This window comes from Halomonas heilongjiangensis (assembly GCF_002879645.1).
Lineage (GTDB): Bacteria > Pseudomonadota > Gammaproteobacteria > Pseudomonadales > Halomonadaceae > Halomonas > Halomonas heilongjiangensis.
On sequence record NZ_PNRE01000104.1, the window covers coordinates 1 to 57,671 of the forward strand.

At 63.9% G+C, this 57,671-nt stretch carries 46 protein-coding genes and 2 tRNA genes (1 of these 48 running past the window's edge); 26 read left to right on the forward strand and 22 right to left on the reverse strand.

The window, feature by feature from the left end; genetic code table 11:
• Positions 1-83: 83 nt before the first annotated feature.
• Both C1H66_RS21730 and C1H66_RS21735 read left to right on the forward strand, forming a co-directional pair.
• Positions 84-159: transfer RNA gene (locus tag C1H66_RS21730), tRNA-Asn, on the forward strand.
• 33 nt (positions 160-192) lie between these two features.
• A tRNA-Asn gene (locus tag C1H66_RS21735) sits at positions 193-268 on the forward strand.
• 116 nt (positions 269-384) lie between these two features.
• On the opposite strand, the gene C1H66_RS21740 is transcribed toward C1H66_RS21735, so the two are convergent.
• Positions 385-1,242, reverse strand: a complete 858-nt coding sequence (locus C1H66_RS21740; protein WP_102629957.1) for a dienelactone hydrolase family protein — start codon at positions 1,240-1,242, stop codon at positions 385-387.
• 295 nt (positions 1,243-1,537) lie between these two features.
• Between C1H66_RS21740 and glpX the strand changes: the two genes are divergently transcribed.
• From glpX to C1H66_RS21755, 3 genes are all read left to right on the forward strand, one after another.
• Positions 1,538-2,548 carry a class II fructose-bisphosphatase gene (glpX, locus tag C1H66_RS21745; protein WP_102629958.1) on the forward strand — a complete coding sequence of 337 codons (1,011 nt, stop codon included), beginning with the start codon at positions 1,538-1,540 and terminating at the stop codon, positions 2,546-2,548.
• A 77-nt stretch (positions 2,549-2,625) separates the two neighbouring features.
• Complete coding sequence (locus C1H66_RS21750) at positions 2,626-3,663, forward strand: class I fructose-bisphosphate aldolase (protein WP_102629959.1); 1,038 nt, start codon at positions 2,626-2,628, stop codon at positions 3,661-3,663.
• 71 nt (positions 3,664-3,734) lie between these two features.
• Positions 3,735-4,646: a phosphoribulokinase gene (locus C1H66_RS21755; RefSeq protein ID WP_102629960.1), complete on the forward strand. Its 912-nt coding sequence runs from the start codon at positions 3,735-3,737 to the stop codon at positions 4,644-4,646.
• Positions 4,647-4,743: 97 nt separating this feature from the next.
• On the opposite strand, the gene C1H66_RS21760 is transcribed toward C1H66_RS21755, so the two are convergent.
• Positions 4,744-5,655, reverse strand: coding sequence for a LysR family transcriptional regulator (locus tag C1H66_RS21760; protein WP_102629961.1), 912 nt, complete (start codon positions 5,653-5,655; stop codon positions 4,744-4,746).
• 200 nt (positions 5,656-5,855) lie between these two features.
• Between C1H66_RS21760 and C1H66_RS21765 the strand changes: the two genes are divergently transcribed.
• The 3 genes from C1H66_RS21765 (at position 5,856) to cbbX (ending at position 8,737) form a co-directional block, all read left to right on the forward strand.
• Positions 5,856-7,307: a form I ribulose bisphosphate carboxylase large subunit gene (locus C1H66_RS21765; protein ID WP_102629962.1), complete on the forward strand. Its 1,452-nt coding sequence runs from the start codon at positions 5,856-5,858 to the stop codon at positions 7,305-7,307.
• A 65-nt stretch (positions 7,308-7,372) separates the two neighbouring features.
• Positions 7,373-7,789, forward strand: a complete 417-nt coding sequence (locus C1H66_RS21770; protein ID WP_102629963.1) for a ribulose bisphosphate carboxylase small subunit — start codon at positions 7,373-7,375, stop codon at positions 7,787-7,789.
• A 60-nt stretch (positions 7,790-7,849) separates the two neighbouring features.
• Complete coding sequence (gene cbbX, locus C1H66_RS21775; protein ID WP_102629964.1) at positions 7,850-8,737, forward strand: CbbX protein; 888 nt, start codon at positions 7,850-7,852, stop codon at positions 8,735-8,737.
• 191 nt (positions 8,738-8,928) lie between these two features.
• Here the strand turns inward: cbbX and C1H66_RS21780 are convergent, their stop codons facing one another.
• The 16 genes from C1H66_RS21780 to C1H66_RS21855 form a co-directional block, all read right to left on the reverse strand.
• Positions 8,929-10,254, reverse strand: coding sequence for an NAD(P)/FAD-dependent oxidoreductase (locus tag C1H66_RS21780; RefSeq protein ID WP_102629965.1), 1,326 nt, complete (start codon positions 10,252-10,254; stop codon positions 8,929-8,931).
• A 52-nt stretch (positions 10,255-10,306) separates the two neighbouring features.
• Entirely contained in the window at positions 10,307-11,788 is a 1,482-nt protein-coding gene (locus tag C1H66_RS21785) for an NAD-dependent succinate-semialdehyde dehydrogenase (protein WP_102629966.1), read from the reverse strand.
• A gap of 230 nt (positions 11,789-12,018) precedes the next feature.
• On the reverse strand, positions 12,019-12,513 hold the full coding sequence (locus C1H66_RS21790) for an Lrp/AsnC family transcriptional regulator (protein WP_102629967.1): 495 nt from the start codon (positions 12,511-12,513) through the stop codon (positions 12,019-12,021).
• A gap of 88 nt (positions 12,514-12,601) precedes the next feature.
• On the reverse strand, positions 12,602-13,981 hold the full coding sequence (locus C1H66_RS21795) for an aspartate aminotransferase family protein (protein WP_102630013.1): 1,380 nt from the start codon (positions 13,979-13,981) through the stop codon (positions 12,602-12,604).
• A gap of 340 nt (positions 13,982-14,321) precedes the next feature.
• Complete coding sequence (locus C1H66_RS21800; protein WP_102629968.1) at positions 14,322-14,825, reverse strand: Lrp/AsnC family transcriptional regulator; 504 nt, start codon at positions 14,823-14,825, stop codon at positions 14,322-14,324.
• A 73-nt stretch (positions 14,826-14,898) separates the two neighbouring features.
• Positions 14,899-16,233, reverse strand: a complete 1,335-nt coding sequence (locus tag C1H66_RS21805) for an aspartate aminotransferase family protein (protein ID WP_102629969.1) — start codon at positions 16,231-16,233, stop codon at positions 14,899-14,901.
• Positions 16,217-17,293, reverse strand: a complete 1,077-nt coding sequence (locus C1H66_RS21810) for a phosphotransferase (protein WP_102629970.1) — start codon at positions 17,291-17,293, stop codon at positions 16,217-16,219. Before C1H66_RS21810 ends, C1H66_RS21805 begins: the two co-directional genes overlap by 17 nt.
• Positions 17,293-17,997 (reverse strand): haloacid dehalogenase type II, encoded by a 705-nt coding sequence (locus tag C1H66_RS21815; RefSeq protein WP_102630014.1) that lies wholly within the window; start codon positions 17,995-17,997, stop codon positions 17,293-17,295. Before C1H66_RS21815 ends, C1H66_RS21810 begins: the two co-directional genes overlap by 1 nt.
• A gap of 337 nt (positions 17,998-18,334) precedes the next feature.
• Positions 18,335-19,261, reverse strand: coding sequence for a 2-hydroxyacid dehydrogenase (locus tag C1H66_RS21820; RefSeq protein WP_102629971.1), 927 nt, complete (start codon positions 19,259-19,261; stop codon positions 18,335-18,337).
• Positions 19,262-19,335: 74 nt separating this feature from the next.
• A complete protein-coding gene (locus tag C1H66_RS21825) occupies positions 19,336-20,391 on the reverse strand; it encodes a tartrate dehydrogenase (RefSeq protein ID WP_102630015.1) in 1,056 nt (351 codons plus the stop codon).
• Between the two features lie 50 nt (positions 20,392-20,441).
• Entirely contained in the window at positions 20,442-21,200 is a 759-nt protein-coding gene (locus C1H66_RS21830; protein ID WP_102629972.1) for a cupin domain-containing protein, read from the reverse strand.
• A gap of 88 nt (positions 21,201-21,288) precedes the next feature.
• The gene (locus tag C1H66_RS21835) at positions 21,289-22,566 is read right to left on the reverse strand and encodes an NAD(P)/FAD-dependent oxidoreductase (RefSeq protein WP_102629973.1); all 1,278 of its coding nucleotides are present in this window, start codon (positions 22,564-22,566) and stop codon (positions 21,289-21,291) included.
• The gene (locus C1H66_RS21840) at positions 22,563-24,053 is read right to left on the reverse strand and encodes an aldehyde dehydrogenase family protein (RefSeq protein ID WP_102629974.1); all 1,491 of its coding nucleotides are present in this window, start codon (positions 24,051-24,053) and stop codon (positions 22,563-22,565) included. Before C1H66_RS21840 ends, C1H66_RS21835 begins: the two co-directional genes overlap by 4 nt.
• A gap of 80 nt (positions 24,054-24,133) precedes the next feature.
• Positions 24,134-25,444, reverse strand: coding sequence for an NAD(P)/FAD-dependent oxidoreductase (locus C1H66_RS21845; protein ID WP_102629975.1), 1,311 nt, complete (start codon positions 25,442-25,444; stop codon positions 24,134-24,136).
• A 286-nt stretch (positions 25,445-25,730) separates the two neighbouring features.
• Positions 25,731-26,591: a GNAT family N-acetyltransferase gene (locus tag C1H66_RS21850; RefSeq protein WP_102629976.1), complete on the reverse strand. Its 861-nt coding sequence runs from the start codon at positions 26,589-26,591 to the stop codon at positions 25,731-25,733.
• A gap of 284 nt (positions 26,592-26,875) precedes the next feature.
• The gene (locus C1H66_RS21855) at positions 26,876-27,754 is read right to left on the reverse strand and encodes a GNAT family N-acetyltransferase (protein WP_110286138.1); all 879 of its coding nucleotides are present in this window, start codon (positions 27,752-27,754) and stop codon (positions 26,876-26,878) included.
• Between the two features lie 632 nt (positions 27,755-28,386).
• Here C1H66_RS21855 and C1H66_RS21860 point away from each other — a divergent pair.
• The 10 genes from C1H66_RS21860 (at position 28,387) to C1H66_RS21905 (ending at position 41,293) form a co-directional block, all read left to right on the forward strand.
• Positions 28,387-30,000: an ABC transporter substrate-binding protein gene (locus tag C1H66_RS21860; protein WP_102629978.1), complete on the forward strand. Its 1,614-nt coding sequence runs from the start codon at positions 28,387-28,389 to the stop codon at positions 29,998-30,000.
• Between the two features lie 81 nt (positions 30,001-30,081).
• The gene (locus C1H66_RS21865; protein WP_102629979.1) at positions 30,082-31,035 is read left to right on the forward strand and encodes an ABC transporter permease; all 954 of its coding nucleotides are present in this window, start codon (positions 30,082-30,084) and stop codon (positions 31,033-31,035) included.
• A complete protein-coding gene (locus tag C1H66_RS21870; RefSeq protein ID WP_240618429.1) occupies positions 31,032-31,958 on the forward strand; it encodes an ABC transporter permease in 927 nt (308 codons plus the stop codon). Before C1H66_RS21865 ends, C1H66_RS21870 begins: the two co-directional genes overlap by 4 nt.
• A 1-nt stretch (position 31,959) precedes the next feature.
• Positions 31,960-33,783 (forward strand): ABC transporter ATP-binding protein, encoded by a 1,824-nt coding sequence (locus tag C1H66_RS21875; protein WP_102629980.1) that lies wholly within the window; start codon positions 31,960-31,962, stop codon positions 33,781-33,783.
• Positions 33,784-33,845: 62 nt separating this feature from the next.
• A complete protein-coding gene (locus C1H66_RS21880; RefSeq protein ID WP_102629981.1) occupies positions 33,846-34,256 on the forward strand; it encodes a helix-turn-helix domain-containing protein in 411 nt (136 codons plus the stop codon).
• A 27-nt stretch (positions 34,257-34,283) separates the two neighbouring features.
• A complete protein-coding gene (locus C1H66_RS21885) occupies positions 34,284-35,273 on the forward strand; it encodes a threonine/serine dehydratase family protein (protein WP_102630017.1) in 990 nt (329 codons plus the stop codon).
• Positions 35,274-35,292: 19 nt separating this feature from the next.
• On the forward strand, positions 35,293-36,285 hold the full coding sequence (locus tag C1H66_RS21890; RefSeq protein ID WP_102629982.1) for an ornithine cyclodeaminase family protein: 993 nt from the start codon (positions 35,293-35,295) through the stop codon (positions 36,283-36,285).
• 103 nt (positions 36,286-36,388) lie between these two features.
• Entirely contained in the window at positions 36,389-38,341 is a 1,953-nt protein-coding gene (gene acs, locus C1H66_RS21895; protein ID WP_102629983.1) for an acetate--CoA ligase, read from the forward strand.
• A 258-nt stretch (positions 38,342-38,599) separates the two neighbouring features.
• On the forward strand, positions 38,600-40,357 hold the full coding sequence (locus tag C1H66_RS21900) for a dihydroxy-acid dehydratase (RefSeq protein ID WP_102629984.1): 1,758 nt from the start codon (positions 38,600-38,602) through the stop codon (positions 40,355-40,357).
• A 9-nt stretch (positions 40,358-40,366) separates the two neighbouring features.
• On the forward strand, positions 40,367-41,293 hold the full coding sequence (locus C1H66_RS21905; RefSeq protein WP_102629985.1) for a 2-hydroxyacid dehydrogenase: 927 nt from the start codon (positions 40,367-40,369) through the stop codon (positions 41,291-41,293).
• A gap of 353 nt (positions 41,294-41,646) precedes the next feature.
• Here the strand turns inward: C1H66_RS21905 and C1H66_RS21910 are convergent, their stop codons facing one another.
• The 3 genes from C1H66_RS21910 to C1H66_RS21920 all read right to left on the reverse strand — a co-directional run bounded on the left by C1H66_RS21910 (position 41,647) and on the right by C1H66_RS21920 (position 46,422).
• Complete coding sequence (locus tag C1H66_RS21910; protein ID WP_102629986.1) at positions 41,647-42,318, reverse strand: haloacid dehalogenase type II; 672 nt, start codon at positions 42,316-42,318, stop codon at positions 41,647-41,649.
• A gap of 387 nt (positions 42,319-42,705) precedes the next feature.
• Positions 42,706-43,800 carry an NADH:ubiquinone reductase (Na(+)-transporting) subunit F gene (locus C1H66_RS21915; protein ID WP_102629987.1) on the reverse strand — a complete coding sequence of 365 codons (1,095 nt, stop codon included), beginning with the start codon at positions 43,798-43,800 and terminating at the stop codon, positions 42,706-42,708.
• Between the two features lie 66 nt (positions 43,801-43,866).
• Entirely contained in the window at positions 43,867-46,422 is a 2,556-nt protein-coding gene (locus C1H66_RS21920; protein ID WP_170064221.1) for a heavy metal translocating P-type ATPase, read from the reverse strand.
• A 539-nt stretch (positions 46,423-46,961) separates the two neighbouring features.
• Between C1H66_RS21920 and C1H66_RS21925 the strand changes: the two genes are divergently transcribed.
• The 8 genes from C1H66_RS21925 to C1H66_RS21960 all read left to right on the forward strand — a co-directional run bounded on the left by C1H66_RS21925 (position 46,962) and on the right by C1H66_RS21960 (position 56,305).
• Positions 46,962-48,500, forward strand: a complete 1,539-nt coding sequence (locus C1H66_RS21925) for an ABC transporter substrate-binding protein (RefSeq protein ID WP_170064222.1) — start codon at positions 46,962-46,964, stop codon at positions 48,498-48,500.
• A 282-nt stretch (positions 48,501-48,782) separates the two neighbouring features.
• A complete protein-coding gene (locus C1H66_RS21930) occupies positions 48,783-49,730 on the forward strand; it encodes an ABC transporter permease (protein WP_102629989.1) in 948 nt (315 codons plus the stop codon).
• Positions 49,731-49,773: 43 nt separating this feature from the next.
• On the forward strand, positions 49,774-50,640 hold the full coding sequence (locus tag C1H66_RS21935) for an ABC transporter permease (protein WP_102629990.1): 867 nt from the start codon (positions 49,774-49,776) through the stop codon (positions 50,638-50,640).
• 31 nt (positions 50,641-50,671) lie between these two features.
• Positions 50,672-51,394, forward strand: a complete 723-nt coding sequence (locus C1H66_RS21940; protein ID WP_102629991.1) for a GntR family transcriptional regulator — start codon at positions 50,672-50,674, stop codon at positions 51,392-51,394.
• Between the two features lie 73 nt (positions 51,395-51,467).
• Positions 51,468-52,556 carry an ABC transporter ATP-binding protein gene (locus tag C1H66_RS21945; protein ID WP_102629992.1) on the forward strand — a complete coding sequence of 363 codons (1,089 nt, stop codon included), beginning with the start codon at positions 51,468-51,470 and terminating at the stop codon, positions 52,554-52,556.
• Positions 52,557-52,665: 109 nt separating this feature from the next.
• Positions 52,666-53,598, forward strand: a complete 933-nt coding sequence (locus tag C1H66_RS21950) for an oligopeptide/dipeptide ABC transporter ATP-binding protein (protein WP_205738729.1) — start codon at positions 52,666-52,668, stop codon at positions 53,596-53,598.
• An 11-nt stretch (positions 53,599-53,609) separates the two neighbouring features.
• Positions 53,610-54,941 (forward strand): MFS transporter, encoded by a 1,332-nt coding sequence (locus C1H66_RS21955; RefSeq protein ID WP_102629994.1) that lies wholly within the window; start codon positions 53,610-53,612, stop codon positions 54,939-54,941.
• A 47-nt stretch (positions 54,942-54,988) separates the two neighbouring features.
• The gene (locus tag C1H66_RS21960; RefSeq protein WP_102629995.1) at positions 54,989-56,305 is read left to right on the forward strand and encodes an NAD(P)/FAD-dependent oxidoreductase; all 1,317 of its coding nucleotides are present in this window, start codon (positions 54,989-54,991) and stop codon (positions 56,303-56,305) included.
• Positions 56,306-56,620: 315 nt separating this feature from the next.
• Here C1H66_RS21960 and C1H66_RS21970 read toward each other — a convergent pair whose 3' ends face one another.
• Positions 56,621-57,671, reverse strand: the 3' portion of a protein-coding gene (locus C1H66_RS21970; protein ID WP_102629996.1) for a M20 aminoacylase family protein. It continues 110 nt past the right edge of the window; 1,051 of the gene's 1,161 nt are visible here — the last part of the coding sequence; the start codon falls outside the window, past its right edge; it ends in the stop codon at positions 56,621-56,623.

Genomic DNA, 57,671 nt, shown 5'->3' on the forward strand with positions numbered 1-57,671 from the left:
AATCATTGGGTCGCAGGTTCGAGTCCTGCTCGGGGAGCCAGTTTCGCCTCCACGGCAGCGAGCACAGCGCGGTAATCGGTCATTCCTCGATAGCTCAGTTGGTAGAGCAAGTGACTGTTAATCACTGGGTCGCAGGTTCGAGTCCTGCTCGAGGAGCCAACCGCCGCATCCCTTCCGCCGTATCCCGGCCATTCCCCGATAGCTCAGTTGGTAGAGCAAATGACTGTTAATCATTGGGTCGCAGGTTCGAGTCCTGCTCGGGGAGCCATATCCATTCTCTGCCGTCCTTGTCCATCAGGCGCCGAGGGGTAGCGACGCGGCGAAGCCGGATTATCCCTACCCCTCAAGCGTTGGTTGCCTTCGCCGGTCATCCCGTCAATCGGATCAATCGCCGTTGAGGGATCGGTCCAGCGCCAGCAGTGCAGCTTGCCAGGAAGCCGCATCGGCGGCGGCGTCATAACCCAGTGGCAGACCGTACTCTTCGGCTACCGCATCGGCATGCGGATTGGTAAAGCCGTGCAGTGCGTTGGGGTAATTCACCACTTCGACGCTGGCCCCCTGGGCCTCGAGGGCTGTCGCCATCGCGTCCAGATCGGCGCGTTCGACCAACGGGTCCTCGGCGCCATTGTGGATCTGCACCAGGCCAGCGAAGGCCTGCGGTGTGCTGACCATCGCGGACGGATCGCCATGGAAGCTGATCGCGGCCTCGATCGGCATGCCGGATAGCGCCATGTTCATCACCACGCTGCCACCGAAGCAATAACCGATCGCCGCCATGCCGGAGTCCGCCACCGCCGGGTGCTCGCGAAGCCGTGTCATTGCCGCTTCGAGCCTGGCGCGTGTGGCCGGCCAGTCCTGCATCACGTCCCCGGCGAAGGCGCCGGCCTGGTCGGGATGTGTCGTTACCTGGCCGTCGCCGTACATGTCCACCGCCAGTGCCACGAAGCCGAGTGCCGCCAGCTGATCGGCACGTGCCCGGGCATAGTCGTTGAGCCCCCACCACTCGTGCACCACCAATACCGCCGGGCGTGCGGTGCCATCATTGACATTATGCGCCAGGTAGCCCTGGTAGGTTTTTCCACCGGTCGAATACTCGAAGAGCTCGCCTTCGACGCGTGGCCCCTGGGCGATAGCGATCGGAGTCGCGGATTCGGCCTGTGACGGCTGCGTCTGCGCCAGGGCGGTTACCGAGCCGGCCATCAACCCCGGTACCAGCAACAACAGCGTGAGTCGAGTACGCATGTCGGGTTCTCCTTGTTGATTTTCCTTATCAGGCCCTAGGCCAAAACCGTTTCGCTCCCCAGCCTTGCTCAGGGTAACTGCCGTCCCGGATGGAGGGAACCTTCCCGGTAGGAACAAGCCGGCCGGGGAGGGGCGCGTCCCACCACACTGCGGTCTGCTCATTCCTGCCGACCTCCGTCGAGTCGGGCTTCGGCATAACTGAAAGTTAATGATGATAAGAAACATAATTTATTTTACGAAATGGACGATGTGCAACCACCCTTACCCAACGTGCAATCAATGGGGGAATGGTGACATGCCATCGGCCAAGACGAGTATTGCCGCGATACCGAGCGAGGGTTCACTGGCCCGGCTGGGCCAGGGGTTCGCCGAGGTCACCGAGGCGGCGGCCGTGGCGGCCTACGCATGGATTGGCCGGGGGGAGAAGGAGCGGGGCGACGGTGCCGCCGTCGCGGCCATGCGCCACGCCTTCGCCTCCCTGCCGTGCAGCGCCACCGTGGTGATCGGCGAGGGGGAGAAGGACGATGCCCCCATGCTCTACAACGGCGAGGCGTTGGGCCGGGGCGGGGTGGTGGTGGATATCGCCGTCGATCCCGTGGACGGCACCAACTACCTGGCCAAGGGCATGGCGGGTGCGGTGGCCGTGCTGGCGGCGGCGCCCGCCGGGACCCTGTTCTGCCCGGGCCCGGCCTTCTACATGGACAAGTTCATCGTCCCTCCCGCGGCCCGCGATGCGGTGGACCCGGCCGCGCCCGTCGCCGTGCGACTCCGGGAGCTGGCCCATGCCCTGGGCAAACCCCTTTCCGAATTGCGCATCTTCGTGCTGGAGCGCCCGCGTCACGAGCGACTGGTGCACGAGATCAAGGCCACCGGCGCCAGCGTGCGCATGGCACGGGACGGTGACGTGCTCGGTGGGCTGAGGGCGATGATCGGCGAAGGGGTCGACGCCCTGATGGGGGTCGGCGGCACGCCGGAAGGGGTGATTTCCGCCTGCGCCGCACGCGCCCTAGGCGCCGGCATGTGGGGCGCGCTCGCCCCCCAGAGCGAGACGGAAGCCGCCCGGCTCAGAGCTGACGGGATGCAGGCGGGGCAGATCCTGAGCGTCAACGACCTAGTGTCGAGCGACGACCTGGTCTTCGCCTGTACCGGCATCACCGGCGACGAGATGCTGGCCGGTGTGCGGTGCATGGATGGACGGGCCTGGACCGAGACCCTGGTCATCCAGGGCCGAGGCCGGCTCAGCAGGATCCACAATCACGGCTTTACCGTCGATCACGTCGTCGACGTCTACCAAAGCCTGGCCTGAGCTGGAGCGGTCCGTGGCGACCCCGCGGGTCGTTCCGGCAACGGATCTCTGAGCGACAGCCGAGGAGGAAGACGGCCATGACACACCAGCACGCCAAGGCACTCACGGAAACGGTCCAGGCCCTGATGGCGCCCGGGAAAGGCATCCTGGCACTGGACGAGAGCAACGCGACCTGTGCCGCCCGCTTCGCGGCGGTGGGGGTGCCATCCACCCCGGAGACGCGGCGGCAGTACCGGGAACTGCTGATGACGGCGCCGGGCGCCGAGCACCATATCAGTGGCGCCATCCTCTATGACGAGACGCTCCGCCAGGCCACCGCTGACAGGATTCCCTTCCCGACCCTGCTGCAGGCCCGTGGCCAGGTGCCCGGCATCAAGGTCGATACCGGGGCGAAGGAGCTCGCCAATGCGCCCGGCGAGAAGGTCACCGAAGGGCTCGACGGCCTGCGCGAACGGCTCGCCGAGTACCACGCCCTGGGCGCCCGTTTCGCCAAGTGGCGGGCGGTGATCCGTATCGGCGCCGGGCTGCCGAGCCAGCTCTGCTGTGAAGCGAACGCCCATGCCATGGCGCGTTATGCGGCGCTCTGCCAGGAAGCCGGCATCGTGCCGATCTTCGAGCCGGAGGTGCTGATCGATGGGGATCACGACATCGACCGCTGCGAGACGGTGACCGAGCACAATCTGCGCATCGTGTTCCGGGAGTTGCAGGTCCATCGGGTGTTGCCGGAGGGCGCCATCCTCAAGACCTCCATGGTCATCTCCGGGTCAGGGGCGACGCGGCGGGCCGGCGTGCAGGAGGTCGCCGAACGCACCGTGGCGACCCTGCTGCGCTGCGTGCCCGCCGACCTGGGGGGCGTGGTGTTCCTCTCCGGCGGCCAGGGCAACGTGGAATCCACGCGGCACCTCGATGCGATGCAGCGGCTGGCCGTCGGCCGTACCCCCTGGCCGATGACCTTCTCCTTTGCGCGTGCCCTGCAACAGCCGGCGCTGGCGATCTGGGGCGCCGACCGGCGGTGCGTCGCCGAGGCGCAGCAGGCGTTCGCGTTTCGGGCGCGCATGAATGCCCTGGCCGCCAGCGGCGAGTACCGCGAAGCCCTGGAAACCGAGGCGGCATAACGCGGCCATTTGACACCAGCTCGCTTGGCCATGCGTGTTGGCAGGCCAAGCTTTGGAAGGGAGGTCGGACTATGTCTGCCATGTATCCCATCGTGGCCGTCACCGGGTCGTCCGGGGCGGGTACGACGACGGTGAAGTCGATACTCCAGCGTATCCTGCGGCGCGACCAGTTCAGGGCGGCGTTCGTCGAGGGCGACAGCTTTCATCGCTACAACCGTGCCGAGATGAAGCAACTGGTGGCCGAGAGTCAGGCCCAGGGCAGGAACCTGAGTCACTTCGGTACCGAGGCCAACCTCTTCGAGGAGCTGGAGCACCTGTTTCGCGAATACGGAGAGCGGGGCACCGGGCGCTACCGCCATTACATCCATAACCAGGAAGAGTCGCTGCTCTATGGCAGCCCGCCGGGCACCTTCACCGAGTGGGAGGCCTTCGAGCCGGGCACGGACCTGCTCTTCTACGAGGGGCTGCACGGTGCCGTGAAGACCGATACCGTGAACGTGGGCCAGCACGTCGACCTGCTGGTGGGGGTGACACCGATCATCAACCTCGAGTGGATCCAGAAGATCCACCGCGATACCTCGGAGCGGGGCCAGGAGCGGGAGAACGTGACGGAAACGATCCTGCGTCGCTTGCCGGACTACATCAATTACATCGCCCCCCAGTTCACCTACACGGATATCAACTTCCAGCGGGTGCCGACCGTGGACACGTCCAATCCGTTCATCGCCCGGGAGATTCCGACCCTGGACGAGAGTCTCGTGGTCGTGCGCTTCCGCAACCCGAAGAAGTTCCATGTGGATTTCCCGTATCTGCTGGCGATGATCCCGGGCTCCTTCATGTCGCGCCGCAACAGCATCGTGATACCCGGCAGCAAGATGGGGCTGGCCCTGGAGATCATCCTGCAGCCGCTGATCGAGAAGCTGGTGCTGCGGGCGCGGGAATTCCGTCGCGTCGAGCTGCAGGAGGAGGTGTTGAGCGATTGATGCCCCTGCCGTGATCTCCCGTCCAGTGTTGCGGTCTGGCCCGGCGCCGGGTGGGATGCCTGCCCGCCACGGCCCCCGGTGGCGTTCGCTCGTCCGGTCAGGGTGACAGGGCCTCGGCCATCTTCGGGGCCTGCTCGAACACCAGCGCCTTGAACGCCAGGGCGATGGGGGAGAGTCGCTTGCCGCGCCGGTACGCCAGGTACCAGTGCCGGGCGATGGGGAAATGCTCCACGTCCAGGATCACCAGGCGCCCGGCCTGCAGGTCCAGCTCCAGCGTATGGCGGGAGACCACGCTCAGGCCGAGTCCGGCCGCCACGGCCTCCTTGATCGCCTCGTTGTCGGCGATCTCCACCTGGATGGCCGGCGAGATCTGACACCGCGAGAACAGCTTTTCCAGGGCGGCCCGGGTGCCGGACGCCGGTTCCCTGACCACGAAGGGCTCGCGCTGCAGGGTCTGGATGCCGATGTCCGCCTGTCCGGCCAGGGGATGGTCCGGTGGGGCGATGACCACCAGCGGGTTGTCCATGAATGCCTCCCCGACCAGGTCCATGGCTTCGGGGGGCTTGCCCATGATGACGATATCCTTCTCGTTGTTTTCCAGCTGCCGGATCAGCGTGCCGCGATTGGTGACGTCCAGCCTGACGGTGGTCGCCGGGTACTGCTTCAGGAACGCCGAGATCATGCGGGTGGCGAAGCTGCTGGCGGTGGTGGCCACCGACACATTGAGGGTGCCCCGGGAGATATCCTGCATCTGGGCGAACATCTCCCCGGCCTCGTCCAGCTCGTGGAAGATATTGCGGCTGTAGTGCAGCAGTTCCTTGCCGGCACCGGTGAGAAAGATTTTCTTGCCCAGCTGTTCGAACAGCGGCAGACCCACCGAATCCTCCAGGCGCTTGATCTGCACCGAGACGGCCGGCTGGGTCAGGTGCAGGGCATTGGCGGCCTCGGTGAAGCTGAGCTTTTCCGCCACGGCGTTGAAGATGGCGAGTTGTCGGAACGTGACGTGCATGATGCGGCTCCGTGGTGGCCCAGGGACGTCATCGTGGCGGGTGGTCGGCACGATGCTGAAAGTATAATCATAAATATATGGACATTATAAATATCATTTAATTTTCATTATTCATGACCCTTCTTACACTGATCTGCAGGGGGCCGACAGCGGCCTTGCACGGCGCCGACAGGCGCGACGGAGATGAGGGGGGAAAGCACATGGCACGGCAACTGAACCCGAAAGCGAGATATACGCCCGGCGTCATTCCCTACAAGCAGATGGGGTACTGGGAGCCCGACTACGACGTCAAGGACACCGATGTGGTGGCCGTCTTCCGGATCACGCCCCAGGCGGGAGTCGACCCGGAGGAGGCCGCCGCCGCCGTGGCCGGCGAGTCGTCCACCGCCACCTGGACGGTGGTGTGGACGGACCGCCTGACCAACTGCGAGCTCTATCGCGCCAAGGCCTTCCAGGTCGATCCGGTGCCCGGCAACCCGGAGCAGTTCTTCGCCTTCATCGCCTATGATCTGGAGCTGTTCGAGCCGGGTTCCATCGCCAATCTCACGGCCTCGATCATCGGCAATGTCTTCGGCTTCAAGGCGGTCAAGGCGCTGCGTCTCGAGGACATGCGCTTTCCCGTCGCCTATCTGAAGACCTTCTCCGGCCCGCCCACCGGCATCGTGGTGGAGCGGGAGCGGCTGGACAAGTTCGGCCGCCCGCTGCTCGGCGCCACCACCAAGCCCAAGCTCGGCCTGTCCGGCCGCAACTACGGCCGCGTGGTCTACGAGGCGCTGCGCGGCGGCCTGGACTTCGTCAAGGACGACGAGAACATCAACTCCCAGAGCTTCATGCACTGGCGCGACCGCTTCCTCTACTGCATGGAGGCGGTGAACCGTGCCTCGGCGGCCACCGGCGAGGTGAAGGGGCACTACCTGAACGTCACCGCCGGCACCATGGAGCAGATGTACGAGCGCGCCGAATTCGCCAAGGAACTGGGGTCGGTGATCGTCATGATCGACCTGGTCGTCGGCTACACGGCCATCCAGTCCATGGCCAACTGGTGCCGCCGCAACGACATGATCCTGCACCTGCACCGGGCGGGCCACGGCACCTATACCCGGCAGAAGAGCCATGGCGTGGCCTTCCGCGTGATCGCCAAGTGGATGCGCATGGCGGGGGTCGACCATATCCATGCCGGCACCGTGGTGGGCAAGCTCGAAGGCGACCCCCACATGATCAAGGGCATCTACGACACCTGCCGGGAGATCCGGACGCCGAGGAACCTGGAGACCGGCCTGTTCTTCGATCAGGACTGGGCCTCCCTGAACAAGGTCATGCCGGTGGCCTCCGGCGGCATCCACGCCGGCCAGATGCACCAGCTGCTGACCTACCTGGGCGACGACACCGTGCTGCAGTTCGGCGGCGGCACCATCGGCCACCCCCGGGGCATCGCCGCCGGCGCCCAGGCCAACCGCGTCGCCCTGGAGGCCATGGTGCTGGCGCGCAACGAGGGACGCGACATCTGGCACGAAGGCCCGGCGATCCTCGACCAGGCCGCCCGGTGGTGCACGCCGTTGCGCCAGGCCCTGGAGGTCTGGAAGGACATCACCTTCGACTACGCGTCCACGGACACCCCGGACTTCGTCGTGCAGGAGACGGTCTCGGCCTGAGGAAAGGCTACGGCCCGGACCCGACGATGCGATGTCCCGTTACTGAAAACGGTGGAGGATCGATCATGCACATTACCCAAGGCCAGTTTTCCTTCCTGCCCGCCTTGACCGACGAGCAGATCAAGCGCCAGGTCAAGTGGGCCCTGGACCACGAGTGGGCGGTCAGCGTGGAGTACACGGACGACCCCCATCCCCGCAACACCTACTGGGAGATGCATGGGCATCCCATGTTCGACCTGCGCGACCCGGCCGGCGTGATGGAGGAGATCACGGCGTGTCGCCTTGCCTTCCCCAGCCACTACATCCGGGTGATGGCGTTCGATTCCAGCGAGGGCTGGGAGACGCCGCGGATGTCCTTCATCGTCAATCGGCCCGACCACGAGCCGGGCTTCCGGGTCGAGCGCCAGGAGGGGCCGGGCCGGTCGCTGCGCTACACCGTCAGGTCCTACGCCGTCGAGCGGCCCGAGGGCCAGCGCTATTGATCGAACAGGCCCCGCCAGGGACGACGCCTGCCCGGGGCCGCCGAACGTCGGGGGAAGCCCATGAACACGGCACAGTCCCATGTCGAACGTCGCATCACGCTCGAGGGCGAGGGTGTGCAGCGGGTCCTTGAGCGGGTGAACCGGGAGCTGGTCGGGCTCGCCCCGGTCAAGGCCCGGATCGGCCAGATCGCCGCCCTGCTGATGGTGGATCGGGCCCGTCGCGAGCTCGGCCTGACCACCGAACCGCCGACCCTGCACATGTCCTTCACCGGCAATCCGGGCACGGGCAAGACCACCATGGCGCTGCGCCTGGCGGAGATCCTGCACGAACTGGGTTACGTGCGCTCGAGCCACGTGATCGCGGTGACCCGCGACGACCTGGTCGGCCAATACATCGGCCATACCGCGCCCAAGACCAAGGAGGTGATCAAGCGCGCCATGGGCGGCGTGCTGTTCATCGACGAGGCCTATTACCTGTATCGCCCGGAGAACGAGCGCGACTATGGCCAGGAGTCCATCGAGATCCTGCTCCAGGCCATGGAGAACGATCGCGACGACTTGGTGGTCATCGTCGCCGGCTACCAGGACCGCATGGACCGCTTCTTCCAGTCCAACCCCGGGCTGCATTCCCGCATCGCCCATCACATCGAGTTTCCGGACTACAGCGCGGAGGAGCTGTTGACGGTCGGCGACCTGCTGCTGGAGGAGCAGGGCTACCACTTTACCGAGGCCGGCCGGCAGGCGTTCGCGGACTATCTCGAGCGGCGGATGCAGCAGCCGCACTTCTCCAACGCCCGCTCGGTGCGCAACGCCCTGGATCGCTTTCGGCTGCGCCAGGCGATGCGACTGGTGGAGCAGGGCGGGTCACTGGGTGCCGAGGAGCTGGCCGCCATCGATGCCCGGGAGGTGCTGGCGAGCAGCGTCTTCGGCAAGGCATCGGGCAGATAGTCCTCGATGCCGCTCCAGGTGCGGATGATGTGCAGCCGGGCCCACAGCGCCCGGTAGCGATTGGCCAGTTCCAACTGCTTGAGGCTACGCCCCTGGCTAGGTGTGACGACCCGTTCTGGATTGCCTGGGGCCTGCAACGCCCATGACGAAATGTATCACGCCGACCGCCTCCCTTTAGCGAGGGCAGGGTGTCAGAACTCGGATACCTTGCCCCAGGCGCCCTTGTTCAAGCGTGACAGCTTGTACTGTGCGTGCTCGACGAACGGCGTCTTGCCTGTGACCATTTCCGCGATCAGACGCCCGGCGCCCGGGCCGATACCGAATCCGTGACCGGAAAAGCCGGCTGCCAGTACGAAACCGGGCAGGTTTGCCGCCTCGTCAATGACCGGGACGCCGTCGGGCGTGCTGTCGATGTAGCCTGCCCAGCCCGCCTGAACGGGCACGCTGCCCAGGGCGGGCAACAGGCGGCGCGCACGGGCCAGGGTATCCCTCAGGATCCGTTCCGATGGGCGCGGATCGAGAATACGGATACGCTCCATCGGGGTGGGCCGATCGAGCGCCCATTTCCTGCGCGTCTCGTGTCCGGACAGCCAGCCCTGCAGGTCGCCGAGGGAGAGCAGCTGCCAGCGCTTGGCGAACATCGGCAGGAAATGCGATGAAAAACGAAGCTGCTGCGGGGTCGGGTCCAGGCAGGCGCGCCCCGAGGTGGCAAGCGTATAGCCGCCATCTCCCCGCCGGGTGACGGTTACCTCTGCCGTGTGCAGCGCATCGGGCAGGCCCTTGGCGCCTGGCATGACCGAGAGAATCGAGGAGCGCACCGAGGCCTGCGGAAAGCGGATGCCGAGCTGGCGGCAGAAGGAGGATGCCCAGGCGCCACCGGCCATCACGACCTGCGTGGTCTTGATCACGCCCTTCTCGGTGATCACCCCCGACACCCGCCCGGCCTCGGTTTCGATGCCGCGTGCCGCGCAGTACTGATGAATCGTTCCGCCATGCTTGATGACGCCCTTGGCAATCAGCGGCGCCGCCCGCGATGGATCGGCGATGCCGTCCGTGGGCGAAAACACACCCCCCAGCCAAGGCTTGCCGGTCATCGCGCCGCGCTCGGTGGCTTCGGCGGCACTCAGCATGTGGGTCGTGACCCCCTGGGTAATCGCGAAGTCGCGCCATCTGGCCCAGCCATCCAACTCGGCCTGGTCATCAGACAGGTAGAACAGCCCGCAGCGGCGAAAACCGAGGTCCTCACCGAGCTCGGCGGTGATCTCTTCCCATAGCTCGAGGCTCTTGGTCGACAATGGCAGCTCGCGCGCGTCACGGTTCTGCTGTCGGCACCAGCCCCAGTTGCGGCTGGACTGCTCGGCGCCGATGCGGCCCTTTTCGATCAGCGCCACGCTCAGGCCCTGGCGAGCCAGGTAATAGGCGGCACACGCGCCGATGATGCCGCCGCCGATGATGACGGCATCGGCGCGTTGCGGCAGGTCCGGCGTGGATGGAATCGTTAGCAATGGAGCCGGCATGGGCTTCTCCTGGCCTGACTACGAGTTTTTATACCGCTTCGGCCTGCGCATTTCAGGCGAGGTTGCCCTGGCACAGATATTTGGTCGCCATGTAATCGTCGAGGCCGTAGCGTGAGCCTTCGCGACCGTAGCCCGACTCCTTGATGCCGCCAAAGGGAGCCGATTCGGCGGCGAGCGCACCTTCGTTGATACCGACGAGACCGGTTTGCAGACGCTCGGCGAGGCGCCAGATGCGTGCCACATCGCGGGAGAAGAAATAGGCGGCCAGACCGTAGGGCGTATCGTTGGCCGCGTCCACGACTTCCTCCTCATCCCGGAAGCGGAACAGGGGCACCACCGGGCCGAAGGTCTCGTCCTGGGCCAGCGCCATGTCGTGGCTGGCATCGCCGAGCACGGTGGGAGCGTAGTAGTTGGGTCCCGTAGTGACGCCGCCGTTCAGGCGCTGGCCACCGGTGAGCAGCATGGCGCCACGGGCCAGGGCGTCCTGCACGTGACGTTCGATCTTGTCGACGGCACGGGCGTTGATCATCGGGCCGATCTGGCTGTCATCGCGGTCGCCGGGGCCGACGCGAAGCGACTGGACGCGGGCCACCAGCTTGTCGGCGAAGGCCTCATAGACCGACTCCTGGACATAGACACGGTTCGGGCTGACGCAGGTCTGGCCGCCATTGCGGAACTTGGCGGCCATCAGGCCCTCGACCGCCGCATCGAGATCGGCATCCTCGAACACGATGAAGGGGGCGTTGCCACCGAGTTCGAGCGACAGGCGCTTGAGCGTGGGCGCCGAATCCCGGGCAAGCAGTTTGCCGACCGCCGTCGAGCCGGTGAAGGTGATCTTGCGCACCCGGGCATCTTCCAGCCAGGCGCCCACGACATCGGCTACCTTCTCGCGCGAGGAGGTGACGATATTCAGCACGCCGGCGGGCAGCCCGGCTTCCTCAGCCAGCGCGACCAGCGCAAGCGCGGTCAGGGGCGTATCCTCGGCCGGCTTGGCGACCACGGTGCAGCCAGCGGCAAGGGCCGGCGCGATCTTGCGGGCAATCATCGCCAGCGGGAAGTTCCAGGGCGTGATCGCCGCCACCACGCCGACCGGCTCCTTGGTCACCAGCATTCTCTTGCTGCCCACCGGCGCGGGGATGATGTCACCGTAGCTGCGCACCGCTTCCGCGGCGAACCAGTCCACGTAGGAGGCGCCGTACGCCACTTCGCCCCGCGCCTCCGCCAGGGGCTTGCCCTGCTCGCGGGAGATCAGGCGTGCGAGATCCTCGGTATGTTCCAGGATCAGGGCATGCCAGCGTTTGAGGAGCTTTGCGCGCGCTGCGGCCGGCTGCTGGCGCCAGCTGTCGAAGGCACGGTGCGCCGCAACGGTGGCGGCCTGCGCATCGGCGGCGGTGCTGTCGGCAACGGTAGCGATGGCTTCGCCGGTTGCCGGATCGCAGACGTCGTAGTGTGCGCCTGCGCCACTAGGCTGCCAGATTCCGTCGATGAAATTATCGGAGCGCGCCAGGTCGGGACGATCGAGTTCAAGGGCCATGTCTGCTGCCTCGTTGATTTGTTGGATGTCAAAGCCGGGGTGGCCAAAAGGCACTGCCCCGGGAAGGGGGCCGGGTCATGCAGGCTGTCGCATTGAGACTATATTAGGCACCCCGGCCCGGCCGAGGCGTTCGTAATGGGGGGGCGTAATCGCAGAATCGGGTGTTTTCTAGGGAGTGTTCGGAAGCTTATGCTGTGGCAGGGCGTGAGGCTGCCTGACGTACCAATGGGTCAATCCTGATCGCTGATCAGTTTTTCGATCGGGTAGTAATGTTTCACGACGGGTGACTTGATCACGATATAGCTGAAATACTTGTCGATGCCGATGTCCTGCTCGAGCAGGTCCTCCATGACACTTTGGTAATGGACGACGCTGCGCGTGAGGAAGGTCAACTGATAATCGAAGCCGCCACTTACCAGATGACACTCGAGGACCTCATCCACCTTGCGAATGTGGGACTCGAATCGGGAGAAGTCTTCGAGCCTGTGGTCGGACAGGGTGATCTGGGTGAAGACCCGCTGGATGCTGCCAAGCTTCTCGAGCTGTACGTGGGCACCATAGTCGGTGATGAATCCGGCCTTTTCCAGGCGCTTGACACGGGTCAGACAGGGGCTGGGGGAGAGACCGACGGCGTCTGCTAAAGCCACATTCGATATCCGGCCGTTGCGTTGCAGATGACTCAGAATGCGTATATCGAGGCGGTCCAGCTTGGGTGCGCCATTCATCCAAGACTCCGGTGGGTTCGGTCGATAAATCCGGTCGTAACATGCAAAAGCGCGACGCACCATTATCCCGGTGCGTCGCAGGCGGCCATCAACGCAGGGCCTGGCGCACTTCGGGCTGATCGAGCACCGCATTGAGCGTACGTTCGAGGCGCTCGAACAACAGGGCGAAGTCTGTACCTGTATAGCAGAGTGCCGGGGCAAAGCCAAGAACGTTGTCGGCGAAGGCGCGCAGGATGATGCCGTTGTGGTAGGCGGCTTCGAAGATGCGGTCGGCCAACTTCAGGGCGGGATCGAAACGGGTCTTGCCCTCCTTGTCGGCAACCAGTTCGAGCGCGCCCAGAAGGCCGCGACTGCGGGCGTCGCCGACCAGCGGGTGGTCCAGCAGCGAGCGCAACCCCTCCTCGAATCGCGGCGCCTGCTCGATGCCATTATTCAGCAGGCCGCCTTCCCCATACAGGCGCAACACCTCCAATGCGACGGCGGCGCTGACAGGATGAGCGGAATAGGTGTGGCCGTGGCCGACCGGAACATCGGCGCCACTGCCTTCGGCGATGCCCTGGTAGACGGCATCGCTCATCATGACGGCCCCCATGGGGGCATAGCCGGCGGTCAATCCCTTGGCCAGGGTCATCAGGTCCGGGGTGACACCTTCGGCTTCGCAGGCGAACATCGGCCCCGTGCGACCGAAGCCGGTGATCACCTCGTCGACCACGAACAGAATGCCAAGCTCCTGGCAGCACTCCTGCATGGCCTTCAACCAGCCCTTGGGCGGCACGATCACACCGCCGGAGCCCTGCACGGGTTCGCAGAAGAAGGCCGCGACCCGGTCGGCGCCGAGTTCCTGCACCTTGTCCCGGAGTGCCGAAACGGAGGCGTCAATGATGGCAGCGGGATCCGATCCAACCGGGTTGCGGTAAGGGTAGGGCGAAGGGATACGATGCTGATTGGGCAGCGGCAGATCGAAGTTGCGGTGGAACACCGGCAGGGCGGTCAGCCCCGCTCCCTGGGATGAGGACCCATGGTAGCCCCGCTCGAGGGTAATGAAATGCTTCTTCTCGCTTTTGCCCAGGGCGTTCCAATAGTTGACGATGAAGCGGATCGCCGAATCCACCGCATCGGAGCCACCCATGGTGAAATAGACGCGCTGCAGCGATGCTGGCGACAATTCTACCAACTTGGCGGCCAGCTTGATCGCCGGTTCGGAGCCGAAATGGAAATAACCGGTAGCGTAGGGCAGCCGGCGCATCTGTTCCTCGGCCGCGCGCACGATGCTCTCATGGCCATAGCCGGTGTTGACGCACCAGAGGCCGGAAAAGGCATCGAGGAGCTCGTGGCCGTTGCTGTCGCGTAGGTAGGCGCCGCTGCCTGTTTCGAGTACCGTGACGCCGCGTTGCTCATGGGAGCGGTAGTTGACGACCGGATGGACGAGGTGATTGCGGTCCAGTGTGACGAGGGAATCTGTTTGCATGGTCATGTCGCCGAATGTGGAGTGAGCGTTAGGCCTGGTTCGAGCCGGGGCGGTTTAGCGCGAGTGTCGGCCTGCCTGTTTCCGAGAGGCGTGCGGCACGATGCACCATGACTCATGATAGCCAGCCGGCTGCGACGTTTTGTTGCGACTATTCGGTCCGCAAGAACCAAAAGTTTCGTAATCGGCACGTTTTCGGAAGATGCTGTCGACCCCCGTTCTGTCGCAACAGTTGAGCCGCCAGCGCCCGTTGCTTACGCCTTTTCTTGCGCGCTTTGCGCAACGGCGCTCACGCCGAACCGGCGAGTGCCTCGCAGAACGGTGTCTGGTTGCCGCAGCAATGTCATTCCCAGCTTGGCTTTCCGGTTGCGATAATAGTCAGCGGATATCCACGTCGTTCAAGCGGCCGGCGCAAGACGATCCGGCTGGAGAATTTTTCGATTCCGATATCGTCTTCCAACAGCCGCTCCATGAGCGCCTGAAAATGGGCGATATCGGGTGCCACGATTTTCAGAAGATAATCGTAACCGCCGCTGACGTTATAGCATTCGACGATCTCGTCGTACTTGCCGGCCCCTGTTTCGAACTTGCGGAAGTCGTGCGGCCGATGGTTGCCGATGGTCACCTCGGAAAACACGATGACGTGGCTGCCCAGCTTCTCCAGCGCGACGTCCGCGCCGTAGCCCCGGATGACGCCGATCTCCTGAAGCCGTTTCGTACGGGCGAGGCACGGGCTCTCACTGAGGCCAACGGCCGCGGACAGATCGACGTTCGAGCAGCGTCCCTCGCGCTGAAGATGCACGAGAATCTTCATGTCGAACCGGTCGAGGGAGGCTGCGGATCGCATGGGTCGATTACCTTCGAGGCCGGCGCCGGTTACCGTGCTTTTGCCGATTGCGCTGCAGTCAGCAGGCCGTTTATCAACGGCCTGTCAGCGCTTCGTCGAGCACTTCGATCACCATGCCGGCTTGTTCCGCTGACAGCACCAGCGGCGGTCGAATCTTGAGCACATTGTGCCCCATCGCGCAGGCGCTCAACAACACGCCCTTGTCGCGCATGCGATTGACGACCCGGGTGGTGAGCTCGCGGTCGGGTGCGCGCGTGGCGCGGTCCGAGACGAGTTCCACACCGACGAACATGCCCACGCCGCGCACGTCACCAATGGCTTCGTGGCGGCTGGCAAGTTCGCTGATGCCGTCGCGAAGGAGCTTCCCGACCCGGGCGGCATGCTGCACCAGGCCTTCCTTTTCGATCGTATCCAGCACTGCCAGCGCCGCCGCGCAGGATACGGTGTTGCCGGCGAAGGTGTTGAAGTACCTGGAGTTCTTGCCGAATTCCGCCAGCGCGTCCGCGGTGGCCAGCAATCCCGCGATCGGCTGCCCATTACCCATCGGCTTGCCCAGGGTGACGATGTCGGGGATGACGCCGTGACGCTGGAAGCCCCACATATGCTCGCCGGTGCGGCCGAAGCCGGGCTGGACCTCGTCGGCGATGAACAGGCCGCCGGCCCGCTTGATCGCCTCGGCCGCGCCCTTCAGGAAGCCCGCAGGCTCAGGGAGGATACCGTCGCTGGTGAACAGGGAATCGACGATCAGTGCCGCCGGCTTGATGCCGTGACGCCGCAGATCGGCGATCGCCGCCTCGACGTCGCGGGTGAAGCGTTCGGACAGATCGGCACCCTCGGCATGATAGAGACGCGGTGCCGGGACCAGGCGAACGTGGGCGCCGAGATCGACTGTCACGCCGAGCGACGGCGAGAATTTCGATACGGCGTCGGTGAAGCCGTGATAGGCGGTGTCGGTCACGATCACGCCGGTGCCGCCGGTGCGGACCTGAGCGATGCGATAGGCGAGGTCGTTCGCCTCGCTGCCCGTGCAGGTCAGCATGAGATGGGCAAGGTCGGTCTCGGGCACGGTGGCGAGCAGGCGCTCGGCCAGTTCGAGAATCGTGTCGTGCAGGTAGCGGGTGTTGGTCGCGAGAACCTTCACCTGATTGCAGATCGCCTCGGTCACCGCCGGGTGGCAGTGCCCGAGCGAGGCGACGTTGTTGTAGATGTCGAGGTAGCGGCGACCTTCCGGATCGATCAGCCACACCCCTTCGCCGCGCACGATGTGCAGCGGATGTTCGTACATCAGCCGATAGGCCGGGCCGAGCAGGGCATCGCGTCGCTCGATCATCGCCGCGGTGACGGGCCCCACCTCGGCACGCCCGGGGATATAGGCGTTGACCATGTTGAGGTCAGTGGTGCTTTTCATCGGTTTCTCCTTTTCGTACTTCGGCCAGCAGGCGGTCGCGCGCCTCATCGCGGGAAAGGGCGGCCATCTGGGACAGTGCCTCCCAGGCGGCGGGATTGTGGCGCATGATGTAGTCGCGGTTCTCGGGGTAGCGCTTGGCGCGCCATTCCGAAATCAATACGGTGATGAGGTGGCGTGTCGCCATGAGATCGGCAACGATCTCCTGCTCGATTTCGGTAAGCGGCAACGTCGCGTGATAGGCCCCGACGAACTGCGCCGGCCCCTCGAACGGATCGGCGTTGCCAGTCATGTGAAAGGCCGCCGCCGTAGCGACCTCGCCGACCAGCGGCGCATGCAGCATGTCGCCGAAGTCGATGATCCCCACGATGCGTTCATGATCGTCGGGGGCGACCAGCACGTTGTAGAGATGGTAATCGTTGTGGATGACCTGCGCCCTCACCGAGGCCAGACGCGGCAGGACATGATCGGTGAAGCGCGTCATGAACGACTCGGCGAGCGCACGACGTGGAGCGTCCACGATGGCCTCGAGCTTGGCGGTCAGCCGGTGCGCTGCCGAGACGTTCCAGAGCAGATCGTGCGTCGCCGAAGGGTGCGAGAAGTCGCGCAGCGCGAGGTTCAATTCGGCGAGCACCGTGCCCATGGCCCGACGCTGCGCGGCGGTCCGGGAAGTCTCGCGGATCTGAACGCCGTCGAGATAGGTCAGCATCCGCACGGTGGTTTGGACCCCGTCGGCTAATGTCACCGTGTCTCGCAACCGTCCGTCAAGCGTCCGCACGACGCGTGGCACCGGCTGGTCGGGCGATACGCGGGCGATGTGCTCGAGTGCTGCGATCTGGAAATCGACGACCGACACCGGCTCGGATGGATTGCTGATCTTGAACACGTAACGCCTGCCGTCCGCGGTCTCTATGCAGCAATTCTGGTCGCGCTCGCCCGCCAGGGATGTGACGCTGCCATTGATACCGTAGAGACGACTGACCAAGGCCCCCACCTCGTCCGGGGCAAGGTTGGGTACCGCCGTGCTCAACGCCGCTGCCGCAATCGGAAGATTCTCCGCCATCACGCGCCCCGTTTCATCGTGGCGGTCTGGGGCAGACATTCGAGCCCAAGCAAACCGGGAAGTTGGCGAACATCGGTCAATCGATTGACACCATAGCCGTCGAACGTGGGCTCGTGACCGCGATCGATGAACGCTTTGGCCATGAATCCCAGATCGGACGCCGTCATGAGGTCGTAACGGAAGCTCGACGAGACGTGCATCATCTGGTCCGGTCCGCAGCCGAGTTGATCGAACATGTATTCGAACATCTGGGCCCGTGGTTTGTAGGCGCGCGCTTCCTCGGCAGTGTACACGGCGTGAAAGGGTGCCTTGAGGTGGGTGACGCTATGCGGAATCAGATCGACCATCGAGTTCGATAGGATCACCAGCGGCACATGCGGAGCGATGGCCTCCAGCGTCTCGACGACGTTCGGATGGGGCTGCCAGGTCGGGACGGCGTCGTACAAGGCGACCGCATCGGATGGACGATATTCAATGCCGTGCGTCTGGCACGCCCGCTGAATGGAATTTTCCACGACATCAAAGAACGGCTTCCAGTCACCCAATACTTCATCGAGGCGGTAGAAGCGAAAGCTCTCCAGAAAAGCCGACATCCGATCAGCCGGAACACGATCTTCGAAAAGCTTTTTAGCCGTCGGCCCCATTTCGAAGTTAATGAGCGTCCCGTAGCAATCGAAGCTGATGAATTTCGGTTTGTATGTCATTTGATTGATCTCCGACAGGTTGACACATACCAGTTTATGGATGTCCGTGCTGAGGAGATGCTTTATTACCGCAAGACTCAAGCAGTTTCCTTTTCGATCTGCAGCAGGCATGACATTTTCTGTGGCGTTCGTTGTGGTCGAACTGTGTCGGGGCCCCCAGTGTCAGGATGAGTGTCCGACTTCCTGAGGTGCCGCGAACACGGCGTGTATCGGCAGATACTGGGGCGCTGGCGGCAGGGGCGGGGACGCAGGGGCTGGCGGCCCCTGAAAAGCCGTAGGGTGGGAAAACCCACCCTACCATTCGTTCTCCATCACATCCCTCTGGATGGACGACTAACTAGTAGCCTCGCGCCCTATCAACCAACCCGACCAGCGGCAACCCTTCCCGGTGCCGTCGCAGGTTGTCGAGCACGGCCTCGGCGGATGTGTCCGGCTGCGTCATGCTGGCGATATGGGGCGTCAGCATGATACGTGGGTGATGCCAGAAAGGGTGGCCCTGCGGCAGCGGCTCGACACTGCATACGTCGAGAATTGCCGCCGAGAGATGGTGGCGGTCCAGGGCATCCAGCAGATCGACTTCGACCAGGTGGTCGCCGCGTCCCAGGTTGATCAACACGGCCCCTTGCGGCAGCTGCCGGAACAGCTGTTGCGACAGGATGCCACGTGTCGCGTCGGTCAACGGCAGCAGGCAGATCAGGATATCGGTGCGCGCCAGGAAATCCGCCAGGCCCTGCTCGCCGGCGAAGCATTCGACGCCTGGCAGGCTTCGTTCCGAGCGGCTCCAGCCGGCACACTGGAAACCGAAGTCGCGCAGTTTCACGAGCACCGCGTTACCCATGACGCCCATGCCGAGCACCCCGACGCGGCGCGTGCCCGCCGTGCGTACCGGTAGCGGCTTCCACTGTCCCTCGCGTTGCTGGGTCGCATAGGTGAGCCAGTCGCGATGGGCGGCCAGCACGGCCAGCGTGGCATACTCGACCATGCCCGCGACCAGACCGCTCTCGATCATCCGTACGACCGGAATGTGTTCCGGTATTCGGGACAGATCGAACTGATCGACGCCTGCACCCACCGAAAACACCAGCTCCAGGTTGGGAAAGGTCTCCGCTATATTTTCTGGCGGCTGCCAGGCGGCGAGATAGCGCACCTTGGTCGGGTCGCCAACGGACGGCCATATGTGGAAATCGATCTCCGGGGCGCGTCTGGCGAACAGTTCTGCCCAGCGTGCGCCGCGGACCGGTTCGGACTTGTAGAGAAAGCTCATCTATCAATCTTCCTTCATCGGGACTCGTCCAATAGTCTGGTGGACGGTTTGGCATGCCGTTGCCCGCTCCGCGTTCAGCGGCCGAGTACCGCCTGGATCTGCCGGGCCAGTTCGCCAGTGCTCAGGGTGCCGCCCATATCCGGTGTGCCGGCCCCGGTGACGGTCACCGCTTCGATCGCGTCCATCAGGTCTGCGGCCGCAGCGCTCTCGCCCAGGTGCTCGAGCATCAGGGCACCGGCCCAAAGAGTCGCCAGCGGGTTGGCGAGCCCCTTGCCCATGATATCGGGCGCCGATCCGTGCACCGGTTCGAACATCCCCGGTACGCCGCCGGTCGGGTTGATATTGGCCGAGGCGGCGAAGCCGAGCCCGCCCTGGATGGCGGCGCCGATATCGGTGAGGATATCGCCGAACAGGTTGGAGGCGACGACGACGTCCAGGGTCTCCGGCGCGGTGATCATGCGCGCGGCGATGGCGTCGACATGATAGCGGGTCACTTCGACGTCCGGGTAATCGGCGGCGACCCGGTCGGTCATCTCATCCCAGAACACCATGCTGTGACGCTGAGCGTTGGACTTGGTGACCGACGCCAGCCGGCCGCTGCGCTGGCGCGCCTGTTCGAAACTGTAGCGCAGGACGCGCTCGACGCCGGCACGGGTAAAGATCGAGGTTTCGACCGCCACTTCCAGGTCGCCGCCGCGGTGGACGCGACCGCCGGCACCGCTGTATTCGCCCTCGGTGTTTTCGCGGATGCAGAGGATATCGAAGGGGATACTCGAACGCAGGGGGCCCGGTACGCCCGCGAGCAGCCGGTGGGGGCGGGCATTGACCGAGAGATCGAGACCCTGCCGGATCGCCAGCAGCAGTTCCCGTAGGGAAATGTGGTCCGGAACCCGGTCCGGCAAGCCGACGGCACCGAGATAGATGGCGTCGAACCCCTTGAGTTGCTCGACGCCATCGGCCGGCATCATCTTGCCATGAGAGCGGTAATACTCGCACGACCAGGGCAGCCAGACGCCCTCGAGGCTGAAGTCGTGCTGCTTGGCCACGGTCTGGAGCACGGGCCAGGCGGCTTCCAGGACTTCGGTGCCGATGCCATCGCCGGGAAGCAATGCTATGCGGTAGTTATTCATCATTGTTCTCTGATAAAAAGATATTGTCATGCGCCTCCCTGGCTCAACGGCTAGGCCGGGCGGTAAATCGCGTAGACCTTCTTCACATCCTCGCGGCTTTCCCAGCTCCATTCGGCGCCTTTCTCGACCAGGCAGATGTCGCCCTTGGTGAAGGTGCGCGTGGTACCGCTTTGCTCTACAACAGTGACGGCCCCAGCCAACAGATGCATCAGTTCGTACTGCCGGGATTCCATGGCGCGACGATGGTAGGGGGTCGAATCCCAGGTGCCACACATGAATTCACCGTCGACGGAACGGTAGTCGGTATGGTTGCGGCAAGAAGGCGTCGGGCCGACCAGCAGTTCCACCGCGGGCGTACCCGAGGGTTCCAGCACCGCCGACTCGTCGATCGCGATCAGATTCCCTTCTCCTGCACTTTCCCCCTTGTAGCGTACATAGAGCAGGGTGGCGGGCGCCGGGCAGTGCCAGTGGAAGCCGGCGCCGGCACTCAGCACCGCACTGGCACTGTCGGCCAGCGCGAGGGTCTGGCCCTGCTGGTTCAGCGTCAGGCTGCCATCGCAAAGGATGATGAACTCGTCGGCCGGCAGCTCGGTCACGCTGCCCGTACCCGCTTCCAGTCGGATGGCACCGATTTCAACCGGCCCGGGGGGCAGCTCCAGAGGATAACGGTTCGCCAGGAAGGCATCCGCTTGGCCGTCGACTTGGCTGGCCGGGGCGGAAGCGACCTCCCTGGCGAACTGGCGCAGGTCAATGATGGATGGGTGAGACGGCCGGCTGGCAGCCTGGCGAGAGTCATGAGATTGCGGCATGGAAAACCTCGGGTTAATTATTGGTGGAAGTCACCAGTGGGTAGAGCTCGGGCATGATCGGCCGATTCACTCAAGAGGAGTGGGCTGATCAGGGCAGCATGTCCTTCATGCGGTAATAGGCGCCCACGATGGGCAGGAACCAGGGCTTGCCCGTGTGCATCGGAACCGCGCGCCAGGCCATGCCATCGAGCGGATTGGTATCCTTACGGCCCATGGCGATGTCGGCCAGGACACTGCCGATCAGGGTCGAGACCTGCGCGCCATGCCCCGAATAGCCCATGCCGTAGATCACCCCATCGGCGGTGCCGGCGCGAGGGTAGCGATCCTGGGTGCAGCCGACCAGGCCCCCCCAGCAGTAGTCGATCTCGGCGTCGGCCAGCTGCGGAAACACCTCGAGCATTTGTTTGCGCAGCAACTGACCGGAGCTGACGTCCGTTTTCTGGTTCGACGCCGACGAGAATCGTGCCCGGCCGCCGAACAGCACCCGGTTATCCGGGGTGAGGCGGAAGTAGTTGGCGATGTTGAGCGAGTTCGTATAGTTCCGGTTGCCCGGCATTGTCGCCGCGACCTCTTGCGGGGTGAGCGGGCGCGTCACGATGATGAAGGAGGCAACCGACATCATCCGTCGACGAAAATAGCCGAAGGTCTCCGTCGTATAGGCATCGGTCGCCAGAATGACCTGCCGGGCGACCAGGGAGCCGGTCGGCGTGGTCAGTCGCCAGCCGTTCGGTACCCGCTCGCGGGCAATGACGGGATTGTGCTCCCAAATGGTCGCGCCATGACGATGCGCTGCCTGGGCCATACCGATGGCATAGTGTCCCATGTGCATCATCGCGGATTTTGGCGAAAGCACGGCACCGTGGAAGGCGTCCGATCCCAGCTCCTTGCGCACGTCCTCGCGCGAAAGCCATTCCACCGTGGGATCGACCTCGCGGCGGATCTCGTCGCACATTGCCTGCAGCTTCTTCACGTGCGAGGGCTTGGAGGCCAGCTTGAGCTTGCCGCCACGGCGGAAGCCGCAGTCGATCTTCTCTTCGTCGATGATCGCCTCGATCATGTCGATCGAGTCGTCATAGGCTTTCCACAAGCGGCGTGCCTGGGCGTCGCCGAAACGGGCCTTGATGGCGCTGAAGCTGGCGAAATGGCCGCTGTTGAGATGCCCGCCGTTGCGTCCCGATGCGCCATAGCCTACATGTTCGGCCTCGAGCAGGGCGACCTTGTGGCCGGATTTTGCTAGCTGGCGTGCGGCATTGAGGCCCGTGAAGCCCGCCCCGATCACCGCTACTTCGAACTCCCCCGAGACGGGGCCGGCTGCGGCCTTGTCGAACGGAGCCGAGGTGTCGTGCCAGTAGGATACGAATTTCATGGCTGCATCTCCTGCGAGAAGTCGACAAGCACGCTCTTGATCCTGAGGTTCGCCTCGTATGCCTGGCGTCCAAGGTCCTTGCCGATGCCGGAGCGCTTGTATCCGCCAGTGGGTATCACGAAGTCGGCAGTGCGCCCGTAGCGGTTGATCCACACGGTACCCGCCTCGATGCCGCGTGCCAGCCGCAGGGCACGGCCGATATCAGCGGTATGCACGCCTGCGGCCAGGCCATAGTCGGGGTGGTCTGCGAGGGCCTGCGCTTCCTCTTCGTCGTCGAAGGTCTGCACGGTGAGCACCGGGCCGAAGATCTCGTTCTTCACGGCTTCCATCCGCTGATCGACATCGGTCAGGATGGTCGGCTGGTAGAACCCACCACCGCTACCCGTCGAGAGGCATTGCCCGCCGGTGACGATCCGCGCCCCTTGTGCCGCGGTGCGTTGTACGATGCCATCGATGCGCTCCATCTCCCGGCTGGAGATGATGGGGCACAGAGTGGTGTTCGGCTCCCAGGTGTTCCCGGCCTTGAGTTCCGCCACGATGGCGGTGAGTCGCTCGATGAACCTGTCCGCGATGGACCGCTGCACGATCAGTCGCGAGCCGGCAACGCATACTTGGCCAGCATTCGTCGTGATTGCGCGAGCCACGGTGCGCGCCGTCCTCTCCAGGTCGTGCACGTCGGCGAACACCACCTGCGGGCTCTTGCCACCGAGTTCGAGCGTCACCGCCTTGGTGCCGCTTTCTGCGCATGCGGCCATGATGGCCGCGCCGGTTCGGGTCGATCCGGTAAAGGTCACCTTGGCAATTCTCGGATGGCGGCACAACGCATCGCCAGTCGTGCGGCCGTCGCCCTGCACGACGTTGAAAATGCCTGCCGGTATGCCGGCTTCGATGGCCAGTTCCGCCATTCGCAGTATGCTGAACGGCGTCATCTCGGATGGCTTGAGCACCATGGCATTGCCTGCGGCCAGCGCGGGGCCGACCTTCCACGAAGAGGTCACCAGCGGAAAATTCCAGGGAACGATGGAGCCGATGACACCGTAGGGTTCCGCGATCGTCATGCCGAGGTGGTCGCTCCGTGTCGGTGCCACTTCGCCGCCGATCTTGTCCGCCCACTCCGCATAGAAGCGGATGCCCTCGGCGGTAAACGGCACGTCCCAGCCTGCCGCATCACGGATCGGCCGTGTCGATCCCACTGCTTCGAGCGGCGCCAGCGTCTCGACGTCGGCTTCGATCAGGTCGGCCCAGCGTCGCAGGATGCGCGCGCGGTCGCGCGGTGCGCAGCGCGACCAGTCGCTGTTCCTGAATGCACTCCATGAATTCTGCACCGCCTGGTCGACGAGGTCGGCGTCCGCCACCGGCAAGCCCGCATAGGCGACGCCGTCGGAGGGGCGCTTCACATCGAATCCACTCGGGCCACCCTCGACATAGCGGCCACCGATGAAATGTGCACTGCGAACGGCGATTCGATCCGGATCAAAGCGTTCCATAACAACCTCTCGACAAATGGGGGAGAACCGGCCCGTGCGTGGCTATTCCGGTAGGGGCCCAGGTGGGGTGTGTTGCCCTCTTAGCGGCTGGCACGCCACATCGCGATGCGGTCCTGCAGCCCATAGCCCTGGATGATGGCCGGCATGAACCACGGATTGCCACGATAGAGCGGAATGAAGGCAGGCGGCCGGAAGTCGAAGGCCGAGCGAGCGTGCGTACTCTCTCCCATCAGCCTGTGTGCCGCACGCATCCCGATCCATGGTGCCCAGACCACGCCAGAACCGCAGAAGCCGGTAGCGTAGAGCACGCCGTTCTTCTCGAAGATACGGGGGAGCATGTCGCGGTTCATCGCCACGTTGCCGAACCAACTGTGCGAAAGGCGAACATTCTCGAGTTCGGGAAAGCGTTTCACCAGGCCCTTGCGAAGGCGGAGCGTCGGTGCCACCGGGTCGCCTACGCGGGAGCTGTCGCGGCCTCCCAGCAGGATACGCCTGCCGTCGGGTGAGGGCCGGTAATAGAAACCCAACTGGAGACCCTCGCCCATCATCATCAATTTCGGCATCAAGCGCGCCATTACGTCGGGCGCGAGTTCCTCGGTGGCAATGATCCGGCTGCGAACCGGTACCATGCGGCGGCGCAGGTAGGGGCTGGCACCGTCCGTGTAGCCGTTGGTGCAGACCAGAACCTGCCGTGCCTGAACCGTCCCCGCCGAGGTCACGACGCGGAATCCGGGGCCGTCCCGCTCTATCGAAGTCACGGGGGTGTTCGAATGGACCGTCAGTCCCGAAGCCAATGCCACGCGCAGGAGTTCGGCGTGGAACTTGGCCGGGTTCAGCCCTCCGATGTCCCTCCTGACCGTGCCGCCGCGGTAGAAGTCGGTGCCGATATAGTTGCGCTGCTCGGCATGCGGAACGGCGTAAGACTCGATCCCCAGTCTCTTCGCCAGTGCCTCGGCACCCCGTGCCATCGTATCGTACTGTTCATAGCCGATGGCGCCTTTGAACAGGCCGGTGAGTTGGAAGTCACAGTCGAGCCTTTCGGTCTCGATGAAATCATAGAGGAAGTCGCGGGCGATCTTGCCCTCGGCCTCGATCGCCATCGCCTTCTGCTCGCCGAAGCGGCGGCTGAGCGTGGCGTAGTCCGGTCGAATGCTGCCACTGGTGATCCCGCCGTTGCGCGATGAGGCTCCCTCGCCCGGACTCATTCCATCGAATGCGGCAACCGACCGTCCAGCACGCGTCAGTGCAAGTCCCGCCGAAAGCCCGGCGTAGCCCGCGCCCACGATCACCACGTCGAGCTTCTTGGCCAGCGGCTGCTGCGGCAGCGGCTTGACGGGCGCCGTTTCCCACCAGTAGGTCGTGTTCTTTTCGGCGACGCTGGGCTCGTGCATGTGACTCTCTTCTCTTGATGTATGCAGATTGCAGGTCGGGGCGTAGCATCGGCTGCATTCGCCTGGGCAGGCGGTGTAACTATCGGTTTGATGTACTGTCCCGATGTAAAAACGATGACCCCACCTCTGTGGTGAAGGAGGCCGATTGCCTCCTTCCGGTATCGCAGTTCTGACGTCTTAATGAGTATGGCTATTTTTATTTATGAAGATTTGCCGAAACTCAGCGCCCCGGCAGTAGAAAACTTCGATAAGCTCACTTGGCTGGCAGATTATGCCGCCATTCAAATTAGCCCAGCGCCTGGTTGATGATGGCGAACTGCTGCAGGCCAAAGGCAGGCACCGGTGCTTCGCCCCTGACCATGCCAACGACGGAATCGACCTGCAGAAGACCGAGTTCCTGCAACCAGGGGCTCAATTGGCCAGAGTCGTGAACATCGATTCGCACGAAGGAGTCGGCGCGGGCTTCGAGCAAATAACTGATCATGGCCTTGGCTCGTTCGGGATCGGGCGCAACCACCGGCCCGATCACGTAACCGTGTCCGAAACGGCGCATCAGCGCGAAACCGGTGAGCTCTCCGGAGCTGTCGATGACAACGCCTTCGGCGACCTGAAGCAGTGCGTTCAGGACCATCGCGCGGGGCATACCGGTGCCGCCTGCCGCCAGTTCGATCAGCTTGGCGCGATCGTTCATGCCCACCGGCCGTATACGTTCTCCAGACGGTGGCGCAACGATTTCGGGCTGAACGACGGTGCCCTGGTGCTGGTGGACCGTGCCGATGGCCTTGAAGCCGAGTCGCTCGTAAAGGGGTTGGCCTGCGGGGGTGGCGAACAGCAGCGTATTGCGTTCACCGATCAGGTCGAGTATCGACTCCATCAATCCGCGCCCGATGCCTTTGCCCTGGGCCTCGGGCGAAACGATGATCATGCCGAGCGACGCATAATCGCTGCCATGGCTCCAGCACATGGCAGTGCCGATGACCTCGCCATTGCGCTCGGCGACAAAACCGTCGCCGAGGCGATGTACGAACTGCCAGTCTTCGAGTCGATGTGGCCAACGAACCGCTTGCGAGAGTTGATGAGCGGCTGGCAGATCGCTCTCCAGCATGCGTCGACAGGTAATGTCAGTATCAAGGTTCTGGACTGTCATAAGTTGTTCCTCCACAGATTCTTGTAACTCTGGCGCCTGGCGTAGGGCAATACTAGGACGTTCTTGCCGTTATGGAGGCGTAATTATGGTGAGAGACGAATTCGGTAGTAATGTCCGGAGTAGGTGGCAGGAGCGAACGATGGTGCCGCTGTGGCCCGTGTTTTTGACATGATATTGATGGTAGTCATGCGCAACTGAGTCAGCCGAGAGGGTGGGGGTGAGCGCGTGCGATCCGCCGTTATTATGCGCAGCGATTCCCGAATTAGGGCATCATAGGGGGCCGCCTAGCCTAGGGATTGGTTCACGAGCGCGAAAGTGCAGACCTCGGTATCGGCCGGCACCACGGCGGGCAGGGACATGGCGGTCACCCTGTCATACTCCGGCATTCCGCAACGCCTGAGGAATTCGGTGAAGCCGCCCTCGGACTGGGTGGTATCGACTCGGAGAAACCTGCCTGCATGCTTCGCCACATGGGGGGCGGTCAGCGCGATGGCGTCGACGGTATCCTTCGCGACAACCGGTCCTACGACATGGCCTCGGCCGAACCTGTGGCACAGGGCAAAGCCGGCGATACGCCCTTTCCGCTCGAGCACGGTGCCTTCGCAGCGCTTGACCAGTTCTGTCAGGATGGCCGTTCTGTCGGCGCCGAAGGCGGCCTGATCGAGTCGGGCGATCTCCGCGAGGTCTGCCGCCTTCAGTGGGCGAACCCGGGTATCGGCTGGCACCGGAGGCTCATCGGGGTCGATTGCCGTGCCCTGGTGTTGGTGCACGATGGCTTCCGGCTTGAAGCCAAGGGCGTCAGCGAGGCGATAGGCGACCCGAGGGGCGATTATCTGAAGGCGACGGCCACGGCACTGCTGCATCACGTGATCCATCAGCCAGCCGCCGCCACCCTGCGCCTGGAGCTGTGGCGAGGTGATGACCATGCCGATGGTGGCGAAGTCGTTGCCCATCGGAAACCACATCGCCGAGCCGACGATTCGGCCGATCTTGTCGCAGCCGGCAAACCCCTTGCCGAGCTTGAGCAGCATACGCCAGTCGTCGGGTCGGTGCGGCCAGCCGACACCCACCGACAGCTGGTGCAGTTTGCCGATATCGTCGTCCTGAAGCTCTCTCAGCGTCAGCTCATAGGTATGCAGGCGCTTTGACGTCGCGGTGGACACTTGGCTCTCCGTAAAGGCTCTCGTGTTGCGACTTGTCAGTGTGGCAGCGGGAAGGCGTCATTGCTAGGACGTTCTTGCCGCCTGGGGGGCGGCATGGTTCAGCAAAGGGCATTCGCCATCAATGGCTCCGAGGTGTGACACCAACGCAATATAGTGCCGCACCGCCCTACCTTGGCAGCACAATATTCCGCTCAAGCCAATTTATCGCTGCGAACTCCTGCGTGAGGCCGTGCCGCTGGTCGAGCTGCGGTTCATCTTCTTCTTGATCATGGGCCCGGGCAGCGAGGCCGGGTGTGGCGACCGGCTCGCCGGAGTCTCTTCGGGCATACGGCAGCTTCTGCCGTATGGTGCGGGCAATGCCACTGATTGTAGGTGCGAGCGTGGGCAAAACGAACCAAAAGCGTTGCTCATTGGTGCTGTAATTGTTTCAACGGGTTGTCCACATCCCATGGGGCATGTGAGTCGGGTCGTTCACATCGTTACTACGGTCAGGGAAAAGAGTATCGGCATAGATAAAGCGCGTCACGAGAGAGGACAGCAAACCCCTGGATTGCCTGAGGTGGGCCCTTGGAAAACGGCGCGCCGATATAACAACAGACAAGCAATGATAATCGGATAGACGGAGGCATAACATGAAGAACAGGAACTTCCCTAATCATGACCAGCGGATCGTGTCAGAGCTGATGCGAACAGCCGGTCATGGCATCTCGCGGCGCGATGTGCTGCGGGGAATGGCCGCCGGTACCGTACTGGCCGCCACTGCCGGTGGCTTGATGACCGGTGCGTCGTCCGCCTTCGCCCAGACGCCCCAGCGCGGCGGACGCATCAAGGTGGCGAGCGCGACCAGCTCGACCGCCGATACGCTGGATCCGGCCAAGGGGGGGAACTACACCGACTATTGCCGTCATTTCATGTTCTACAGCGGCCTGACGACGCTGGACGACACGCTGGTGCCGCAGATGTCGCTGGCGGAGTCGTTCGACACCGACGATGCCCAGTCCTGGGTCATCAAGCTGCGCCAGGACGTCGTCTTCCACGATGGCCAGCCGTTCACCGCGGCCGATGTGGTCTACTCGCTGAATCGCCACAAGGACCCGCAAACCGCCTCCAAGGCGCTCAGCGTCGCCCAGCAGCTCGAGGAAGTCAGCGCCGCCGGGCCGCATGAGGTGCAGATCCGGCTCTCCAGTCCCAACGCCGATCTGCCGTCGATCCTCGCCACCTCCCACTTCCTGATCGTGCGCGATGGCACCACCGACTTCAGCCTCGCCAACGGTACCGGGCCCTTCGAATGTGCGGAATTCCAGCCGGGCGTGCGCTCGATCGGGGTGCGCAACGACAGCTACTGGAAGTCGGGCCAGCCGTATCTCGACGAGATCGAGTTCTTCGCGATTCCGGACGAGGCCGCGCGCATCAATGCCCTGCTCGCCGGCGACGTCGATCTCATCAACCCGGTCAATCCGCGCTCCATCCCGCGCATCCTGGACAGTGCCAACGCCTCGGTGATGGAGTCCCCGACCGGTGGCTACACCAACCTGGTGATGCGTGACGCCCTGGGTCCGGTCCAGAACCCGGACTTCGTGCTGGCGATGAAGCACCTGCTCGATCGCGAGCAGATCCATCGGGTCGCCTTCCGTGGCTTCGGCGTCCTCGCCAACGATCAGCCGATTGCGCCCAGCCACCGGTACTACTTCGATGGTCTGCCACAGCGTGAGTTCGACCCGGACAAAGCGAAGTACCACCTGGAGCGATCCGGCATGGGCGGAAGTCCGATTCCCCTCGTGGCCTCCGAAGCCGCCACCGGCTCGGTGGATATGGCCCAGTTGCTGCAGCTCTCGGCGCAGGAGATCGGGCTCAGGCTCGAACTGAAGCGGATGCCGGCGGACGGCTACTGGTCCAATCACTGGATGAAGCACCCACTGGGCTTCGGCAACATTGGTGCGCGCCCGACCGCCGACCTGCTGTTCAGCCTGTTCTACAAGTCCGATGCTAGCAACAACGAATCGGGCTGGCAGAACGAACAGTTCGACCAGTTGCTGGTTGCCGCGCGCGGCGAGACCGACGACGCCAAGCGCAAGCAGATGTATGCCGACATGCAGGTGTTGATACATGAACACTGCGGTATCGGCATTCCGCAGTTCAACAGCAGTATCGACGGCCACAGCGCCAAGCTGAGGGGGCTCTCCCCTCACCCGCTGGGCGGCCTGATGGGCTACATGTTCGCTGAACACGTCTGGCTGGAAGCCTGAGCGTTTACGACAACCATAGCTCGATAATGATGGCGTCGGCTGCGTTTAGACGCACCTGACGCCATTAAGAATAGGTGAACCATGAACAATATAGTCGCACGGCTAATAATTGGCCGGCTGGGCATCGGAGTGCTCACGCTGCTTATCGTCTCGCTGGTGGTCTTTATTCTCACCGGTCTGTTGCCGGGGGATGCGGCACAGGAGCAGCTCGGCCAGGAGGCGACGCCTGAGGCGGTGGCGGCCCTGCGTGCACAGTTGGGTCTGGACCAACCCGTGTACCTGCGTTACCTAAGCTGGCTGGGTGGCCTGGTTACGGGCAATCCCGGCGTTTCGCTGGTCAACGGCATGGCGGTCGACGACCTGATCGCGAGCCGACTGCCCAACTCCCTCAAACTGGCAGCGGCGACCGCCCTGATTGCCGTGCCGCTGGCGCTTACAATCGGCATCGTCTCGGCGATGTATCGCGGATCGATCTTCGACCGCTATACCAACATGCTGGCGGTGTTCCTAGTGTCGGTACCCGAGTTTCTGATTGCCACCATCGCGGTGCTGATCTTCGCGGTCAAGTTGGGTTGGCTGTCGGCGCTGTCGCGCTCCGTTGAAGTCGACTCTTTCCTGGAGCTGCTCAGTGTCTATGCCATGCCGGTATTGACCCTGTGCTGCGTGCTGGTCGCTCAGATGGCGCGCATGACGCGAGCGGCGGTGATCGATCAGCTCAGCGCTCCCTACGTGGAAATGGCAGTTCTCAAGGGCGCGCGACCGGTACGGGTGGTGCTCCGGCATGCGCTGCCGAATGCGATCGGCCCGATTGCCAATGCCGTGGCGTTGAGCCTGTCCTATCTGCTCGGCGGCGTGGTCATCGTCGAGTCGATCTTCAACTATCCGGGCATCGCGACGCTGATGGTAAACGCCGTGGTGACTCGCGACATGCCGCTGGTTCAGGCGTGCGTCATGTTGTTCTCGCTGGGCTTTCTGGTGTTGGTGCTGGTTGCCGACATCATTGCAATCGTATCCAACCCGAGGCTGCGCACATGAACCCGAACACAATTCCGACGGACTCACCGAAATTGAGTACACCGGGAGCACGGGCTGACGCCGTGGTCGATGCGGTGTTCGACGAAAAGCCGCCAAGCGTCGCGCGCCGCCGCCCCAAGCGGCCGGTCAGCGGTGCCCTGGGGTTATTGGTAGTCGGGTTCTGGCTGCTGATGGCCTTGGTCGGTCCCTGGTTGGCGCCCCATGGTGCCAACGCCCTGGTCGCCGACGATGTATTCGGCCCACTCAGCCTGCAATTCCCGCTTGGGACGGACTTCCTGGGCCGGGACATCCTCAGCCGGCTGTTGCACGGTGCGCCCTACACGCTCGGCGTGGCAATGGCGGCAACGGTGCTCGCCTGCCTGTTCGGTGTGGTGCTGGGCCTGGTGGCGGCCGCCTCCGGCGGCTGGCTCGATGCTGCCATCAGTCGCACTCAGGACGCCTTGATTGCGATTCCCAACAAGATCTTCGCCCTGATCATGGTGGCCTCTTTCGGTTCTTCCGTGCCCCTGCTGCTGGTCATGGCCGCCTTCGCCTATATGCCCGGCTCCTACCGTATCGCGCGTGCGGTCGCGGTTAACGTCATGACGATGGACTTCGTCCAGGTCGCGCGAGCGAGGGGGGAAGCCATGCCGTACATCATGTTCATCGAGGTGTTACCGAACATGCTCCGTCCGGTGCTGACCGACTTCGGCCTGCGTTTCGTCTACGTCGTGCTGCTGTTGAGCGCGATGAGCTTTCTCGGCCTGGGCGTGCAGCCACCGGACGCCGACTGGGGCTCTCTGGTACGGGAAAACATCCAGGGCCTAGGGGAGGGCGCTCCGGCGGTATTGGCGCCGGCGGTTGCCATCGCCACGCTGACCATAGGGGTCAACCTGATCATCGACAGCTTCGGTGGACGGGCCAAGCGCGAGATGGAGAACTGAGATGAACGAAATCGTCAAGGTAAGCGGCCTGCGCGTAGCGGCACGTAACGAGGCCGGCGTCGATGTCCCGATCGTGCACGGTGCCGATTTCAGTCTGAACAAGGGCGAGGTGCTGGCGTTGATCGGCGAGTCCGGTTCCGGCAAGACCACCATCGCGCTGGCGCTGATGGGCTATGCCCGTGCCGGCTGTCGTATCGTCGGGGGATCGGTGCGCATCGGCGATGTCGAGGTGCTCGAACAGCCGGATTCCGAGCTGGCGAAGCTGCGTGGACGCACCGTGGCCTATATCGCTCAGAGCGCGGCGGCGGCGTTCAATCCCGCCAAGACCATTATGCAGCAGGTGATCGAGAGTGCGCTGATCCATGGCGTGATGTCGCGGCGAGCGGCGCAGGCCAAGGCGGTCGAGCTGTTCCGGGCGCTGGCACTGCCGGACCCCGAACATATCGGCGCACGCTATCCGCACCAGGTGTCGGGCGGGCAGCTGCAGCGGCTGATGGCGGCGATGGCGCTGATCACCGAGCCGGCGCTGGTCATCCTCGACGAGCCGACCACGGCGCTCGATGTCACCACCCAGATCGAGGTGCTGCGAGCCTTCAAGAAGGTGGTGCGCGACCTCGATACGACGGCGGTATACGTTTCGCACGACCTGGCGGTGGTAGCGCAGATGGCCGATCGCATCGTGGTGCTGCGCAACGGAGAGATCCAGGAGAACAGCCGCACCGAGCAGATCCTGGAGGAGCCGGCGCACCCCTACACCCGCAGCCTGCTGGCGGCGATGAAGCCGGCGGCGCGCCAGGACGCGACAGGCCAGAAGGGGGGGCGCGTAGAAGAGGACCTGCTGCTCGACGTACGGGGTCTCGAGATTTGCTATGGCAGCAAGCGGGTTGTGCAGGATATCGACCTCCAGGTCCGCCGCGGAGCAACGGTCGGGATCATCGGTGAATCCGGGTCGGGCAAGACCACCGTTGCGCGGGCCATTGCCGGCCTGGTGGCACCCTCGGCCGGGCAGGTCCTGCTGGATGGCCAGCGGCTCAGCGGGACGCTCGCCGGACGAACCCGCGAGCAGTTCCGGCGCGTGCAGTACGTGTTCCAGAATGCCGACACGGCGCTGAATCCGCAGCACAGCATCGAAGAGATCCTGGCGCGCCCCCTGCGCTTCTACCACGGCATGCGCAGCGCGCAGCGCCGTCGCCGGGTGGCCGAGCTGCTGGAGCTGGTGCAGCTGCCGGCGAGCCTGGCGAAGCGTCGCCCAAGTGAGCTTTCCGGCGGTCAGAAGCAGCGTATCAACCTGGCGCGGGCGCTGGCGGCCGAGCCGGACCTGATCCTCTGCGACGAGGTGACCTCGGCCCTGGATACGGTGGTGGGTGCCGCGATACTCGAATTGATGGCGGATCTGAGGCGGGAACTGAACGTTTCCTACCTGTTCATCAGCCACGATATCAGCACGGTACGGGCGATCTGCGACGAGGTGGTGGTGATGTATTCCGGCGCCAAGGTGGAGCAGGGCAATCGCTCGACATTCCAGGCGCCGCCGTACCACCCGTATACCCACCTGTTGATCGACTCGGTGCCGGAGATGTATCAGGGCTGGCTCGAGGAGACGCGGGCGGGGCGGGGCGCGCTGCCGCAGATCGTTGCGTCGACGACGTCGGCGCAACTCTGTCCGTTCCTGGCGCGCTGTCCGGTCAGGATCGATGGCAAGTGCAACAAGGTATCGCCTCCGCGGGTGCGGCTCGACAAAGGCAACGAAATACTCTGCCACCACAGCGATAGCGAACTGCGTCACTTCGACGAGCTGGTGCCGGCAATGGCAGTCAGCGGCTGATGGCGGGACCTGTCATGTCGATCGAGTCAGTTCTTTGGTGACTTTGGTTGGGAGTGTCGAAGATGAACGAGACAAGCGTCAGTCCTCCCGCACGGCAAGATTGCGATCCTGCCCCTGACAGGAAGCGGAACGATGACGAAACGGCGCAGACGATCGCAACGGCCAAGCAGTACATCGATGAGAACTTCTGCGAGCCGATCAATCTCGACGATCTGGCGGAGCTGGTCGGCATGACCCGTTTCAGTCTGTCCAAGCGGTTCCGTCAGCGATTCGGCATCTCCCCCTATCGCTATGTCTGTCAGGTGCGGGTCCGGCAAGCGCAGACGATGATGGAGCAGGGGCAGCGGCCGACGGAGATCGCCAGCGAGATCGGCTTCTTCGACCAGAGCCACCTAGCGAGGCATTTCAAGCGCCTTTGCGGAATGACACCGCGTCAGTACAGAACACGCTGTATTCAATCCGCAGGTCAATGAATCCTGCGCTATTTCAAGGGGATGGTTGTGGAAAAAACGACGGTAACGCTTGAGGACGTAAAACAAGCGGCAGTGCGTATCCGGCCTTATATTTGCCGCACGCCACTGCTCAGGGAAAGCAAGATGGACAGCGCTTTGGGTTGCCAAGTGTATGTCAAGCCCGAGATGCTTCAGGTGACCGGCGCTTTCAAGATCCGAGGGGCATTAAGCAAGATCTTGTCTTTGTCGCAGGAGGAACGGGACAAGGGAATCATCACCAGTTCATCGGGCAACCATGCTCAGGCATGTGCCTATGCAGGAAAAGTGCTCGGCATTCATGCGACCGTCATCGTTCCGGAAGACACCCCCACACTCAAGGTCGAGAATGCCCGGTCGATGGGGGCGGATGTCATCTTGTGGGACCGTGCCTATGCAGAGCGCTGGAAAAAGGTTCATGCAGAGGTCGAGGAGCATGGCTACACCATAGTGCACAACTATGAAGACTTCGACGTCATGGCCGGCCAGGGCACGATTGCCCTGGAGATCATGGAGGATCTGGCGGATGTGGAAACCGTTCTTGTTCCGATCGGTGGGGGTGGGCTTATTTCAGGGATTTCCACCGCCATCAAAGAGACCAATCCTTCTATAAGAGTGATTGGCGTCCAGGCCGAGGCCTGCTGCCCCTACTATTTGAGCCGCCAAAACGGCGAGCGAACCAGGGCGACAGTGAAGCAGACCCTAGCCGATGGCCTGGCATGCGACTGGCCTGGCAACAACACCTACCCCATCATCGAGAAATATGTGGACGATATCGTTACCGTCTCGGAAGAGGCCATCGAGGAGGCGGTAAGGGTGGTGGCAAAGGATGCCAAGCTCGTCGCGGAGCCTTCAGCCTGCGTCGGAATCGCCGCCTTGCTGTCAGGTGCCGTGACGACTCGCCCGGATGAAAAAGTCTGTGTGGTCCTTACCTCCGGGAACTGGGGCATCGACATGATCGGCAAGCTCCTCAAGGGCGAACGTGTGGCAGGTATTTTTTAACAAGTAAAAAGGAGCGAGCATGAAGACTCTGTTGTTGAACAAGGATGAAGTAGGATCGCTCATCGATCTGGACGCGGTGCTCGAAGCCGTTGAAAATGGCTACAAATCTTTCAATAGCGGAAAAGTCGTTCAGCCGGATTTCATGAGCATAGAGCTCCCTGGTTCACATGCGTGCATCGATTTCAAGGGCGGCCTTGATCTTGCTGGTGGGTATATCACCATCAAGTCCTCTGCTGGTGGATACAAAGGAAATCCCGAGTTGGGCCTGCCGACGGGCATGAACACCGTGATGCTCTTCGAGGCAAGCACCGGCGCTCTCAGGTGCGTCATGGATGGAACCTGGATCACCGGCTGTCGTACCGCCGCCGCGGGTGCCATATCGGTAAAAAACCTGGCACGCGAGGATGCAAGGACGCTTTGTATCATAGGGGCGGGAAATCAGGCGCGTAGACAGCTCAGAGCCATTATCCGGGTGAGGGATTTCTCCGAGGTTCTCGTATGGAACGCTTCCCCGCAAGCGCTCGATGAGTATGTTCGGGAAATGTCCGAGGAGACAGGTCTCAATATCCGAAAATGCGAAACTGCGGAGGAAGCGGTTCGCGCAGCCGACGTCGTCGTCACTACCACGCGAGCCCACAGAGGCCCTGTTGTCAAAAAGGAGTGGTTGAAGCCCGGTACGCATATCGTTGCCATTGGCTCCGATATGCCGGGCAAGCAGGAGCTTGGCGCCGATATATTCAAAGAGGCCAAGGTGGTCAACGACTCTGTCGAGCTTTGCGTCAAGTACGGCGATACACAGCATCCCGTTAAAGAAGGCATCATCAAGCCGGAAGACATTCATGCGGAAATCGGTGAGATTCTGTTGGGGGAAAAGGTCGGTCGTGAAAATTCAGAAGAAATAACAATATTCGACTCGGTTGGCATGGCCATTCAAGACACTGTGACAGTTGCCATGTTGTATAAGGCTGCCCTTGATAAGGGGCTCGGTACTCCCTATGAGTTTTTCAAATAATAATCTTTATGCAGGCCGCGGGTCAGTGAGCCCTGTGCCGGTCGAAAGTCTCCCGTCGTAGCGGGCGGCTGAAACAGGAACAAGCAATTGATGGACGTTGTTGATGAGTGAAATGAAACGTTACCCTGTCGATCCGGAATTCGCCGCCAAGGCGCACATCGACAACGCCAAATATCTGGCGATGTACGAGCAGTCGATCAAGGATCCGGACGCTTTCTGGGGCGAGCACGGCAAGCGCCTGGACTGGTTCGGCCCTTACAGCCGGGTCAAGCATACGTCCTTCGATCCCCATAACGTCGATATCCGCTGGTTCGAAGACGGCACCCTCAACGCCGCCTACAACTGCCTCGACCGCCACCTGGAACAACGCGGCGACCAGGTCGCCATCATCTGGGAGGGCGACGACCCCAGCGAGTCCGAGAAAATCAGCTACCGCGACCTCCACGAGCGCGTCTGTCGCCTCGCCAATGCGCTCAAGGCCGAGGGGGTCGAGAAGGGCGACGTGGTCACCCTCTACATGCCGATGATTCCGGAAGCCGCCGTGGCGATGCTGGCCTGTGCCCGCCTCGGCGCCGTGCACTCGGTGGTCTTCGGCGGCTTCTCGCCGGAAGCCCTGGCGAACCGCATCGAAGGTGCCGCCTCCAGGCTGGTGATCACCTCCGACTACTCGCGGCGCGGCGGCAAGGTGGTGCCGCTGAAGGCCAACGTCGACGAGGCGCTGGCCGATCCGGCCGCGGCCAGGTATTGCAAGAAGGTGGTGGTGGTGAAGCGCACCGACGACGAGCTGGCGTGGCACGACCACCGCGACCTCTGGTACCACGAGATCACCGTCAAGGCCTCGATCGAGTGCCCGGCCGAGGAACTGAACGCCGAGGATCCGCTGTTCATCCTCTACACCTCCGGCTCCACCGGCAAGCCGAAGGGGCTCGAGCACACCACCGGCGGCTACCTGGTCTATGCGTCGATGACCCACGAGTACGTTTTCGATTACCGGGAAGGCGATATCTACTGGTGTACCGCCGACGTCGGCTGGGTCACCGGCCACAGCTACATCGTCTACGGCCCGCTGGCCAATGGCGCCACCACCCTGATGTTCGAGGGCGTGCCGAGCTATCCGGACAACAGCCGCTTCGGCCGCGTCATCGAGAAGCACAGGGTCAACCAGTTCTATACCGCACCGACCGCGATCCGCGCGCTGATGCAGCAGGGCGAGGAGGTGCTGGGCGACGCCGACCTGTCCAGCCTGCGCCTGCTCGGTTCGGTCGGTGAGCCGATCAACCCGGAAGCCTGGGAGTGGTATCACCGCGTCGTCGGCCAGGGCCGCTGCCCGATCGTCGACACCTGGTGGCAGACCGAGACCGGCGGCATCATGATCACGCCGCTGCCGGGCGCGACCGCCACCAAGCCGGGCTCGGCGACGCGGCCGTTCTTCGGTGTGCAGCCGGCGCTGGTCGACAAGCAGGGCAACGAGCTCGAAGGCGCGGTCGAGGGCAATCTGGTGATCAAGGACTCCTGGCCGGGCCAGAGCCGCTCGATCTGGGGCGACCACGAGCGCTTCGTGCAGACCTACTTCTCGACCTTCAAGGGCTACTACACCACCGGCGACGGTGCGCGTCGCGACGAGGAGGGCTACTACTGGATCACCGGCCGCGTCGACGATGTCCTCAACGTTTCGGGCCACCGCATGGGCACCGCCGAGATCGAGTCGGCGCTGGTGGCGCACCCGGCGGTGGCGGAAGCCGCGGTCGTGGGCTATCCGCACAGCGTCAAGGGCCAGGGCATCTATGTCTATGTCACGCTGCAGGCCGGATTCGAGCAGTCCGACGAGCTGATGAAGGCGCTGCGCCACTGGGTGCGCCGCGAGATCGGCCCGATTGCCTCGCCGGACCTGATCCAGTTCGCCCCGGGCATGCCGAAGACCCGCTCCGGCAAGATCATGCGCCGCATCCTGCGCAAGATCGCCGAAGACGATTTCAGCAGCCTCGGCGACACCTCGACGCTGGCCGATCCGAGCGTGGTCGACGACCTGATCGCGAAGCGGCTGAATCGGTGGTAAGGGCCAGGGCCAGCCCCCGTATTCGTAATCCCGGTGCACGTGATGTTCGAAGTCTACGGGGGCGTTTATTTTCGCATATCGATTTTCCCATGAGCACGGATATTCGGATCGATCACACGCTATCTCGGCCGTCATTAGACTCTGACAATTGCATGGCCAAAGTCATGCCTTCATGCCGAATGCTTGGCGTAAATAGCAGATTATTTCCGCAATGTCCGATTATAATTATTTTGAGCTTATTTGCTGCAAGGTGAACTTATGAGCGAAAATAAAATTGAACACAGCCGGTCGCTGCGTAGCGCGCGCTGGTTCCGCAAGGATGATCTGCCGGGCTTCGTGCACCGTTCGACCCTGGCGGCCGCCGGATGGAGCCGCGAGGACCTGATGGAGCGCCCCGTCGTGGGCATCCTGAACACCTGGTCCGATATCAATCCCTGTAACCTCAACCTGCGTGACCTGGCGGAGGAGGTGAAGACCGGGATTCTCGAGGCGGGCGGCATCCCGCTCGAGGCGCCGCTGATGTCGATCAGCGAGAACATCATCAAACCGACCTCGTTTCCGTTTCGAAACCTACTCGCGATGGAGGCCGAGGAGTCCATCCGCGCCTATCCGTTCGATGCGGTGGTGCTGCTCGGGGGCTGCGACAAGACCCAACCGGCACTGCTGATGGGTGCCGCGAGCGCCGGCGTTCCCTGTCTCTTTATGGCCAGCGGCCCGGCGACGCCCCGTTCCTCGACCGGCGGGGATCTGGCGAATGCCACCGGTGTCTGGCGCCTGGTGGACGAGCTGCGCGCCGGCGAACTCTCCGAAGGCGACTTCGCGGCGTTTGAGCGCAGCGTCATGGGCACGGCGGGGCACTGTGCCGAGATGGGGACCGCCTCGTCCATGGCGGTCATCTGCGAGGCGCTGGGTCTGTCCCTGCCGGGCAGCAGCCTGGTGCCGGCGGTCGACCGGCGCCGCACCCGGTTCGCCCGCGAACTGGGGCGTCGCAGCGTCCGCATGGCCGCCGAAGGCAGTCCGCGTCCGAATGAGATACTCGACGAGCGGGCCTTCGACAACGCCATCACCCTCCTGTGTGCGGTGGGCGGTTCGACCAACGTCATCATCCACCTGCTGGCGCTCGCCGGCCGCGTCGGTGTGCCGTTGACCCTGGAGCGCTTCGACGAGATCGCCCGCCGCGTGCCGCTGATCGCCAACGTTCAGCCCGCCGGCGAACATCTGACCGAACGGCTGATGACCGCGGGCGGCGTGCCGGCCCTACTCAAGACACTCAAGCCGCTGTTGCACCTGGACGCGCGGACGGTCGACGGGCGCACGATCGGCGAGGTCATCGCGACCGCCGAGGTCATCGATGAGGATGTCATTCGCCCGCTGGACAAGCCGGTGAAGCCGGGCGGGACACTGGTCGTGGTGAAGGGCAACCTGGCGCCGGACGGGGCGGTGATGAAGACCTGCGCCGCAGACCCGAAACTGTTCAGTCATCGCGGCCCTGCGGTGGTTTTCGAGGACGTCCAGACGATCGCCGACCGGATTGACGATCCCGAGCTCGGCATCGACGAGAACAGCGTGCTCATTCTGCGCAACGCCGGTCCCGTGGGCGCGGCGATGCCGGAGTGGGGCATGCTGCCCCTGCCGCGCCACCTGATGGAGCGCGGCGTCCGCGATATGCTCCGCATCTCGGACGCGCGAATGAGCGGTACCGCCTACGGCGCCGCGGTGCTGCACGTTTCCCCCGAGGCGGCCATCGGTGGTCCGCTCGCCCTGGTGCAGGATGGCGACATCATCGAGCTGGACGTTGCCGAGCGTCGTCTGCAGCTCTGCGTCGAGCCGGAAGAGCTCGAGCGTCGGCGCCAGGCGTGGCAGCCGCCGCTGTCCCGGCACGTGCGTGGATACCGCAATCTTTACAGTCAACACATCGAGCAGGCGCATCGCGGCTGCGACTTTGACTTTCTCCGCGGCGCCAACGAAGAGACCCTCCCCGAAGGCCTCTTCGATGGCTGGGTAGGAGGCTGGTAGGACATTAATATGTGTATTCTCTATCGATCAGATCCACCGCGTGCGGCGGCTTGGGCGAGCTACTTCGCCGAACATGCCCCCGACCTTGACTTCCGTGTCTGGCCTGACGCCGGCGACCTCGACGAGGTTGAATACCTGATCGCCTGGCAGGCACCGGCGGACTTCATAGCCCAGTTGCCCCGGCTGAAGGTGTTTTTCTCCTCGGGAGCCGGGGTCGATCATGTCGACTTTTCCGCCGTGCCGGCGCACATTCCCATCGTCAGGATGGTCGAGCCCGGCATCATCGATGGCATGGTGGAATATGTGAGCCTCATGGTCCTGGCCCTCCACCGCGACTTCTTCGACTATGTGGAGGCGAAGGCGGCGCGCACCTGGGATCCCCTCGAGGTGCCGCCCGCCTCGTCCCGCACGATCGGTGTCATGGGCATGGGCTCCCTCGGCTGCGCCGTTCTGGAGCGGCTGGCGAACTACGGCTTCCGGCTGCGCGGATGGAATCGCTCTCTGCGTCACCTGGATGGCGTGGAGAGTTTCTCCGGCCCCGAGCAATTGCAGCCTTTCCTGGAGGGTTGCGATGTCCTGATTTGCCTGCTGCCGCTCACCTCGGCGACCCAGGGGATCCTGAACCGTGAGCTCTTCTCGGCGCTGCCCGCCGGGGCTGCGCTGATCAACGTTGGCCGCGGTCCGCACCTGGTGGATGCCGATCTCCTCGAGGCGCTGGATTCGGGCCTGCTGTCCCGTGCAATCCTCGACGTGACCGATCCCGAGCCCCTGCCACCCGAACACCCGTTCTGGGCGCATCCGCGGGTGTTCCTGACGCCCCACGTGGCGAGCATGACCCAGCCCGAATCGGCTGCGCCCATCCTGCTGGAGAACCTTCGCCGGCATCAAGGCGGCGAGCCGCTTGCGAACGTCATCGATCGCTCCCGCGGCTACTGAATCCCCTGCCGCAACCTGCGGAGGTCATTGCAACCAGGGTAACATCCCTGGTTTTTTACGTTCCCGATGCGTTGCGGCGTGCCGCCCGGTCACAGCCGACGTCGGGTTTGCTATCTAGCTCAGCAGAGCAAAGCCGGCGAACTGGACAAGCGGTGATCTGCTAAACCATGTGAACGTAATTCGATGGGGTCAGCTAGGGCGCTGCGGCAGTTGTTGCAATTCCAGGAAATGGAACTCGACAAGTCGAAAGGAGGGTGTGGTGTCAAGCGGAGGAGAGGGGGAGCGTCAATCGACGACCGCCCTCTTGCCTCGGCGGCGAAGAGTGCGGTCGTGATGAGAGGAGGCTTTTGCGCTTAGAGCCCGACCACGGAAGCCAGGCCGCCCATGTCCTTGATCACGTGAGTCACGTAATTCGGCGCCAGGTTCGGCTCATGGTTGCGATCGACCAACACGCGAGCGCCGTAGCCCAGGTCGGAGGCGGACATGTGGTCGTAGCGGAAGCTGCTGGAGACGTGCATGCACTCTTCCGGTGAGCAGCCGAGCTGGTCGAACATGTATTCGAAGGCCTGAAGGCGCGGCTTGTAGGCGCGGGCCTGCTCGGCGGTGAAGACATGGGCGAACGGGGCGCCGAGTTTTTCGACGTTGTGGTAGATCTGGTCGTTGTCGGCGTTGGAGAGGATCACCAGCGGAATTTCATGGGCGACCTTGAGCAGGCCTTCCGTCACGTCCGGGTGCGGGCCCCAGGTCGGCACTGAGTGGTAGATTTCCAGTGCTTCCTCCTCGCGGAACTCGAGCTTCCACTTGCGGCAAGTGCGCTCGACCGAGTTGTGAACGACTTCCTTGAACGGTTTCCAGTCGCCCAGGACTTCGTCGAGGCGATAGACACGGAAATCTTCGACGAAGGCTTCCATCTGCTCCGGGCTGATGCGATCCGCGAAGATCCGGCGCGCCGACGGGCCCATCTGGAAGTTCGTCATCGTGCCATAGCAATCGAAGGTGATGTACTTCGGCTTGAATGTGCTCATGAGTTGGGTTTCCTGTTTTTTTGCGATGGTGAAAAAAAAGCCCTTCGGCGTAGTAAGCAGTATCCCGGAGGCATGCCTCACGAATGGGGTTCATTCACTTTGCGCCGTAGACCCATTACACCATGGGAGGGCAAACAGATGGTTTCGATGCATGGGGGGGAAACCGCAATAAACGTCGCTTTTTTGGGTGCACGCGGCATATATAAGCGTCCGTTCGGGGCAATTTGTTGCGTCAGGGTTTTCCAATCCAGCCAACTTCGGAGATGCAGTCGTTGCCAAGGCCCAAAGCACATGAATTCAAGCAGTTGGGTCGTGGCTTGCGCGGCCATGATAGACCGGCCTGCCCACACGGCAAGCCGGTCTCAAGCGACGGGTGCAGTATCCGGGCTAGGAGGCAGTCGATTGGCAGCAGGAGCAGGCAGTGTTGGCGTCACTCTGGACGGCCTGTTCTTCCGGCGTGGCTGCGGTGGGCTCGCGGTCGGCCGAGGTGTAGAAGGCGTCGGCGTGGATGTTGTCCGCCGGCACGCCGCGGGCCAGCAGCAACTCGGTGGCCGCTTCCACCATGGGCGGCGGGCCGGCCAGGTAGGCCCGGCAGCCGGTCACCCTCTCCCAGCGCATCGCCATCACCTCGGTCACCAGACCGGTGCTGCGCCGGGTGGCGCCGCTGGGCGCCGAGAGCACGATGTCGGTCCGCAGGTTGCCGTGGCGTCTGGCCAGTTCCTCGAAGTGGGGTTCCAGGTAGACGTCGCGCTCATCCCGGGCCCCGAAGTAGAAGTGAATCGGCTGACGCATGCCGGCGGCCAGTGCCGTTTCCAGAATCGACTTCACCGGCGCCAGGCCCGAGCCGCCCGCCACCACCACGATGGGGCCGCTGTGGCGTTCGCGCAGATGCGAGGTGCCGTACGGGCCTTCCACCTGAACGCTATCCCCCACCGCCAGTTCCCGGGCCACATGGGCACTGGTGGTACCTCCCGGCACATGCCGCACGTGGAACTCGATGATGGGCTCATCCGGCCGGTTGGCCATGGAGTACTCCCGCGGCGGGCAGCCGGGGAAGGTCACCTGGGCATACTGGCCGGCGGTGAAGGTAAAGGAGCCGCCACTTTCCACCTGCAGACGGACCCGCTTGATGTCGTGGGTGACGTCGTCGAGTTCCACCACCACACAGTCCAGTTTCTGCAGCGGGTGGGCGGCGAGTTCCTCGTCGTCGCCGAGCCAGGCGATAGTGCAGTCGCTGCGTGGCATGGCGCGACAGGCGAGCACCAGGCCGGCGTCACGCTCCTCCTCGCTGAGCGAGAAGCGCGTATGGGGGAGCATCTCGACCTCGCCCTCCACCAGCCGCGACTTGCAGGCGCCGCAACGGCCGGCCTGGCAGCTGTGGGGGTAGGCGATGCCCGCCGCCAGGGCGGCATCGAGGATGGTGTCGCCGTCCTCCACGGTGATGGCCTTGCCGGCCGTCGTGATCTGAACGTCGTGACTCATGTTCTTGTTCTCCGAGCGTTGTTTAGGCGCCTCCCGCTTGGGGGAGGCGCGTTGTCAGTCAGGCAGTCAAGCGGCTTGCGTGACCGGGTGGCCAACCGGGGCGGCCTCATCCGCTTCGATCACGATCGGCGGCCGGAAGCCCTTGAGGCGCAGTGCGTTGGTGAGCACGCAGATGCTCGAGGCGGCCATGGCCACGGCGGCGAAGATCGGCGAGAGCAGGATCCCGAAGGCGGGAAACAGCGCGCCGGCGGCCACCGGGATCAGCACGGTGTTGTAGGCGAAGGCCCAGAACAGGTTCTGCTTGATGTTGCGGATGGTGGCCCGGGACAGCGCGATGGCATTGGGCACGTTGCGCAGGTCGCCGGACATCAGCACCACCTCGGCGGACTCGATGGCGATGTCGGTACCGGTGCCGATGGCGATCCCCACGTCGGCCTGGGCCAGCGCCGGCGCATCGTTGATGCCGTCACCCACGAAGGCCACCAGGCCGCCTTCGGCCTGCAGGCTCTTCACCGCATCCACCTTGCCGTCGGGCAGCACCTCGGCCACCACCTTGTCGATGCCGAGGCGGCGGGCGATGGCCTCGGCGGTGCGCCGGTTGTCGCCGGTGATCATCGCGACCTGCAGGCCCTCGGCGTGCAACGCGCGGATGGCGGCCGGCGTGGACTCCTTGATCGGGTCGGCGACGGCGATGATGGCGGCCAGGCGGCCGTCGATGGCGGCATACAGCGGGCTCTTGCCCTCGTCGGCGAGGCGGTGCGCGGTCTTGGCGAATACCTCCACGTCCAGGCCCAGCTTGCGCATGTAGCGGTCGGCACCGACGTCCACCCGATGGCCATCGACCCGGGCCGCGACACCGAAGCCGGGGATCGCCTCGAAGTCCTGGATGGTGGCGGGTTCCAGCCCGCGGGCCTTGGCGGCATTGACGATCGCCTCGGCGATGGGGTGTTCCGACTGGCGCTCGACGGAGGCCACCAGGCGCAGGGTGTCGGCCTCGTCGACGTCATTGGCCACGACCAGGTCGGTGAGTTCGGGCCGGCCCCTGGTCAGGGTCCCGGTCTTGTCCAGCGCGATCACCTTGGCGTCGCGCAGCGACTGCAGGGCTTCGCCCTTGCGGAACAGCACGCCCATCTTCGCGGCCTTGCCGGTGCCCACCATGATGGAGGTGGGGGTGGCCAGGCCCATGGCACACGGACAGGCGATGATCAGCACGGCCACGCCGTTGACCAGGGCGAAGGTCAGCGCCGGGGCGGGGCCGAAGATCAGCCAGATGCCCACGGTAATCAGGGCCGCGGCGATCACCGCCGGCACGAAGTAGTTGGTGACCTTGTCCACCATGGCCTGGATGGGCAGCTTCGAGCCCTGGGCCTGCTCGACCATGCGCACGATCTGCGCGAGCAGGGTGTCGGCGCCGACCTTGGTGGCCCGGAAGGTGAAGCTGCCCACCTTGTTGATGGTGCCGCCGACCACGTCCGCGCCGGTCTCCTTGCGCACCGGCACGGGTTCGCCGGTGATCATCGACTCGTCGACGAAGGAGCTGCCGTCGATGACCTGGCCGTCCACCGGGACCTTCTCGCCGGGCCGCACCAGCACGATGTCGCCCTGGCGCACCTCGTCGATACCGATCTCCATTTCCTCACCGTCGCGGACCACGCGGGCGGTCTTGGCCTGGAGCTTCATCAGTGCCTTGATGGCCTCGCTGGTGCGGCCCTTGGCGATCGCTTCGAAATAGCGGCCGACGAGAATCAGCGTGATGATCACCGCCGAGGCTTCGAAGTAGACGTTCACCGTGCCGGCCGGCAGCACCTGGGGGAGGAAGGTGGCGACCACCGAATAGCCCCAGGCGGCAGAGGTGCCCAGCATCACCAGCGAGTTCATGTCCGGACCGCCGCGCATCAGGGCGGGCCAGCCCTTCTGGTAGAAGCGCAGACCGGGGCCGAACTGCACCACCGAGGCCAGGGCGAAGAACAGATAGAACAGGTTCTGCTGGCCCACGCTCATCTGCAGCCAGTGATGGAGCATGGGGATGACGTGCGAGCCCATGTCCAGCACGACGACGGGCAGGGTGAACACCCCGGCGATGGTGACCGCGCGCTTCAGCTCGGCGATTTCCCGTTCGCGGGCCTCGCGTTCTCGGTCGCTGCGGTCCGGTGCGTCGCTGGCGGCTTCGGCGTCGTAGCCCGCGGCCTGCACCGCCTCGATCAGGGCCTGCGGGGTCACGGCCTCGGCGACCACTTTCAGGGTCGCCGTTGACGTGGCGAGGTTGACGCTGGCGTCGAGCACGCCGGGTACGCCGGCGAGCTTGCGTTCCACGCGGCCCACGCAGGAGGCGCAGCTCATGCCCTTGACCGTCAGCTCGAGGGTGTCGGTGACGGCGGGATAGCCGGCGGTGGCCACCGCCTGCACGACACCGGCGATGTCCGCCTTGTCGGCGGCGAACGCCACCTGGGCGCGTTGGGTGGCCAGGTTGACGGAGGCGTCGATGACCCCCGGCACGCCGCGGATCGCCTTCTCCACCCGGCCCACGCAGGAGGCACAGCTCATGCCTTCGATGGCCAGGGAGTACGCATTGGCTTCGTCGGGGAGATTCTTCGTTGTTGACTGCATGTTGTCGGTTGGCATGGTCCACCTCCTCTGGTGTGCCGCAGGGGATATTGGGAAGCCTAAACCTTCTCATCGTGGGAAGGTCAAGAGCCTTTCTGAAAGTTTCGTATGTTGTCTACAAAAGACAGTTGACAAAATTTTTTTCGTCGCCCTATGCTTTTCTCAACGGTGCAAGGCTTGGCGAAGTGGCGCGCGGGATGCCTGACGAACGCGTGGCGACATGCCCAAGCGTAACGGCAGCGAGAGGGTTGGCAGCGTTGGTTCAGCACGGCATCCAGAGGCGCCAGGCATTGTTCTCTTGACTTTCCGTTCGCCTCTTGACCTTCCCAGTATGGGAAGGTCTAAGTTCCCGAATAGCGCCATCGCGGCACACCAGAGCGGGACATGCCGGCCAGCTGGCGGAGCGCTCGTGGCCAGCGTCAACCTGGCCAATGGCAGGTGCCGTGATCGCGCAACGACCGACGAGATAACCAGCAACAACAAGAGAGGCAGGATGCCCCTGCGAAGTCCTTTGCTACATGTCGTTCTGCACAATAACAAGCGAGAGGGAGAGACCCATGAATGCTCAAAACTGCCTCAAGGCGGTGCCCGCCCTGCTCCGAGGGGTGGCTGTCGCTGTCATGATCGGTCCCATGGCCGTTTCGGCCTCGGCAGCCTCCGGCGGAAAAGTCATCTTCGGTGAGCTCTTTACCCCGGCGTCGGGGTGGGCGGTGGAGACCATCGATGCCTACGTGCTGTCGCGGGCCGGCTGTCTGGAGGGACTGGCGCGCATGGACTACGACGCTACGATCAAACCGGCGCTGGCCGAGTCCTGGGAGCAGTTGTCGCCGACGGAGTGGGAGTTCCAGCTGCGTGAGGGGGTGACCTTCAATGACGGCACTGCCTTGACGCCGCAAGTCGTCAGCGATCAGCTCAACCGGCTGTTGAACGTGGCGACCCCGCCCCCGGGATTTTCGCCGAGCGTGATCGAGTCCGTGGAGCCGGCCGGCGAGCGTGTCGTGCGCATCGTCACCAAGGCGCCGGATGTCTTCGTGCCCAACCGCCTGGCCAGCCCCAATACCGGTATCCTGTCACCCGCCGCGTTTGCCGGCGACCGTATCAACCCGGTGGGGCATTGCACGGGGCCCTTCGAGATCGTGCGTGAGATTCCCCGCCAGGGCCTGGAGCTCAAGCGCAACGAGAACTATTGGGGGGGCGAGGTGCAGCTGGCAGAAGGGGAGGTGCGCTACATCCCCGACGGGCAAGTGCGTTCCATGATGGTGGAAACCGGCGAGATTCATATCGCTCGCCAGATACCCGCGGCGGCACTGGCACAGATGGAGCGCTCGCAGAAGCTGAAGGTGCATACCGTCGAAGCGCCGCGAACCACCTCGCTCTACCTCAACAACCGCCGTCCCCCGCTGGACAACATGAAGGTTCGCCAGGCGGTCCAGAGCGCCATCGACGTGGCCGGCATCGCCGAGGCGGTCTACGAAGGCTCGGTGAGTCCGGCAGTGGGGCAGTTCTCGCCGAACACCCCCTGGGCGCCCGAGAATGCCTCGGTCATTCCCCAGGACCTGGAGCGAGCCCGTCAGCTGCTGGCGGAGTCGGGAGTGCCGGCGAGCGAGCTTCGTCTCGAGCTGCTGGCCTATGTGGAGCGCCCGGTGCTGGCCGACCTGGCCGCGGTCATCCAGTTCCAGCTTCAGCAGCTGGGCATGCAAGTGAATATACGGGTCTCGGAGTATGGGGCGATCGAGCCGCAGCTGCTCTCGGGCGACTTCGACATGGTCCTGCTCTCGCGCGGCTACCTCACCGATGTGGCGGACCCGATCGGCACCCTTGCCGAGGATTACGGGTGTAACGGCAGCTACAACCTGGCCGGCTTCTGCGATCCGGAGGTGGATGCACAGCTGGAGAGGGCGAGAGCGCTGGTGGAGCCCGAGGAACGCAATGCCATCTACCGGGACATCGCCGCGCGCCTGCAGGAGGAGGCGGTGAATGTCTTCCTGATCCACGAGACCATCAGTGAGGCGGTCGCCAACACGGTGGAAAACTACCAGGTGCATGTCTATGAGCGCACCGCCTTTCACAAGGACCTGGAAGTGAATTCCCTCTAGCGGCTCGCCGTGAGGAAGCGCTGATTCATGTCGCGAGTGCCGCACTGAGTCAGCGCTTCCAGAACGAAGATGACAACAATAACGGAGACCCCTCTGATGAACAGCCTGAGACTTCTGCCCCCAAAGACTGCCTTCCACGACCCTCGACCGGCAGATGCCCACGACACGTCGTGGCTGACTGGCCGCCGGTGAGGATGGTGTCGATGCGACGCATGGCATCACGGCGCCTGGTTCCGACCGCGTCGGAGCGGGATCCGCACAAACACTGGGAGGGCTGACAGAATGCCTATTTTCATCCTACGCCGATTCGCGGTGCTGGCGCTGGCGCTGCTGGTCGTCACGTTTCTGGTCTTTCTCATCCCCTATATCGGGGAGACGGATCCGGTGCGGGCGCTGGCTCGGGCGCGTTTCGGTCGCCTGGACCTGGATGCGGCCACCATCGAGGCACTACGCCTCGAGCTGGGAATGCACCGGCCGTTGATCGTGCAATATCTGGACTGGCTGCGCAGTGCGGTGACCGGAGATTTCGGCAACTCGTACATGAGTCGTGAGCCGGTCGTCGAGCAGGTCTGGTCGGCGCTCAAGGTATCCGTCGTATTGACGCTGGCGTCGCTGGGCTTCGCCTTCGCCGTGGCCGTTCCCGCAGGCAGCATTGCTGCCCTGCGGCAGGGCGGCTCCTTCGACATGGCGACCAAGTCGCTTAGCCAGGCGTTCGTGGCCGTGCCGGAATACTGGCTCGCCCCCATGAGCATCCTGGTCTTTGCGCTCTATCTGGGCTGGCTACCGTCGGCGGGCTGGCGGGGGCCGGAGTCGGTGATCCTGCCGGCCCTGGCGCTGTCGCTGCGTCCCATGGGCTATTTCACCCAGGTCATGCGAGCCTCGATGATCGACGTGCTCAACTCCCCCCATATCGTGGCGGCGCACAGCCGCGGCCTGAGCGTTCGGCGCACGCTGATCGCCCATGGCCTGCGCAACGCCCTGCTGCCCGTGATCACGCTGTTCTCGGTGTGGATGGCGGGCCTGCTGGGTGGGGCGGTAGTCATCGAGGTCATCTTCGCGGTACCCGGCATGGGCCGGTTGGTCTACTCGGCGATCGTCAATGGCGACATACCGGTGCTGCAGGCGGGCCTGGTCGCCATCGTGACCCTTGCCGTCGTTATCAACACGGTCACGGATCTGGCCTACACCGTTCTCAACCCGGTAGTGAGGATCGACAATGCCACAGCTTGATACCCCCCTGTCGCCGGACAGCGTGCAGGGCATGAGATCGAGAATGGGCAACTTGCACATGGTGAAGTCCTGGCTTGTCCATCTCTCCCGACACAACCGCACGCTGTTGGTGGCCGGCAGCGTATTCGCCACCGTGATCGTGCTCTTGCTGCTCACGCCCTGGATAGCGCAACACGCCCCTTCGGCGATGACGCTTTCGGAACGCTTTGCAGGCCCCAGTGCGGAACACTGGCTGGGGCAGGATCACCTGGGCCGGGATGTCTTCAGTCGCCTGCTCTACGGCGGTCAGTTCTCGGTCTCCATTACCACCATCACCCTGGTGATCTCGGCCGTAGTCGGCACCCTGCTGGGCGTGATCAGTGCCCGGGCAGGGGGTGTCGTCGACGAGTTCCTGATGCGCCTCGTGGATCTGATGATCTCGTTTCCCGATGTGCTGGTGGCACTGCTCCTGGTCGCCATCCTGGGGCCGGGCTATGGCACGCTGATCCTCGCGCTCACCATTACCGGCTGGACGCCCTTTGCGCGGATGACACGTGGGCTGGCGCTGGAGATCAACGCCAAGGATTATATCCGGGCGGCGGAAATACTCGGCTGCTCGCGTACCTTCATCATCGTGTATCACGTGATTCCCAATGTCCTGAGGCCGCTGGCCACGATTGCGTTCCTGCGCTTCGGCCACAAGTTGATCACGGTGGGAAGCCTCTCCTTCCTGGGGCTTGGGGTGCAGCCGCCCGATACGGATTGGGCCGCGATGCTGGCCGAGGCGCTTCCCTATCTGGATCGTGCCCCCGCCCTGGTACTGATTCCCGGCCTGGCCATCTTCATCACCGCGTTGAGCGTCACGCTGGTCGGGCAGGGCCTGGAGGCGCATCTGGATGCAAAAATGAAGTGGCGTCATGAAAGTAAATGAATGATTTTCGATCGAGATAAGGAGAGTCGTCATGATGCAGCTGCATGCGGGACCGAAACCCGTCGTTCGCTCGACCATGTCGAGCATGGTCACCGAACAGATTCGCGATGCCATCCTGTCTGGTGCCTATCCGCCGGGCATGCAGTTGAACGAAAAACTGGTCGCCGAGAGCTGTGGCGTCAGTCGCGGGCCGGTCAGGGAGGCCATCCAACGTCTCCTGCAGGAGGGGCTGCTGGTCAGCGAGCCGCACCGTGGCGTTTTCGTGCTGGAGCTCACGGAGGACGATCTCGAGGACATCTATTTTACCCGCGATGCGGTAGAGCGCGCGGCATTGCGGCGCATTGTCCAGTCCGGTCGCGGAGAAGAGCTCTCCGTTCGACTCAGGGCCATCGTGGAGTCCATGAGAAAGGCCGTCGAGGAGGAGGAGTGGACCGAGGTCGCCTCCCTGGATATTCGCTTTCACTCCGAGCTGGTGAACGCCGCCGGAAGTCGGCGGCTGTCCCGCCTGTTTGCCACGCTGATGGCGGAAATGGGGCTCTGCCTCAATCAATTGCTCGGGGTATACCGCGGACGCGGTCGGCTGATCGAAGAGCACGAGTACTTGGCAAAGCTGGTAGCGAGCGGTGACATCGAGAAACTCGAAAAAGCCATGGCCGACCATCTCCAGGAACCGGTCGAAACCATCTGCAATGCCTGGGAAAGGGCGAGGCAGGAAAACGGAAAATTGACGGCCTCAGGTGTGGAAAAAGGCTGAGCCGCCATGCCGGATATCGAATAGGCCTGGCTAGACACAATCACCCACATAATCACAACAGAGGGGATTAAAAATGCTTGCCAACCAAACGACCGTGCAGCATCAGTTGCGACCGGAGGTATGCGCCCCGGTTCTCGAAGTCGAGCATCTCACCGTCGGTGTTCCTGGTGTCGGTGCCATCATCAACGACCTGAACTTGACCATTCGGCGAGGTGAGGTTCTGGCCCTGGTCGGCGAATCCGGCTCCGGCAAGAGCATGACGGCGCGCAGCCTGATGCGTCTGATGCCTTCTGGCATCTCGATCCTAGAGGGATCGGTGCGTATCTGTGGCGAAGAGGTGCTCTCTCTGCCCGAAGACAAGTTCAATGAGTACCGTGGTGCCAGAATCGCGATGCTGTTTCAGCAGCCACACGTGATGCTGGATCCGACCTGCACGGTGGGCGCCCAGGCCGGCGAGGCGTTGCACGTCCACCAGCATCTGACCGCCGAAGAGGAGCACGAACGGGTCGTCCAGCTGTTCCGCGACGTGGGGATCCCCGAGCCCGAAGAGCGGATGAAGTGCTATCCGCACCAGATGTCGGGTGGGATGGCGCAGCGGGTGATGATCGCAGCGGCACTGAGCGCCGATCCCGACCTGCTCATTGCCGACGAGCCGACCACGGCGCTGGACGTTACCGTTCAGGCGCAGATTCTGCAGCTGCTGGATCGCAAGCGGCGTGAACGCAACCTCTCCATCCTGCTGATCACCCATGACCTCTCGGTGGTCTCGGCGATCGCGGACCGGGTGGCCGTGATGTACTCGGGCGAGATCGTGGAGCAGGGCACCACCGACGAGATCCTGCACAGCCCCAAGCACCCTTACACTCAATCGCTGATCCATTGTTCACTCCTGCAGGCGGATGAGTCGGGCGAGCTGTACGCCATTCCGGGCACGCCCCCGGAACTGCTGTCGAAGATCCCGGGGTGCCGGTTCCGTTCGCGCTGTCAGGTCGCCGAAAAGTGGGGGCACCCGGAAGTCTGCTCGCGGGTTGCCCCCCCGATGGTCGAGCATGGCGGCCCCGGCTGCTGCGCACGCTGCTGGGTCGGGGCGTCGAACGACATCCAGGCCCAGGCCATCAGGATCTGTCAGACCGAACTGGAGGGCCATCGTGATGGCTGTTGAGACACGCACCGTTCCTCATGCGGCGGGCCCGATTCTGCGCATAACCGACGCCATGAAATACTATCCGTTGCGTGGCGGTCTTTTGCGCCGGAGCCGTCAGGTGCGGTCCGTGGATGGCATCAGTCTCGCCGTCGCCAAGGGCGAATCCCTGGGGCTGGTGGGCGAGTCGGGGTGCGGAAAGAGCACCCTGGCGCGGCTGATTCTCGGCATGTCGTCGCTGACCTCGGGCCATATCGATATCGACGGCATCGACGTCTCGTCGGCCGGGGGGAGCGAGCGCAAGCGTCTGCGCCGCACCGTCCAGCTGGTGTTCCAGGACCCCTTCAGTGCGCTGGACCCCCGCATGACGATAGGCCGCAGCTTGTATGCTCCGTTGTCGCAGAACCGCATCGGGACCCGGCCCGAGCGGCTGCAGCGGATCATCCGGGCCCTGGACGATGTCGGCCTGGATTCGAGCTTCATCAACCGCTTCCCCAGCCAGTGCTCCGGGGGGCAGCTGCAGCGGGTGGTGATCGCGCGTGCCCTGCTGCTCGAGCCGCAGGTGCTGGTGTGTGACGAGCCGACCTCGGCGCTGGATTCCTCGATGCGCTCCCAGATCTTGAACCTTCTGGCATCGCTCAAGAAGCGCTACGACCTCACCCTGGTGGTCATCTCCCATGACCTGCGCGTGGTGCATTACCTCTGCGATCGAGTTGCGGTGATGTATCTGGGCCGCATCGTCGAAGTCGCCGAGAGCGAGGAACTCTTCGCGAACCCGCTGCATCCCTATACCCGCTCGCTGATCAATGCCTCGATGCTCGAAGAGAAAGGACTCGAGGGGTGTGCGATGGCACGTGGTGAACCGCCAAGCCCGATTGCCCCGCCGCCGGGTTGCAGTTTCCATCCCCGCTGTCCGATTGCCAGGCCGGAGTGCAGCCGTGCCCTCCCGGAGCTGATCGCTACCAGTGATGGGCACCAGGTCCGCTGCCCCTACCACGCCGCGGAGTCGGAGGAGAGTGACCCTGCCCGTCGTGCAGACATGGCGGCAGTGGGTGCCGGTTAGCGAGGTGGATCATGTTCGAACCCTTGCAGGATTGGCGATACCGCCGTCTGTTCTCTGCCCAGTGCATGGCACTGCTGGGTACGGGCCTTGCCACCATCGCGCTGGCGCTGCTGGCCTACGAGCTGGCGCAGGAACGGGCGGGGGTGGTCATGGGCACGGCACTGGCCATCAAGATGGTCGCCTACGTCATCGTCGCACCGCTGGCGCAGGCCTTCGCCGAACGCTTGCCCCGACGTCGGGTGCTGATCGTGCTGGAAATGCTGCGTGGCAGCGTGGTGCTGCTGCTCCCCTTCGTCACCGAGGTGTGGCAGGTCTACGTACTGATCTTCGTGCTGCAGTCGGCATCGGCGGCGTTCACGCCGACGCTGCAGGCCACGATTCCCGCGGTGCTGCGAGAGGAGCGTCGCTATGTGAAGGGGCTCGCCCTGACCCGGCTGGCGCACGACCTGGAAAACCTTCTCAGCCCCCTGCTGGCCGCCTATCTGTTGACCCTGATGTCCTTCAACCTGTTGTTCGTCGGCACGGCGCTGGGAATGTTCGCATCGGCGGCGATCATCGCCATGACGGCACTGCCACGCGTCGAGCGCGCCGAGCAGCGTTCCTACACCGCCCGCGCACTGCGGGGAGTGAAGATCTTCCTCCATACCCCCAGCCTGAAGGGGCTCACCGCCATCCACTTCGCCATCGCCGCGGGCGGTGCCATGGTGCTGGTGAACACCGTGGTCTACGTGCAGGGCGTGCTGGGGTTGGGGCAGCGCGAGGTGGCGCTGGTCATGGCCTGCTTCGGTGCCGGTTCCATGAGCGTGGCGCTGCTGGTGCCTCACCTCATCCATCGTGTCCGGGACCGGACCATCATGCTGGCGGGTTGCCTGGCCACAGTGGTGGCGATGGCCATCGGGGCGCTGACACCGCAGACGCTATGGAGCCTGCTGCTGCTGTGGCCGCTACTGGGGGCTGCCCTGGGGGCGGGTGTGACCACGGCGGGGCGGGTACTGCTCCATTCGTCCAGGGAGAGTGATCGCCCTGCGGTCTTTGCGGCGCATTTCTCCATTTCGCATGCGGCTTGGTTGGTGACCTATCCCACCGCCGGCGTGGTGGGCGCCCGATTCGGCCTGGACGCCGCCTTCCTGGTGCTTGGCGTGCTGGCACTGCTGGGAACCCTGCTGGCCATGCGTGCCTGGCCGGCTGGGCTCGTGCTGACGGTGGAGCATGTGCACGCGGACCTGTCCCCCGACGATCCGCACCTGGCGGATGCCCATGGGGGGCGCCACGCCCATCCCATCGTGATCGATGACCTGCATGGTACCTGGCCAGCCTCGGGTGGCAGAGTGGGGCGCCTGTAAAGGGGATCGATCATTCTCGCCCTTCCGACCCTATAAGGTTACCTGCCGTGTCACCATCGATAACACGTATCCCAAGCGATGAGCATCTTCCTTCCTCGGCTGGCGTCGTCATTATCGGCGGTGGCATTGTCGGTGCGACTGCCGCCTATTTCCTGGCCAAGAGGGGCCATTCAGTCGCCCTGATCGAGAAGGGCTATGTCGGCTGCGAACAGTCGAGCCGCAACTGGGGCTGGTGCCGACAGCAGAACCGTGATGCCCGCGAATTGCCGCTCTCCGGTGCAGCCATGCGGCTATGGGGTGAACTCACGGCGGAGATTGGCACTGACCTCGGATTTCGCCGCTGCGGCCTCGTGTACGCGACCGATGATCCCAAGCAGCTCGCCGAATGGGAAGCCTGGCTAGAGACGGCGCACCAGTTCGACATCAATACGAGGATACTGAGCCCCGCAGAGGCGACCTCCGCGATCCCGTCCGTGGGGCGGAAATGGCTGGGCGGCGTCCACTCCGTTGATGACGGCAAGGCGGAGCCCGCCATCGCGGCGCCGGGGATTGCCGAGGGGGCGCGCGCCCATGGCGCCAGCATCCACCAGAACTGCGCCGCCCACGGTCTCGATATTACCCATGGCGCGGTGACGGGCGTGATCACCGAACAAGGGGTGATCCGGACCAATGCGGTTCTGTGTGCCGCCGGCGCCTGGGCATCGGCATTCTGTCGGCGCCACGGGATTCGCTTCCCCCAGGCGAGCGTGCGCCAGACCGCGCTGCGTACGCGCCCGGCGCCAAACCTCGGGGAGGCGCTCTACACACGGGATTGCACGCTTACCCGCCGCCTCGATGGCAGTTATACGGTGGCCCTCAGCGGCAAGGCACGGCTTGAAATCACACCCCAGGGCATCCGCTATGGGAAGGAGTTCCTGCCCATGTTCATCAAGCGGCTGGGTGCCATGGAGTTCGGCATCGGCGAGTCTTTCATTCACGGTCCGGAAGGGTTGGCAGGCTGGGGGTCGGATAAGCCCTCCGCGTTCGAGCGCAACCGTGTGCTCGATCCCGCGCCCATCTCCGCGGCCGCGATTCTGGAGCAGGTCCGAAAGCGCTTCCCGGCGCTGGCAAACATCGAAATGGCCGAGTCCTGGGGGGGCTATGTGGATTGCACCCCCGATGCGGTGCCGGTGATCTCCACCGTGGAGGGGATATCAGGCTTCGTTCTTGCGGCGGGTTGTTCCGGGCATGGGTTCGGACTGGGGCCGGGGATCGGCCATCTGGCGGCTGACCTGGTCGCCAACGATGCCCCCTGTGTCGACCCCGGGCCCTACCGCCTCTCGCGCTTGCTCGATGGCTCGAAGGTGGAGGTAGGCGCACTTTAACTCGGACTAATCGTGAGCAGCGCTGCTCTGCGTCGCCGACGCTTCACCTGCGCCGCGTCTTGAACAGGTTGTCACGCAGCGAAATGTAGAATCAGGAGAGTCAGCATGATGGTTAATCAGGCTTCCGTGGAGAAAGCCACGCTGCAAACGATCGAAACCCCGTGTCTGATGCTTGATGCTGACCGCATGGACCGCAATGTCCAGCGTCTGAAGTCCTGCGTGAAGCAGGGTTGCCATGCCCTGTGGTCAGTGTGGGGTTCACGCCCACGGCACATTTCAGCCGGGACCTCACCGGTGTCTCCTTAGCGAGGGCGATCAGATAGTCAGATGGCGTTCGACGAGCGCGACATGCAGGCGAATCCCGGTCGCCAGGACATCGTCGTTGAAGTCGTAATGGGGATGATGCAGCGGTACCTCCTCGTCGCCGCGACCCTGGCCCAACCAGATATAAGCGCCCTTGCATGCCTGCAGCATGAACGCGAAATCCTCCGAGGTGAAGGCCGGTTCCGGCGCGAGTTCGGCGCGGGCAACGCTGGCCGCAGCGGCCAGTGCCTCGTCGGCGGCAGCCGCATCATTGACCGTCGCGGGGTAGTAGCGATTGTAGGTCACGGTCATGCGGGTGCCGCTGGCCAGGGCCACGCCCTCGGCGACCTGCCGCAGGGCTTCCTCGATCCTGTCCTGCACCGCGCTATCGAAGGTGCGGACCGTGCCGACAACGCGAACCGCAGCGGGAAGGACGTTGTGCGAACTTCCTCCCGCAATCTGGGTCACGGAGAGCACCGCCGTGGACATTGGCGGAATCCGGCGTGACACCAGCCCGTTGAGCTGGGTGACGAGATCGCTGGCTGCCAGGATCGCGTCGGGCGTCTTGTGCGGCATCGCGGCATGGGCGCCGCGCCCTTCGACCAGGATGTCGAACTTGTCGGCCGCCGCCATGATCGGCCCCGGCCGCGTCGAAACCGTTCCGGCCGGGAGATCCGGCCAGTTGTGGAAGGCGAAAACCCGGTCGCAGGGAAACCGGTCGAACAGCCCGTCCTCGACCATGGCCCGGGCGCCAGCGTGCCCTTCCTCGGCCGGCTGAAAAATGAAATGGACGGTACCGTCGAAGCGACGGGTACGCGCCAGATGCTGGGCGGCGCCCAGCAGCATCGCCACATGCCCGTCATGACCGCAGCCATGGAAGACGCCCGGGTTGCGGCTGGCATAGGGCAGGCCGGTCTCCTCATGGATAGGCAGCGCGTCCATGTCGGCGCGCAAGCCGATGGTGCGATCGGAATTGCCCACCTTCAGGGACGCGACGACACCGGTTCCACCGATGCCCGTGTGAACCTCCAGCCCGAGCTGGCGCAAAGCCTCTTCAATCTTG

Excerpts from the sequence above, each read along its gene's own strand:
- C1H66_RS21740 (WP_102629957.1), bottom strand. The coding sequence starts at position 1,242 with ATGCGTACTCGACTCACGCTGTTGTTGCTGGTACCGGGGTTGATGGCC.
- glpX (WP_102629958.1), top strand. The coding sequence starts at position 1,538 with ATGCCATCGGCCAAGACGAGTATTGCCGCGATACCGAGCGAGGGTTCA.
- C1H66_RS21750 (WP_102629959.1), top strand. The coding sequence starts at position 2,626 with ATGACACACCAGCACGCCAAGGCACTCACGGAAACGGTCCAGGCCCTG.
- C1H66_RS21755 (WP_102629960.1), top strand. The coding sequence starts at position 3,735 with ATGTCTGCCATGTATCCCATCGTGGCCGTCACCGGGTCGTCCGGGGCG.
- C1H66_RS21760 (WP_102629961.1), bottom strand. The coding sequence starts at position 5,655 with ATGCACGTCACGTTCCGACAACTCGCCATCTTCAACGCCGTGGCGGAA.
- C1H66_RS21765 (WP_102629962.1), top strand. The coding sequence starts at position 5,856 with ATGGCACGGCAACTGAACCCGAAAGCGAGATATACGCCCGGCGTCATT.
- C1H66_RS21770 (WP_102629963.1), top strand. The coding sequence starts at position 7,373 with ATGCACATTACCCAAGGCCAGTTTTCCTTCCTGCCCGCCTTGACCGAC.
- cbbX (WP_102629964.1), top strand. The coding sequence starts at position 7,850 with ATGAACACGGCACAGTCCCATGTCGAACGTCGCATCACGCTCGAGGGC.
- C1H66_RS21780 (WP_102629965.1), bottom strand. The coding sequence starts at position 10,254 with ATGCCGGCTCCATTGCTAACGATTCCATCCACGCCGGACCTGCCGCAA.
- C1H66_RS21785 (WP_102629966.1), bottom strand. The coding sequence starts at position 11,788 with ATGGCCCTTGAACTCGATCGTCCCGACCTGGCGCGCTCCGATAATTTC.
- C1H66_RS21790 (WP_102629967.1), bottom strand. The coding sequence starts at position 12,513 with ATGAATGGCGCACCCAAGCTGGACCGCCTCGATATACGCATTCTGAGT.
- C1H66_RS21795 (WP_102630013.1), bottom strand. The coding sequence starts at position 13,981 with ATGCAAACAGATTCCCTCGTCACACTGGACCGCAATCACCTCGTCCAT.
- C1H66_RS21800 (WP_102629968.1), bottom strand. The coding sequence starts at position 14,825 with ATGCGATCCGCAGCCTCCCTCGACCGGTTCGACATGAAGATTCTCGTG.
- C1H66_RS21805 (WP_102629969.1), bottom strand. The coding sequence starts at position 16,233 with ATGAAAAGCACCACTGACCTCAACATGGTCAACGCCTATATCCCCGGG.
- C1H66_RS21810 (WP_102629970.1), bottom strand. The coding sequence starts at position 17,293 with ATGGCGGAGAATCTTCCGATTGCGGCAGCGGCGTTGAGCACGGCGGTA.
- C1H66_RS21815 (WP_102630014.1), bottom strand. The coding sequence starts at position 17,997 with ATGACATACAAACCGAAATTCATCAGCTTCGATTGCTACGGGACGCTC.
- C1H66_RS21820 (WP_102629971.1), bottom strand. The coding sequence starts at position 19,261 with ATGAGCTTTCTCTACAAGTCCGAACCGGTCCGCGGCGCACGCTGGGCA.
- C1H66_RS21825 (WP_102630015.1), bottom strand. The coding sequence starts at position 20,391 with ATGAATAACTACCGCATAGCATTGCTTCCCGGCGATGGCATCGGCACC.
- C1H66_RS21830 (WP_102629972.1), bottom strand. The coding sequence starts at position 21,200 with ATGCCGCAATCTCATGACTCTCGCCAGGCTGCCAGCCGGCCGTCTCAC.
- C1H66_RS21835 (WP_102629973.1), bottom strand. The coding sequence starts at position 22,566 with ATGAAATTCGTATCCTACTGGCACGACACCTCGGCTCCGTTCGACAAG.
- C1H66_RS21840 (WP_102629974.1), bottom strand. The coding sequence starts at position 24,053 with ATGGAACGCTTTGATCCGGATCGAATCGCCGTTCGCAGTGCACATTTC.
- C1H66_RS21845 (WP_102629975.1), bottom strand. The coding sequence starts at position 25,444 with ATGCACGAGCCCAGCGTCGCCGAAAAGAACACGACCTACTGGTGGGAA.
- C1H66_RS21850 (WP_102629976.1), bottom strand. The coding sequence starts at position 26,591 with ATGACAGTCCAGAACCTTGATACTGACATTACCTGTCGACGCATGCTG.
- C1H66_RS21860 (WP_102629978.1), top strand. The coding sequence starts at position 28,387 with ATGAAGAACAGGAACTTCCCTAATCATGACCAGCGGATCGTGTCAGAG.
- C1H66_RS21865 (WP_102629979.1), top strand. The coding sequence starts at position 30,082 with ATGAACAATATAGTCGCACGGCTAATAATTGGCCGGCTGGGCATCGGA.
- C1H66_RS21870 (WP_240618429.1), top strand. The coding sequence starts at position 31,032 with ATGAACCCGAACACAATTCCGACGGACTCACCGAAATTGAGTACACCG.
- C1H66_RS21875 (WP_102629980.1), top strand. The coding sequence starts at position 31,960 with ATGAACGAAATCGTCAAGGTAAGCGGCCTGCGCGTAGCGGCACGTAAC.
- C1H66_RS21880 (WP_102629981.1), top strand. The coding sequence starts at position 33,846 with ATGAACGAGACAAGCGTCAGTCCTCCCGCACGGCAAGATTGCGATCCT.
- C1H66_RS21890 (WP_102629982.1), top strand. The coding sequence starts at position 35,293 with ATGAAGACTCTGTTGTTGAACAAGGATGAAGTAGGATCGCTCATCGAT.
- acs (WP_102629983.1), top strand. The coding sequence starts at position 36,389 with ATGAGTGAAATGAAACGTTACCCTGTCGATCCGGAATTCGCCGCCAAG.
- C1H66_RS21900 (WP_102629984.1), top strand. The coding sequence starts at position 38,600 with ATGAGCGAAAATAAAATTGAACACAGCCGGTCGCTGCGTAGCGCGCGC.
- C1H66_RS21905 (WP_102629985.1), top strand. The coding sequence starts at position 40,367 with ATGTGTATTCTCTATCGATCAGATCCACCGCGTGCGGCGGCTTGGGCG.
- C1H66_RS21910 (WP_102629986.1), bottom strand. The coding sequence starts at position 42,318 with ATGAGCACATTCAAGCCGAAGTACATCACCTTCGATTGCTATGGCACG.
- C1H66_RS21915 (WP_102629987.1), bottom strand. The coding sequence starts at position 43,800 with ATGAGTCACGACGTTCAGATCACGACGGCCGGCAAGGCCATCACCGTG.
- C1H66_RS21920 (WP_170064221.1), bottom strand. The coding sequence starts at position 46,422 with ATGCCAACCGACAACATGCAGTCAACAACGAAGAATCTCCCCGACGAA.
- C1H66_RS21925 (WP_170064222.1), top strand. The coding sequence starts at position 46,962 with ATGAATGCTCAAAACTGCCTCAAGGCGGTGCCCGCCCTGCTCCGAGGG.
- C1H66_RS21930 (WP_102629989.1), top strand. The coding sequence starts at position 48,783 with ATGCCTATTTTCATCCTACGCCGATTCGCGGTGCTGGCGCTGGCGCTG.
- C1H66_RS21935 (WP_102629990.1), top strand. The coding sequence starts at position 49,774 with ATGGGCAACTTGCACATGGTGAAGTCCTGGCTTGTCCATCTCTCCCGA.
- C1H66_RS21940 (WP_102629991.1), top strand. The coding sequence starts at position 50,672 with ATGATGCAGCTGCATGCGGGACCGAAACCCGTCGTTCGCTCGACCATG.
- C1H66_RS21945 (WP_102629992.1), top strand. The coding sequence starts at position 51,468 with ATGCTTGCCAACCAAACGACCGTGCAGCATCAGTTGCGACCGGAGGTA.
- C1H66_RS21955 (WP_102629994.1), top strand. The coding sequence starts at position 53,610 with ATGTTCGAACCCTTGCAGGATTGGCGATACCGCCGTCTGTTCTCTGCC.